This is a genomic window from Pseudomonas sp. PB106 (assembly GCF_009764645.1).
Lineage (GTDB): Bacteria > Pseudomonadota > Gammaproteobacteria > Pseudomonadales > Pseudomonadaceae > Aquipseudomonas.
On sequence record NZ_RWIM01000193.1, the window covers coordinates 1 to 53,669 of the forward strand.

At 59.8% G+C, this 53,669-nt stretch carries 49 protein-coding genes; 35 read left to right on the forward strand and 14 right to left on the reverse strand.

Annotated elements, in window-relative coordinates; genetic code table 11:
- Nucleotides 1–157: 157 nt before the first annotated feature.
- The 12 genes from EJA71_RS24040 (at nucleotide 158) to EJA71_RS24095 (ending at nucleotide 12,532) form a co-directional block, all read left to right on the forward strand.
- Nucleotides 158–763, forward strand: a complete 606-nt coding sequence (locus tag EJA71_RS24040) for a DUF4823 domain-containing protein (RefSeq protein WP_158960016.1) — start codon at nucleotides 158–160, stop codon at nucleotides 761–763.
- A gap of 15 nt (nucleotides 764–778) precedes the next feature.
- Entirely contained in the window at nucleotides 779–1,339 is a 561-nt protein-coding gene (locus EJA71_RS24045) for a DUF1285 domain-containing protein (protein ID WP_158960018.1), read from the forward strand.
- 136 nt (nucleotides 1,340–1,475) lie between these two features.
- Complete coding sequence (locus EJA71_RS24050) at nucleotides 1,476–2,192, forward strand: FadR/GntR family transcriptional regulator (RefSeq protein WP_158960020.1); 717 nt, start codon at nucleotides 1,476–1,478, stop codon at nucleotides 2,190–2,192.
- A 135-nt stretch (nucleotides 2,193–2,327) separates the two neighbouring features.
- A complete protein-coding gene (locus EJA71_RS24055; RefSeq protein WP_158960022.1) occupies nucleotides 2,328–3,203 on the forward strand; it encodes an SMP-30/gluconolactonase/LRE family protein in 876 nt (291 codons plus the stop codon).
- Between the two features lie 271 nt (nucleotides 3,204–3,474).
- Nucleotides 3,475–4,293, forward strand: a complete 819-nt coding sequence (locus tag EJA71_RS24060; RefSeq protein WP_158960024.1) for an SDR family oxidoreductase — start codon at nucleotides 3,475–3,477, stop codon at nucleotides 4,291–4,293.
- A 136-nt stretch (nucleotides 4,294–4,429) separates the two neighbouring features.
- Entirely contained in the window at nucleotides 4,430–5,434 is a 1,005-nt protein-coding gene (locus EJA71_RS24065; protein WP_158960026.1) for a substrate-binding domain-containing protein, read from the forward strand.
- Nucleotides 5,435–5,487: 53 nt separating this feature from the next.
- Nucleotides 5,488–7,035, forward strand: coding sequence for an L-arabinose ABC transporter ATP-binding protein AraG (gene araG, locus EJA71_RS24070; protein ID WP_158960027.1), 1,548 nt, complete (start codon nucleotides 5,488–5,490; stop codon nucleotides 7,033–7,035).
- Between the two features lie 12 nt (nucleotides 7,036–7,047).
- Nucleotides 7,048–8,016: an L-arabinose ABC transporter permease AraH gene (gene araH, locus EJA71_RS24075; protein ID WP_026000669.1), complete on the forward strand. Its 969-nt coding sequence runs from the start codon at nucleotides 7,048–7,050 to the stop codon at nucleotides 8,014–8,016.
- A 197-nt stretch (nucleotides 8,017–8,213) separates the two neighbouring features.
- Nucleotides 8,214–8,927 carry a GntR family transcriptional regulator gene (locus EJA71_RS24080; RefSeq protein ID WP_158960029.1) on the forward strand — a complete coding sequence of 238 codons (714 nt, stop codon included), beginning with the start codon at nucleotides 8,214–8,216 and terminating at the stop codon, nucleotides 8,925–8,927.
- Nucleotides 8,924–9,922: an ADP-ribosylglycohydrolase family protein gene (locus EJA71_RS24085; protein ID WP_158960031.1), complete on the forward strand. Its 999-nt coding sequence runs from the start codon at nucleotides 8,924–8,926 to the stop codon at nucleotides 9,920–9,922. The genes EJA71_RS24080 and EJA71_RS24085 overlap by 4 nt, the downstream gene beginning before the upstream one ends.
- 221 nt (nucleotides 9,923–10,143) lie before the next feature.
- Complete coding sequence (locus EJA71_RS24090; RefSeq protein WP_053122564.1) at nucleotides 10,144–11,610, forward strand: cytosine permease; 1,467 nt, start codon at nucleotides 10,144–10,146, stop codon at nucleotides 11,608–11,610.
- A complete protein-coding gene (locus EJA71_RS24095) occupies nucleotides 11,603–12,532 on the forward strand; it encodes a PfkB family carbohydrate kinase (protein WP_158960033.1) in 930 nt (309 codons plus the stop codon). The genes EJA71_RS24090 and EJA71_RS24095 overlap by 8 nt, the downstream gene beginning before the upstream one ends.
- 123 nt (nucleotides 12,533–12,655) lie before the next feature.
- Here the strand turns inward: EJA71_RS24095 and EJA71_RS24100 are convergent, their stop codons facing one another.
- The 5 genes from EJA71_RS24100 to EJA71_RS24120 form a co-directional block, all read right to left on the reverse strand.
- The gene (locus tag EJA71_RS24100) at nucleotides 12,656–13,036 is read right to left on the reverse strand and encodes a Rho termination factor N-terminal domain-containing protein (protein WP_158960035.1); all 381 of its coding nucleotides are present in this window, start codon (nucleotides 13,034–13,036) and stop codon (nucleotides 12,656–12,658) included.
- Between the two features lie 63 nt (nucleotides 13,037–13,099).
- A complete protein-coding gene (locus tag EJA71_RS24105; protein WP_158960037.1) occupies nucleotides 13,100–13,357 on the reverse strand; it encodes a hypothetical protein in 258 nt (85 codons plus the stop codon).
- A 44-nt stretch (nucleotides 13,358–13,401) separates the two neighbouring features.
- Nucleotides 13,402–13,743 carry a hypothetical protein gene (locus EJA71_RS24110; RefSeq protein ID WP_007908306.1) on the reverse strand — a complete coding sequence of 114 codons (342 nt, stop codon included), beginning with the start codon at nucleotides 13,741–13,743 and terminating at the stop codon, nucleotides 13,402–13,404.
- Between the two features lie 83 nt (nucleotides 13,744–13,826).
- Nucleotides 13,827–15,023 carry an MFS transporter gene (locus tag EJA71_RS24115; protein ID WP_158960039.1) on the reverse strand — a complete coding sequence of 399 codons (1,197 nt, stop codon included), beginning with the start codon at nucleotides 15,021–15,023 and terminating at the stop codon, nucleotides 13,827–13,829.
- A gap of 109 nt (nucleotides 15,024–15,132) precedes the next feature.
- Entirely contained in the window at nucleotides 15,133–15,786 is a 654-nt protein-coding gene (locus EJA71_RS24120; RefSeq protein WP_158960041.1) for an HD domain-containing protein, read from the reverse strand.
- A gap of 226 nt (nucleotides 15,787–16,012) precedes the next feature.
- Here EJA71_RS24120 and EJA71_RS24125 point away from each other — a divergent pair, with 226 nt between their 5' ends.
- The 6 genes from EJA71_RS24125 (at nucleotide 16,013) to EJA71_RS24150 (ending at nucleotide 21,883) form a co-directional block, all read left to right on the forward strand.
- Nucleotides 16,013–16,495: a GNAT family N-acetyltransferase gene (locus tag EJA71_RS24125; RefSeq protein WP_158960043.1), complete on the forward strand. Its 483-nt coding sequence runs from the start codon at nucleotides 16,013–16,015 to the stop codon at nucleotides 16,493–16,495.
- Between the two features lie 191 nt (nucleotides 16,496–16,686).
- Nucleotides 16,687–17,676 carry a 2-dehydro-3-deoxygalactonokinase gene (locus EJA71_RS24130; protein WP_158960045.1) on the forward strand — a complete coding sequence of 330 codons (990 nt, stop codon included), beginning with the start codon at nucleotides 16,687–16,689 and terminating at the stop codon, nucleotides 17,674–17,676.
- Between the two features lie 19 nt (nucleotides 17,677–17,695).
- Nucleotides 17,696–18,316, forward strand: coding sequence for a 2-dehydro-3-deoxy-6-phosphogalactonate aldolase (locus tag EJA71_RS24135; RefSeq protein WP_008085516.1), 621 nt, complete (start codon nucleotides 17,696–17,698; stop codon nucleotides 18,314–18,316).
- A 61-nt stretch (nucleotides 18,317–18,377) separates the two neighbouring features.
- Nucleotides 18,378–19,526 carry a galactonate dehydratase gene (gene dgoD, locus EJA71_RS24140; protein ID WP_008085519.1) on the forward strand — a complete coding sequence of 383 codons (1,149 nt, stop codon included), beginning with the start codon at nucleotides 18,378–18,380 and terminating at the stop codon, nucleotides 19,524–19,526.
- A 181-nt stretch (nucleotides 19,527–19,707) separates the two neighbouring features.
- Nucleotides 19,708–21,018: an MFS transporter gene (locus tag EJA71_RS24145; protein ID WP_158960047.1), complete on the forward strand. Its 1,311-nt coding sequence runs from the start codon at nucleotides 19,708–19,710 to the stop codon at nucleotides 21,016–21,018.
- Nucleotides 21,019–21,079: 61 nt separating this feature from the next.
- Complete coding sequence (locus tag EJA71_RS24150; RefSeq protein WP_158960093.1) at nucleotides 21,080–21,883, forward strand: IclR family transcriptional regulator; 804 nt, start codon at nucleotides 21,080–21,082, stop codon at nucleotides 21,881–21,883.
- Here EJA71_RS24150 and EJA71_RS24155 read toward each other — a convergent pair.
- Entirely contained in the window at nucleotides 21,880–22,932 is a 1,053-nt protein-coding gene (locus EJA71_RS24155; RefSeq protein ID WP_007908332.1) for an NAD(P)-dependent alcohol dehydrogenase, read from the reverse strand. The two genes, EJA71_RS24150 and EJA71_RS24155, sit on opposite strands and share 4 nt — an antisense overlap.
- A gap of 191 nt (nucleotides 22,933–23,123) precedes the next feature.
- Between EJA71_RS24155 and EJA71_RS24160 the strand changes: the two genes are divergently transcribed.
- The gene (locus EJA71_RS24160) at nucleotides 23,124–24,014 is read left to right on the forward strand and encodes an AraC family transcriptional regulator (protein ID WP_008085522.1); all 891 of its coding nucleotides are present in this window, start codon (nucleotides 23,124–23,126) and stop codon (nucleotides 24,012–24,014) included.
- A 178-nt stretch (nucleotides 24,015–24,192) separates the two neighbouring features.
- On the opposite strand, the gene EJA71_RS24165 is transcribed toward EJA71_RS24160, so the two are convergent.
- A complete protein-coding gene (locus EJA71_RS24165) occupies nucleotides 24,193–25,857 on the reverse strand; it encodes an electron transfer flavoprotein-ubiquinone oxidoreductase (RefSeq protein WP_158960049.1) in 1,665 nt (554 codons plus the stop codon).
- Nucleotides 25,858–26,404: 547 nt separating this feature from the next.
- Here EJA71_RS24165 and EJA71_RS24170 point away from each other — a divergent pair.
- The 10 genes from EJA71_RS24170 (at nucleotide 26,405) to EJA71_RS24215 (ending at nucleotide 35,925) form a co-directional block, all read left to right on the forward strand.
- The gene (locus EJA71_RS24170) at nucleotides 26,405–27,154 is read left to right on the forward strand and encodes an electron transfer flavoprotein subunit beta/FixA family protein (RefSeq protein ID WP_007908338.1); all 750 of its coding nucleotides are present in this window, start codon (nucleotides 26,405–26,407) and stop codon (nucleotides 27,152–27,154) included.
- Nucleotides 27,155–28,084: an electron transfer flavoprotein subunit alpha/FixB family protein gene (locus EJA71_RS24175; protein WP_007908340.1), complete on the forward strand. Its 930-nt coding sequence runs from the start codon at nucleotides 27,155–27,157 to the stop codon at nucleotides 28,082–28,084.
- A gap of 80 nt (nucleotides 28,085–28,164) precedes the next feature.
- A complete protein-coding gene (locus EJA71_RS24180) occupies nucleotides 28,165–28,986 on the forward strand; it encodes an ABC transporter substrate-binding protein (protein ID WP_158960051.1) in 822 nt (273 codons plus the stop codon).
- A gap of 9 nt (nucleotides 28,987–28,995) precedes the next feature.
- Nucleotides 28,996–29,352 carry a DUF4398 domain-containing protein gene (locus tag EJA71_RS24185; protein WP_178113743.1) on the forward strand — a complete coding sequence of 119 codons (357 nt, stop codon included), beginning with the start codon at nucleotides 28,996–28,998 and terminating at the stop codon, nucleotides 29,350–29,352.
- Nucleotides 29,349–30,161: an OmpA family protein gene (locus tag EJA71_RS24190; RefSeq protein WP_158960053.1), complete on the forward strand. Its 813-nt coding sequence runs from the start codon at nucleotides 29,349–29,351 to the stop codon at nucleotides 30,159–30,161. The genes EJA71_RS24185 and EJA71_RS24190 overlap by 4 nt, the downstream gene beginning before the upstream one ends.
- Nucleotides 30,162–30,458: 297 nt before the next feature.
- Nucleotides 30,459–31,898: a PLP-dependent aminotransferase family protein gene (locus tag EJA71_RS24195; protein WP_158960055.1), complete on the forward strand. Its 1,440-nt coding sequence runs from the start codon at nucleotides 30,459–30,461 to the stop codon at nucleotides 31,896–31,898.
- A 78-nt stretch (nucleotides 31,899–31,976) separates the two neighbouring features.
- Nucleotides 31,977–32,456 (forward strand): translation initiation factor 2, encoded by a 480-nt coding sequence (locus EJA71_RS24200; RefSeq protein WP_158960057.1) that lies wholly within the window; start codon nucleotides 31,977–31,979, stop codon nucleotides 32,454–32,456.
- A gap of 166 nt (nucleotides 32,457–32,622) precedes the next feature.
- Nucleotides 32,623–32,877, forward strand: a complete 255-nt coding sequence (locus EJA71_RS24205) for a YkgJ family cysteine cluster protein (protein WP_158960059.1) — start codon at nucleotides 32,623–32,625, stop codon at nucleotides 32,875–32,877.
- A 41-nt stretch (nucleotides 32,878–32,918) separates the two neighbouring features.
- Entirely contained in the window at nucleotides 32,919–33,524 is a 606-nt protein-coding gene (locus tag EJA71_RS24210; protein WP_158960061.1) for an START domain-containing protein, read from the forward strand.
- Between the two features lie 307 nt (nucleotides 33,525–33,831).
- Nucleotides 33,832–35,925 (forward strand): LTA synthase family protein, encoded by a 2,094-nt coding sequence (locus EJA71_RS24215; protein ID WP_158960063.1) that lies wholly within the window; start codon nucleotides 33,832–33,834, stop codon nucleotides 35,923–35,925.
- A 75-nt stretch (nucleotides 35,926–36,000) separates the two neighbouring features.
- Here the strand turns inward: EJA71_RS24215 and EJA71_RS24220 are convergent, their stop codons facing one another.
- Nucleotides 36,001–36,159: a DUF3309 family protein gene (locus EJA71_RS24220; RefSeq protein WP_169432680.1), complete on the reverse strand. Its 159-nt coding sequence runs from the start codon at nucleotides 36,157–36,159 to the stop codon at nucleotides 36,001–36,003.
- Between the two features lie 324 nt (nucleotides 36,160–36,483).
- Between EJA71_RS24220 and EJA71_RS24225 the strand changes: the two genes are divergently transcribed.
- From EJA71_RS24225 to csrA, 3 genes are all read left to right on the forward strand, one after another.
- On the forward strand, nucleotides 36,484–37,299 hold the full coding sequence (locus EJA71_RS24225; protein WP_053122510.1) for an SDR family oxidoreductase: 816 nt from the start codon (nucleotides 36,484–36,486) through the stop codon (nucleotides 37,297–37,299).
- Between the two features lie 63 nt (nucleotides 37,300–37,362).
- Nucleotides 37,363–37,695, forward strand: a complete 333-nt coding sequence (locus tag EJA71_RS24230) for a YnfA family protein (RefSeq protein ID WP_008088571.1) — start codon at nucleotides 37,363–37,365, stop codon at nucleotides 37,693–37,695.
- A 136-nt stretch (nucleotides 37,696–37,831) separates the two neighbouring features.
- On the forward strand, nucleotides 37,832–38,017 hold the full coding sequence (gene csrA, locus EJA71_RS24235; protein WP_158960065.1) for a carbon storage regulator CsrA: 186 nt from the start codon (nucleotides 37,832–37,834) through the stop codon (nucleotides 38,015–38,017).
- Between the two features lie 6 nt (nucleotides 38,018–38,023).
- Here csrA and EJA71_RS24240 read toward each other — a convergent pair whose 3' ends face one another.
- The 5 genes from EJA71_RS24240 to EJA71_RS24260 all read right to left on the reverse strand — a co-directional run bounded on the left by EJA71_RS24240 (nucleotide 38,024) and on the right by EJA71_RS24260 (nucleotide 43,723).
- Entirely contained in the window at nucleotides 38,024–38,251 is a 228-nt protein-coding gene (locus EJA71_RS24240) for a YheU family protein (protein ID WP_003192759.1), read from the reverse strand.
- A 201-nt stretch (nucleotides 38,252–38,452) separates the two neighbouring features.
- Complete coding sequence (locus EJA71_RS24245) at nucleotides 38,453–39,643, reverse strand: osmoprotectant NAGGN system M42 family peptidase (RefSeq protein ID WP_158960067.1); 1,191 nt, start codon at nucleotides 39,641–39,643, stop codon at nucleotides 38,453–38,455.
- Between the two features lie 138 nt (nucleotides 39,644–39,781).
- The gene (ngg, locus tag EJA71_RS24250; RefSeq protein WP_158960079.1) at nucleotides 39,782–41,527 is read right to left on the reverse strand and encodes an N-acetylglutaminylglutamine synthetase; all 1,746 of its coding nucleotides are present in this window, start codon (nucleotides 41,525–41,527) and stop codon (nucleotides 39,782–39,784) included.
- Nucleotides 41,528–41,530: 3 nt separating this feature from the next.
- Nucleotides 41,531–43,303, reverse strand: coding sequence for an N-acetylglutaminylglutamine amidotransferase (locus EJA71_RS24255; RefSeq protein ID WP_158960081.1), 1,773 nt, complete (start codon nucleotides 43,301–43,303; stop codon nucleotides 41,531–41,533).
- Nucleotides 43,304–43,537: 234 nt separating this feature from the next.
- Entirely contained in the window at nucleotides 43,538–43,723 is a 186-nt protein-coding gene (locus EJA71_RS24260) for a hypothetical protein (protein WP_158960083.1), read from the reverse strand.
- Between EJA71_RS24260 and EJA71_RS24265 the strand changes: the two genes are divergently transcribed.
- Entirely contained in the window at nucleotides 43,710–48,620 is a 4,911-nt protein-coding gene (locus tag EJA71_RS24265) for an NEL-type E3 ubiquitin ligase domain-containing protein (RefSeq protein WP_158960085.1), read from the forward strand. The genes EJA71_RS24260 and EJA71_RS24265 overlap by 14 nt on opposite strands.
- Before the next feature lie 6 nt (nucleotides 48,621–48,626).
- On the opposite strand, the gene mnmC is transcribed toward EJA71_RS24265, so the two are convergent.
- Complete coding sequence (gene mnmC / locus EJA71_RS24270; RefSeq protein WP_158960087.1) at nucleotides 48,627–50,606, reverse strand: bifunctional tRNA (5-methylaminomethyl-2-thiouridine)(34)-methyltransferase MnmD/FAD-dependent 5-carboxymethylaminomethyl-2-thiouridine(34) oxidoreductase MnmC; 1,980 nt, start codon at nucleotides 50,604–50,606, stop codon at nucleotides 48,627–48,629.
- 172 nt (nucleotides 50,607–50,778) lie between these two features.
- Between mnmC and pap the strand changes: the two genes are divergently transcribed.
- Both pap and EJA71_RS24280 read left to right on the forward strand, forming a co-directional pair.
- Entirely contained in the window at nucleotides 50,779–52,293 is a 1,515-nt protein-coding gene (pap, locus tag EJA71_RS24275) for a polyphosphate:AMP phosphotransferase (protein WP_158960089.1), read from the forward strand.
- A 102-nt stretch (nucleotides 52,294–52,395) separates the two neighbouring features.
- Nucleotides 52,396–53,580, forward strand: coding sequence for a thiolase family protein (locus tag EJA71_RS24280; protein WP_158960091.1), 1,185 nt, complete (start codon nucleotides 52,396–52,398; stop codon nucleotides 53,578–53,580).
- The last annotated feature ends 89 nt before the right edge of the window (nucleotides 53,581–53,669 follow it).

Consider the following 53,669-nt stretch of genomic DNA (forward strand, 5'->3'; position numbering starts at 1 on the left):
GAGCAAGCTCGCTCCCACATTTGGAATGCATTTCGAATGTGGGAGCGAGCTTGCTCGCGAATACGATCTAACATTCAACGAAGAACCAGAGCTGGCGCAAAAGCTGCATTCAATGGCCATTCGCCGGTTTTCCGTCACCGGCCTCTGGAGGAATAGGATGCGTAGCCTGGTTTTGCTGCTGGCCGTTTTGGCGCTTGGCGGCTGTATGACTGTCAGCGATATGGCCGAAGGCACTCGCTACCAGATGAGTGACGCAGGTCTGCTGGACCACAGCGACAGCCGTCGCGTGAACAACTTCCGTATTCAGCCGGACTCGTTCATCTACATCGCCCAAGGCGCGTTTGCACCGCCGGGCGGTTCTTATCCGCGTCCCAATGTCGTCGCCGAAGAAGCCTTCAAAGGTTTCGTCGAATACTTCCCGATGGTTCGCCGCGCGCGTGCGCCGGAAGGCCTCGATCAGGCGATGGGCGAAGCTCGCGACGCTGGCGCCCACTATCTGCTGTACACCCGTTTCGCCAAGGCTGACGACCGTATCGGCAACTCCGATGAGTGGCTCGACCAAGAAGCCGTGGATCGCCTCGGCATCGATGGCGGCGTGATTCAGATCATGTTGATCGAGACCAACACCCAGTATTTGATTGATACTGCTCGCATCAAGAGTCGTGGCGGTTTACTGACGTTCCACGACAACAAGCCCGAAGACCTGATCGGCCCGCCGCTGGCACAGTACGCGCGCAGCCTGTTGGGAGTCGGCGACCAATAATTCAAGGAGAACGCCATGAGTGGCCCGCAAAAAGCCAATGACCTGTTGGGACAGATCCCCAAAACCAAAGGCTTGCCGCCGGTGCACTTGTGGAACCCGGACTTCTGCGGCGACATCGACATGCGCATCGCCCGCGACGGCACCTGGTACTACCTGGGCACGCCGATCGGGCGCAAGCCGATGGTCAAACTGTTCTCGACGATCATCCGCCGCGATGGCGATGACTATTTCCTGATCACCCCGGTCGAGAAGGTCGGGATCAAGGTTGACGATGCGCCGTTTGTGGCGATTGCCGTCGAGGTAGAAGGCGAGGGAGAGGCGCAGTTGTTGCGCTTCACTACCAACGTCGATGAAACCGCCGAGGCCGGGCCCGAACATCCGATCCGCGTCGAGATAGATCCGACGACACAAGAACCAGCGCCCTACGTGCATATCCGCACTAACCTTGAAGCGTTGATTCACCGCAATGTGTTCTACCAACTGGTGGAACTGGCGGTGAGCCGTGAAATTGATGGCCAGCGTTGGCTTGGCGTGTGGAGCGGCGGCGAGTTCTTCCGCATCGGCCTCGAACCTTAAAAGATCGCAGCCTTCGGCAGCTCCTACGTGGCGTACACCTGTAGGAGCTGCCGAAGGCTGCGATCTTTTTTGTCGTTGACACCCAATCATATGATCATTAGCTTGATCACCCATCGCGATCCGCTTTGAGGTGTTCATGTCCAGCAGCTTTCACGCATCCACGGTCGACTGGCTGGGCAGCTGGATCGCCGCCGGCCAGGTCAAACCGGGGCAGACCATCAAGGTCGAGGCCGATCTGGGCGAACAGCTCGGCGTCAGCCGCACGGTCATCCGCGAAGCTATCAAAACCCTCGTCGCCAAAGGCATGCTCGAAGTCGGGCCTAAAGTCGGCACCCGCGTGCTGCCGGTGCGGCGCTGGAATCTGTTTGATCCGCAAGTCGTTGGTTGGCTGTCGCGCAACGGCTTGCCGGAAAACTTCGTCGACGACCTGCTCGACCTGCGCCGCACCATCGAGCCGATGGCCGTGCGCTGGGCCTGCGAGCGGGCAACACAGGAACAGATCGAAGCGGTGCAACTGGCCTACAACGCCCTTGAGCGCGCAGTGGACTGCGATGCCGATTACAACCGCGCCGATCAGTTCTTCCACGAATGCATTCTTGCGGCGAGCCACAACCAATTCATCGAACAAATGGTCCCGGCCCTCGGCGCGTTGCTGGCGGTGTCGTTCGAAGTTTCCGCTGCTGATCCTGATGAATTGCGGCGTACGTTACCGATCCATAAAGACATGGCCGATGCCATCGCAGCCCGCGACTCCGCGCGAGGCGTGTGGGCGTGCATGACGTTGATCGATAACGCGGATCTGGCGATCAAACGCTTTTACCCGAAAGTCATGGCCGACAAAAAAGCCAGCTGAACACAAAGAAATTCCCTGTAGGAGTGAGCCTGCTCGCGATAGCGGTAAATCAGTCGCATTGAAGTCAACTGACACTACGCCATCGCGAGCAGGCTCACTCCTACAAAAAATCACAAGAACAATTGAGGAGTTGATATGCCGTGGACCGCCCTGACCCAACACCGCGCCCAACTCGGCGAAGGCCCGTTCTGGGACGCGCCTACCCAGGCACTGTACTGGGTCGACATCGCCGGCAAACAGGCCTTGCGCCTGATCGGCCAGAACGTTGAGATCTGGCACATGCCCGAACACGTTTCCGCGTTCATCCCCTGCGCCAGCGCCGATGCTTTGGTCACGCTCAGCAGCGGCGTGTATCGCCTTGATCTTGACTCCCCCGGTCTCGAACCGCGCCTGAGCCTGTTCTGCGTCGCTGACCCGCAACCCGGCAATCGCCCCAATGAAGCACGTTGCGATGGCCAAGGCCGTTTGTGGCTCGGCACCATGCAAAACAACATCGGTGAAAATGGCGAAGACTTGCCGATCACCCGTCGTTCCGGTGGCTTGTTCCGGGTCGATCCCGACAAGCGTGTGACGCCCTTGCTGCGAGGACTGGGGATTCCCAACACGCTGCTGTGGAGCGACGACGGCACCACGCTGCTGTTCGGCGACAGCATGGACAGCACGCTTCATCGCTACTTCATTCACACCGATGGCAACCTCGATGCCGCGCAGGTCTGGTACGGCCCCGACCAGCAGGGCGGCCCGGACGGTTCGGCGATGGATGCTGAAGGCTACGTGTGGAATGCCCGCTGGGACGGCAGTTGCCTGTTGCGTCTGTCACCGGAGGGCAAGGTCGATCGCAAAATCGACCTGCCGGTCAGCCGCCCGACCAGTTGCGTGTTTGGCGGCGAAGATCTGAAGACCCTTTTTGTTACCAGCGCCAAGAGCCCGCACAACCATCCACTGGACGGTGCCGTGCTGTCGATGCGCGTTGATGTTGCAGGAAAGCTCTGTACGCGATTTGCGCATTAAATCCCAAAATATGGGATGCAAAATTATATATTGAGATTATTTGGCGGTCGGGTTTATAGTCGGCTCCAGCAGTAACACGCACTCACACTTAAAAAGAACAAAACAGGTGAAGTGATGCAGCGAATGTCTATCGCACTCCCGTGTGGAGTCCGCGTCTTGCAACGGCCTCAAGCTGTCGGCCGCGCCTGCCTGTTTTGTTTCAAACGCCTTCCGAACCGGACATCGTCAGATGCCCGGTTTTTTTGCGCTTGCGAAACAGGAGTCCAGATCCATGGCTGAACCTCTTTCCCTGCCGCCGGTGCCCGCACCGCCGAAGGGCGAGCGTCTGAAAAACAAGGTCGTGCTGCTGACCGGTGCTGCGCAGGGTATTGGCGAAGCCATCGTCGCTGCGTTCGCTTCGCAGCAAGCAAAATTGGTCATCAGCGATATTCAGGCCGAGAAAGTCGAGCAGGTTGCCGCGCACTGGCGCGAACAGGGCTTTGATGTGCAGGCGCTGAAGGCGGATGTCTCGCGTCAGCAGGATCTGCACGCCATGGCCAAACGCGCCGTTGAACTGCATGGGCGCATTGATGTGCTGGTCAATTGCGCCGGGGTCAACGTGTTCCGCGATCCATTGGAAATGACCGAGGAAGACTGGCGCCGCTGCTTCGCCATCGACCTGGACGGCGCCTGGTTCGGCTGCAAAGCGGTGCTGCCGCAGATGATCGAGCAGGGCGTCGGCAGCATCATCAACATCGCCTCGACCCATTCCAGCCACATCATTCCCGGCTGCTTCCCGTACCCGGTGGCCAAACACGGTTTGCTCGGCCTGACCCGCGCACTTGGCATCGAGTACGCGGCGAAAGGCATCCGCGTCAACGCCATCGCCCCGGGCTACATTGAAACGCAACTGAACGTCGACTACTGGAACGGGTTCGCCGATCCGCATGCCGAGCGGCAGCGCGCCTTCGATCTGCACCCGCCGAAGCGTATCGGTCAGCCGCTCGAAGTGGCGATGACGGCGGTGTTTCTGGCCAGCGACGAAGCACCGTTCATCAACGCGTCATGCATCACCATCGATGGTGGTCGCTCTGTGATGTACCACGACTGAGCGCAGCGGCTTTCATGCGGATCAATCCGCTTGAAATCCAATCATCATACGATATGACTATTTTCAACAGGCTTCGCAGGAACACGCTTTAACGCTTTTCAAACATTGCTCAAAAAAAATAACAAGGAGTCAGCTTATGAAACGTCGTTTCGGGATTCGTACCCTGTGCACTACCGCCCTGGCGGTCACTGCATTCAGCCTGAGCAGTTCGCTGCTCGCTGCCGACACCGTGAAAATCGGTTTTCTGGTCAAACAGGCGGAAGAACCCTGGTTCCAGACCGAGTGGGCCTTCGCCGAGAAAGCCGCCAAGGACAAGGGCTTCGAACTGATCAAGATCGCCGTGCCGGATGGTGAGAAAACCTTGTCGGCCATCGATAGCCTTGCCGCCAACGGCGCCAAGGGCTTTGTGATCTGCCCGCCGGACGTCTCGCTCGGCCCGGCAATCATGGCCAAAGCCAAACTCAATGACCTCAAAGTGATTGCCGTCGATGACCGTTTCGTCGACGCCAACGGCAAGTTCATGGAAGACGTGCCGTACCTCGGCATGGCAGCGTTCGAAGTCGGCCAGAAGCAGGGCAACGCGATGGTTGCCGAAGCGAAAAAACGCAACTGGGACTGGAAAGACACCTACGCGGTGGTCAACACCTACAACGAACTCGACACCGGCAAGAAGCGCACCGACGGCTCGGTGAAGTCCCTTGAAGACGCCGGCATGCCGAAAGATCACATCCTCTTCGCCGCGCTGAAAACCCTCGACGTACCGGGCAGCATGGACGCCACCAACTCGGCACTGGTGAAACTGCCAGGCGCGGCGAAAAACCTGATCATCGGTGGCATGAACGACAACACCGTGCTCGGCGGCGTGCGCGCCACTGAAGCGGCCGGTTTTGCCGCAGCCAACGTGATCGGCATCGGCATCAACGGCACCGACGCCATTGGCGAACTGAAAAAGCCTAACAGCGGCTTCTTCGGTTCGATGCTGCCAAGCCCGCACATCGAAGGCTACAAAACCGCCGAGATGATGTACGAGTGGGTCACCACCGGCAAAGAGCCGCCGAAGTACACCGCGATGGACGACGTCACCCTGATCACCCGCGAAAACTTCAAGCAAGAGCTGGAAAAAATCGGCTTGTGGAACTGACGTAGCGACGGCCCGGGTAGCCGGGCCGTTTTTCGGTGTGAAGAGGTGGCTTTATGCACGCGCAAGTACAGACACAAGCACAACACAGCGCCAGCGGCAGCCTGCGCTTCAACGGGATCGGCAAAACCTTTCCCGGTGTGAAGGCGCTGGACGCCATCAGCTTCGTCGCGCATCCGGGGCAGGTTCATGCCTTGATGGGCGAGAACGGCGCCGGCAAATCGACCCTGCTGAAAATCCTCGGCGGCGCTTACATCCCGAGCAGCGGCGAGTTACAGATCGGCGAACAGACCATGGCGTTCAAGTCGACCGCCGACAGCATCGGCAGCGGCGTCGCGGTGATTCACCAGGAACTGCATCTGGTGCCGGAAATGACCGTCGCCGAGAACCTGTTTCTCGGCCATCTGCCGGCCAGTTTCGGTTTGATCAATCGCGGCACGCTGCGCCAGCAAGCATTGAGTTGCCTGAAAGGCCTGGCCGACGAAATCGATCCGCAAACCAAGGTCGGACGCCTGTCCCTCGGCCAGCGGCAACTGGTGGAAATCGCCAAAGCGCTGTCGCGCGGCGCGCATGTCATTGCCTTCGACGAACCGACCAGCAGCCTGTCGGCCCGCGAGATCGACCGCTTGATGGCGATCATCGGGCGTCTGCGTGACGAGGGCAAAGTCGTGCTCTACGTCTCGCATCGCATGGAAGAAGTGTTCCGTATCTGCGACGCGGTAACGGTGTTCAAGGACGGTCGCTACGTGCGCACCTTCGAGGACATGAGCCAGTTGACCCACGATCAACTGGTGACCTGCATGGTCGGTCGCGACATTCAGGACATCTACGATTATCGTCATCGTCCACGCGGCGCGGTGGCGCTGAAGGTCGACGGTTTGCTCGGCCCGGGCCTGCGTGAGCCGATTAGTTTCGAGGCGCACAAAGGTGAAATTCTTGGTCTGTTCGGGTTGGTCGGGGCAGGGCGCACCGAACTGTTTCGCCTGCTCAGCGGGTTGGAGCGCAACACCGCCGGACGCCTCGAACTGCGTGGCCATGAACTGAAACTGCGCTCACCGCGCGACGCGATTGCGGCGGGCATTCTGCTGTGTCCGGAGGATCGCAAGAAGGAGGGCATCATCCCGCTGGCCAGCGTTGCCGAGAACATCAACATCAGTGCGCGCGGGGCCAACTCCGGCCTCGGTTGCCTGATTCGCGGTCTCTGGGAGAAGGGCAACGCCGACAAGCAGATCAAGTCGCTGAAAGTGAAAACCCCGCACGCCGGCCAGCAGATCAAATTTCTCTCCGGCGGCAATCAGCAGAAGGCCATTCTCGGTCGCTGGCTGTCGATGCCGATGAAAGTTTTGCTGCTCGACGAACCGACGCGCGGCATCGACATCGGTGCCAAAGCGGAGATCTACCAGATCATCCACAACCTCGCCGCCGAGGGCATTTCGGTGATCGTGGTGTCCAGCGACCTGATGGAAGTGATGGGTATTTCCGACCGCATTCTGGTGCTCTGCGAAGGCGCCCTGCGCGGCGAAATCAGCCGTGACCAGGCCAATGAATCCAACCTGCTGCAACTGGCTTTGCCGCGCCACCGCGCTGACGGCGTGGCGAACTGAGAGGTGACTATGATGACAACCCAAAACGAAACCCTGCCCAAAGAGCGCAAACCTCTGGACATGCGCCGCTTCCTTGATGACTGGGTCATGCTGCTGGCGGCTGTGGGCATTTTCGTTGCCTGCACGCTGCTGATCGACAACTTCCTTTCGCCGCTGAACATGCGTGGTTTGGGACTGGCGATTTCCACCACCGGGATCGCCGCGTGCACGATGTTGTATTGCCTGGCGTCGGGGCATTTCGACTTGTCGGTGGGCTCGGTGATTGCCTGCGCCGGCGTGGTCGCGGCGGTGGTGATGCGCGACACCAACAGCGTGTTTCTCGGTGTCAGTGCGGCATTGGTGATGGGCCTGATTGTCGGGCTCATCAACGGCATCGTCATCGCCAAGCTGCGGGTCAACGCGTTGATCACCACGTTGGCGACCATGCAGATCGTTCGCGGTCTGGCGTACATTTTTGCCAACGGCAAAGCGGTGGGCGTGTCGCAGGAATCGTTCTTCGTCTTCGGTAACGGCCAGTTGTTCGGCGTGCCGGTGCCGATTCTGATCACTATCGTCTGCTTTCTGTTTTTTGGCTGGCTGCTGAACTACACCACCTACGGGCGCAACACCATGGCCATCGGCGGTAACCAGGAAGCGGCGCTGCTGGCGGGCGTGAATGTTGATCGGACCAAGATCATTATCTTTGCCGTGCATGGCGTGATTGGTGCGCTGGCGGGTGTGATTCTCGCCTCGCGGATGACCTCCGGGCAGCCGATGATTGGTCAGGGTTTTGAGCTGACGGTGATCTCGGCTTGCGTGTTGGGCGGCGTGTCGCTGAGCGGCGGGATCGGCATGATCCGGCATGTGATTGCCGGGGTGTTGATTCTGGCGATCATTGAGAATGCGATGAACCTGAAGAACATCGATACGTTTTATCAGTATGTGATCCGTGGTTCGATCCTGTTGCTGGCCGTGGTCATCGACCGCCTCAAACAACGCTGAATCCATCCCCAACACGAAAACCTGTGGGAGCTGGCTTGCCAGCGATTGCGGTATAACATTCAACATCAACTTTGGATGTGCCGCCGTCATCGCTGGCAAGCCAGCTCCCACAGGGGATCGCTTCAGCTCCCCGCCTTCTGTCACCTTCCTCAAATATCCCTTGCTCGCCCGCACCCGTTTCGGTTATCAATTTGTACATGATTAGACAGGTACGATTTGACAAGAAACAACGGGTGGTCGACGAACTCGTCCGGCGCATCGAAAGCGGCCTCATGGAGGACGGCTTTCTGTTGCCCGGCGAGCATCAGTTGGCTCAAGAATTCAAAGTCAGCCGAGGCACGCTGCGCGAGGCGCTGGCCGAACTGAAGCGGCGCAAATACATCGCTACGCAGAGCGGCGTCGGGTCGATTGTCACTTTCGACGGGGTCGCCCTCGACCAACGCAGCGGCTGGGCGCAGGCGCTGGCCGACAGCGGGGCGATGATCAATACCGAAGTGCTGCGTCTGGAGGGCGTGACCCGCCCCGATTTGCTGGCGCGTTTCGGCACCGATCAATTCATCACCCTCGACCGTCGTCGCCGTTCCACCGAAGGCACGCTGGTGTCCCTTGAACGTTCTTTGATGCCGGCCACCGGCGGCCTGGAAAGCCTGCCGCGCGTCGGTCTGATCGACAACTCCCTGACCATCACCCTGGCCGCCTACGGTTACGTCGGCGAGCGCGGCGATCAATGGATCGGCGCGGAGCCGCTGAATGCCGAAGACGCCGAACTGCTCGGCCGCCCGGAAGGCACGGTGTTCCTCAAAGCCCTGCGTACCACCTACGACCGGCAGAACCGTTTCATGGAACAGGTCGAAAGCCTGCTCGATCCGGTGCATTTCCGTCTGCACCTGCAATTTGGAGAATCGAAATGACCGCGCTCAACCGTGCCCTCGGTGCGTTTTATGGCCTGGCCCTCGGTGATGCGCTGGGCATGCCGACGCAATCGCTGAACCGCGAAACCATCAAGACCCGGTTCGGCACAATCACCGATCTGCAGGACGCCGGACCTCTGCAACCGATCGCCGCGAACATGCCCAAAGGCTCGATCACCGACGACACCGAGCAGGCGATTCTGGTTGGCGAGTTGCTGGTTGAAGGCAAGGGCCACATCGAACCGGCGATCCTCGCGCAACGCCTGATCGAGTGGGAAGCCGCGATGCAGGCCAAGGGCTCGCAGGATTTGCTCGGCCCGTCGACCAAACGCGCCATCGAAATGATCCTCGCTGGCCATTCGCCGGAGGAGGCCGGTCGCTATGGCACCACCAACGGTGCGGCGATGCGCATCACGCCGGTGGGGATTGCGGCAGATGTTGCCGATCCTGAGCGGTTTATCGCGGCGGTGGTGCAGGCCTGTCAGGTGACTCACAACACCACGCTGGGGATTTCCAGCGCGGCGGCAGTGGCGGCGGTGGTGTCTGCCGGCATCAATGGCGTGGATCTGGGCGAGGCGCTCAACCTCGGCCAGCAAATCGCTCAGCAAGCGGAAACACATGGTCACTGGGTCGCCGGTGGTCGCATTGGTTCGCGCATCAGTTGGGCGCGCAGCATCAGCGTCGACAGTGACAAAGCGCTGCTCGCCGATCTGCTCTACGACGTGATCGGCACTTCGGTGGCATCGCAGGAATCTGTGGTGGTCTCGTTCGCGCTGGCGCAGCAAGTGGCAATCGGTGAGATGAGTGCGTTCGATGCGCTGTGCATGGCTGCCAGTCTGGGTGGTGACACTGACACCATCGCGGCGATTCTCGGCGCGATGCTCGGGGCCTGCCTGGGCCTTGAGTGTTGGCCTGGCGAGATGATCGAGACGGTGAAAACCGTCAACGATCTGGAGCTTGAGCCGTTGGTGCAGGGCCTTTTGGCCTTGCGCTGATTGGGCTGACGCCATCGCTGGCAAGCCAGCTCCCACAGGGGAAGTGCAGACCTTAAGGTTCACTCTGTACCTGTGGGAGCTGGCTTGCCAGCGATAGGCGCACCAAAATTCTTGAATCATTCACCCGCAATGGATCGCGCAGACAGGCCCGGGACGGCCGCAATGTCTTGTCATTCTGCGTCATTGCCACAACCACAAAAAAGGCAAACAGGAGCACCTTCATGAGTTCATCAAACGCCGGGCAAAGCGCCGGGCAACTGGAAACCCGCGGCATCGAACCGGTGCCGGAAGCCGAGTGCAACGGTCATCCGCTGCAACTGTTCTGGGTCTGGTTCGCCGCCAACATTTCCATCCTCGGTCTGCCGCTGGGTGCGACGCTAGTGGCGTTTCGCGGGTTGGCGATCTGGCAGGCGATCATCGTCGCAATCATCGGCGCTGCCGGTTCGTTTGCCGTGGTCGGAATCATCTCGATTGCCGGTCGCCGTGGCCGTGCGCCGAGCCTGACGTTGTCGCGCGCAATCTTCGGCGTGCGCGGCAATATTGGCCCGACGCTGGTCTCGCTGATGTCGCGTCTGGGTTGGGAAACGGTCAACACCACCACCGCGGCATTCGTGCTGTTGTCGCTGTGCTCGATCCTGTTCGGCTCACCGGTTGAGGCGAAAAGCGCACCGGTACTGACGCTGATCTTCATCGCGATTTTTGTCCTGCTGACCTTGTCCGTCTCGGGCCTCGGTCACGCGACCTTGCTGGTGATCCAGAAGTGGGCGACCTACGTGTTCGGCGCGCTGAACATCCTTGTCGGTGGCTTCCTCTGCGCAACCATCGACTGGAGCGCGGTGTTCAACGCCACGCCCGCACCGATGAGCGCAATGATCATCGGTATCGGCACCATGGCTGCCGGCACCGGCATCGGTTGGGCCAACGCAGGCGCCGACATGTCGCGCTATCAGCATCGCAGCGTCAAAGCCGTGCGTCTGGTCGCATCCGCTGCGTTTGGTGCGGGCATTCCGCTGGTGCTGCTGATTACCCTCGGCGGCTTGCTCTCGGTGGGCAACAACGATCTGGCCTCGGCGACTGACCCGATCGTGGCGATTCGCGACATGCTGCCTACCTGGATGGCTGTGCCGTACCTGATCACCGCATTCGGTGGCCTGCTGCTGTCGAACAACCTGTCGGTGTACTCCGCCGGTTTGACCACATTGACGCTGGGCCTGAAGGTCAAGCGCGTGTACGCGGTGGTGGTCGATATCGTCGCGATCTTTGCCGGTTCGATTTACTTCATGCTGATCGCTGACAGCTTCTACGGCCCGTTCATTACCTTCATTTCGCTGCTGGCGGTGCCGATCACCGCGTGGGTCGGGATCTTCATCGTTGACCTGATCCATCGTCACTACTACAGCCCCACCGACCTGCTCGACGTCAGTCCGCGCAGTGCCTACTGGTACAACGGCGGCATCGAGTGGCGTGCGTTCGGCGCGTGGGCGATTGCCATCGTGCTCGGCTTCAGCTTCACCACCATCGGCACCACCGCTGAAAACGTCTGGTTCAAAGGCTTCCTGTCCGACTCGTGGCTGGGCCACAACGGCCTCGGCTGGATCGTGACCTTCGTGGTCGCTGGTGGCATTTACTTCGTCCTCGGCGGGGCGAAAGATCGCCGCGCCGCGCCAACCGAGAATGCTCATGCCTAAGATGTTGCACACCGGCCAGGTCATCATCGACCTGGTCATGGCCGTGGATAAACTGCCGCAGATTGGCGGCGACGTGCTGGCGCAGTCGGCCGGTTTCGAGGCGGGCGGCGGGTTCAACGTGATGGCGGCGGCGGTGCGAAATGGCCTGCCGGTGGTTTATCTGGGTCGGCATGGCACCGGGCGGTTCGGCGATCTGGCGCGCCATGCCATGAACGCTGAAGGCATTCAGATCGGCATCCAAGAGCCTGCGCAACGCGACACCGGGTTGTGTGTGGCGCTGACGGATGCGTCAGCCGAGCGCAGTTTCATTTCCTATATCGGCGCTGAAGGTGAGGTGACCGAGGACGATCTGAACAGCGTCGCGGCCGACGCGGGCGATTACGTTTATCTCAGCGGCTACAGCCTGTTGCACGAAGGCAAGGCCCAAGCGTTGCTCGACTGGACGTTGGCGCTACCGGATTCGATCAAAGTGGTGTTCGATCCGGGCCCGCTGGTCGAGTCGCCGGATGCACCGATGATGCAGGCACTGCTGCCGCGTATCGATGTGTGGACCAGTAACAGTGTTGAAGCACTGCGGTTTACCGGGGCGCAGGACATTGGCGTGGCACTGGACCGTCTCGCTGAACATCTGCCCAAAAATGTGTTGATGGTCGTGCGTGACGGGCCGCAAGGCTGCTGGATTCAACAGGCCAACGAGCGTCGGCATGTGCCGGGGTTTGCCGTGAAAGCCGTGGACAGCAATGGCGCCGGTGATGCCCATGCCGGGGTGTTTATTGCCGGATTAGCGCATGGTTTGACCGCGCATGAAGCGGCGCGTCGGGCGAATGCGGCAGCTGCATTGGCGGTGACGCGCTGGGGGCCGGCCACTTCGCCGGGGGCGGCTGAGGTGGATGCGTTTATCCGCGAGTGCGGCGGCGCTTGATCAACCGCTATCGCTGGCAAGCCAGCTCCCACAACTTATTGTGGTGAACACACATGTGTGGACACCCCGATCCCTGTGGGAGCTGGCTTGCCAGCGATGAGGCCATCGGCCTCATCACAAAACTCAACTGACCTTGCGCAACGCCTCAATCAACTCCTGCTTGCGCATCGATGATCGTCCCGGAATCTTCTTCGCCCGGGCTTCTTTCATCAGGCTATCCACTGTCTGCGTATCCTTCGAAGCCTTGCTGTTACGCGAATGTCCCTCGCGACTGGCGACGGCTCGCCGCGATGACTCTTTGCGATCCTCAGACTTGGCACTCGCCGGTTTCTTGCGCCCGGAACCGCCGGCCTTGTCGCCGCCACCCGATTGCTTGTTCACCGTCGCCCAGGCACGCGCTTCGGCTTCATCTTTCGACACGCCTTTTTTCTCGTAGCCGTCTTCGATGTGTTCGGCTTTGCGCTTCTGCTCGGCGGTGTATTTTTCTTTGCTTCCACGAGGCATGGGAGTTCTCCTCTTGTATGCAGATCAGGCCGTTCGCCGTCTCGGCAGCGAACGGCCCCTGGACTACTGCAGATCCAGCTTGCGCGCCGCTTCAACGCCGGCCGCACTGAGCTTGATCGGCAGGTTCAATGAGTGCTCGCCAGCCTCGTTACAGGTGATATGCCCGTGGTGAATGAGTCCGCGATCCTGCAGGGCGGCGAGGGCGCTGGCCACGACCTTTTCTCCCCGGTAATTGTCCAACACCTCCTTGCCCAGACCACTCGGGTGGGCGTGCAACAGGCGGGTGAGGACTTCTTTTTCCAGGTTTTTATCGACGTTCATGGTTACCTCTTCATGGGTGTGAATAGGACGCTCGCGTCGGCGAACTACTGGCCGGAACCTTCGGAACCGGAACCACCGGTGGTGGTTTTAGAACCGACGCCGGGGCCCGCGTTGTCTGGCGTAGCGGGGGCGTCGGGGGTGTTCATGCCGCCCTGGCGCCCCGGGTCACTGCCCTGCGTGCGCGGGTCGGTGCCGGTGGCGGGCGGCTGATTGATCAGGGGCACTCCCGAGCCATCGGTGTTCATGCCGGGCGCACTGTTGATGGCGGGGGCGCGTGGCGGTGTCGGGTCGGTAGGGCCGGTGCCCGCAGCGGTGGCGGATGCTGCGAACACTGCGGGGCAGAGCAGGGCGCTGAATACGAATGCGGTCAACCTTGACGGGATCATAGGGCTTCTCCAGTGATTTGGAATCCTTACCTGTCGTTGGTCTGCCCTATGCTCGGATTGGTGCCTGATGAACGACGAACGGTCTAGATCGTCGCTGCCGTTTTGATGTTGATTCGGCGCCAGAGCAAGCGCCCAAGGGTGATCAGCCAGTTCGCCAGCGCCACTGCCAGTACCGTGAGCAGCAATGTCGCCATCCCCTGTTCGACGATGATTTTGCCGGCCAGCAACGGAAAGCCGAACACACCAATAAAGTACGAAAGACTGAACAGCAGCAGCGCCTGCGACGTGGTGCCGGTCGGTGCTTCGTTGGCGGCGAGGCCATTGATTACCGAATACGTCAGGCCGTAACCGACACCGAGCATCACCGCCGCCAGCAGATAGCTGAAGCCGCTGTGCACACCGAACGCGAACAAGACGATGGAGCCGAGCATCAACCCCGACAACAGGCAGGACGCGCGCAGCGGATCACGCTTGACCACAAAACCGGCGATCAACATCCGGCTGCTGATGGCCGCACTCATGAAACCGAGGAAGAACAGCGAATAGTCTAGCGAGCGTGCCGCCGCATAACTGGTCTGAAAACTCGACAGCCCGCCGAACACACAACCGCCGAGCCCAACCATGATGATCGGAAACAGCGCACGGGAGCTGAGTACCTGAGTCGTCGCTTGCCAGGTAATTCTCGCGGCTGACGTGGCTTGCGTGCTTTTCAATCGCGCGCCAAGACGCCAGAACAGCAGCACGCCGATCAGGCTCGCCAACGCTGCCAGATAGAACGCCGAGGTCACCGGCAGACCCAGCGCACTGGCGGCACGCCCGAGCAACGGGCCGCTGCCGATGCCGGTCATCATGCTGCCGGACAACAGCGCAAAGTATTTAGCGCGCTGCGCCGGGGTCACCAGACTGGCGACGATGATCGGCCCCAACGTATAGAAAACGCCCCAGCCCAAGCCCAGCAACAAGCCGAAAAACAACAGTAAATGACCGAACCCTGGCGTCATCGCAAAGCCCAGACTCGCCGCCACCAGCAACAGCCCGAACAGCGCAATCGAACGCGCCGCGCCGAGCAAGTCGGACAAGTGCCCGGACATCAGCACCGCCACGAACGTGCTGAGCATCGCCGCCGAAATCACACTGCCGGCATCGTGTTCATTTCCACCGCGCGAACCAATCAACAACGACAGTAAAAACGTCGAGCCATAGGACAGCGACAACAAGTAACTGGCGAGGCAGAACAGGCCGAACAACTTGCCTGACACTTGAGGTGTTGCTTGAGACATGACGCGGTTCCTTGACCGGAAAAATCAGCGTCCTCTGTTTACCACGGTGTGCGCGCAGATTAGGTCTGAGGATGGCGAAGTCAGGATCAGTGCGCGCCGGAGTAAGTGGTCAAACGATGCCGATCTCTTCCTTGAACTGCTCCATGAAACCCTTCAAGCGTTGATGACGGACCCGCGCCAGACGCTGGCCCGCGGCGGTCTGGAAACCCTCGGCGAGGTGCAGCAGTTTGGTCTGGAAGTGATCGAGGCAAAACCGGGTATCGTCGTAGTCGCGTTGTTTCGCCTCAGGATCCTGCGGGTCATACAGCGCCGAGCCCATGCGTCCGGCGACGTAAAAGGTGCGGGCGACGCCGAGCATGCCCAGCGAGTCGAGGCGGTCGGCGTCCTGGACGATTTTCGCTTCGAGGGTGAGCGGGGTGATGTTGGCGGAGAAGCTGTGGGCTTCGATGGCGTGGGCGACGCTGGCGATTTTTGCGCTGGGCCAGTTCAGTTCGGTGAGCACCGATGAAGCCTTGTCTGCCGCCAGCCGTGAGGCTTGCGCGCGCAGTGGGGAGTTCTTTTCAATAGCCACGCAATCGTGCAGCAGTACGGCAGCCAGCAATACCTCTAGATCGCCACCTTCTTCTTCATGCAACGTGCACACGTTGTGCCAGACACGCTGCAGGTGAGCGAGGTCATGGGCGCCGTCGTCGGACAGCTCCAGTGCGTGGGGCAGCAACTCTGTCGCCAGTGCCGCTACGGGTGTAAAACACTCAAAGTTCATAAGCGTCCTTGCAGATTGTCCAAGTCCATTGTGGGAGCGAGCTTGCTCGCGAAGGCATTCTTGCAGTTGACTGAAAGGGTGACTGCAAGGACGCTTTCGCGAGCAAGCTCGCTCCCACACCGGACTGCAGTGTTGCAACATTGGCAGGGTAGTGTGTGTTTTGCCATGTGACGAGCGCCGCCCACGGCCTTAGTATGGCGTTTTCCTTTTCCGACAAGGCCCGTCCATGACGATCGAAATCCGCCCGGCGACCCCCAGCGATGCTCCGCAAATCCTCGCCTTCATCACTGAACTCGCCGATTTCGAAAAGGCCCGTCACGAAGTCATCGCCAGCGTCGCCGATATCGAACGCAGCCTGTTCGGCGAAGGCGCCACCGCCCACGGTCTGATCTGCCTGCGCGACGGTCTGCCAATCGGTTTCGCGGTATTTTTCTTCAGCTATTCGACCTGGCTCGGCAGCAACTGCCTGTACCTCGAAGACCTCTACATCACCCCCGAACAACGCGGTGGCGGCGCCGGCAAAACCCTGCTGCGTCACCTAGCGAAAATCGCCTGCGACAACGACTGTGGCCGCTTCGAATGGAGCGTGCTCGACTGGAATACCCCGGCCATCGATTTTTACAAGTCGCTCGGCGCGCAGCCGCAGGAAGAGTGGGTGCGTTATCGCATGGATGGCAAGGTACTGAGGGAATTCGCTGAAGGTCACTGACTTCATCAAAAGATCGCAGCCTTCGACAGCTCCTACAGGGAATGGGTGAAAACTCTGAAGGAGCTGCCGAAGCCGCGATCTTTTTTTGTCTGCATCCCAAAATATGGGATTGATATTTATATATTGAGATTTCACCACGCCAAGGTTTATAGTCCGTCGCACTCACTGCCAAAAACAAAACAGGTGAAGCGATGCTGGCGCAATTGATCGCGCTCGATTGGGGGACAACCTCATTACGTGCTTACAAACTCGCGGCCGATGGTCTGGTGCTGGAGCAGCGCTCGCTGTCGTCCGGGATCATGCAGTTGCCCAAGACTCCGCGAATCATCAACGGTCGCGAATGCGCCGATGGTTTTGAATTGGCCTTCGACGAGGCCTGCGGCGACTGGCTCGATGCGCAGCCGGACCTGCCGGTGATTGCCTGCGGCATGGTCGGCAGTGCGCAGGGCTGGCGTGAAGCGGCCTACTGCGAGACGCCGGCGAACGTCGCCAATCTCGGAAACTCCCTACAAACAGTTATCAGCCTTCGCGGCACCGTCGTGCATATCGTGCCGGGGGTGATTCAGCGTTCGCGTTTGCCCAACGTGATGCGCGGCGAAGAAACCCAAGTGCTTGGCGTTCTGCAGAACCTGCCGGTCGAGGCGGGCGCTGATCTGCTGATCGGTCTGCCGGGCAGCCACTCGAAATGGGTTGACGTGGTCGATGGCTGCATCACTCATTTCGACACGTTCATGACCGGCGAAGTGTTCGCCGTGCTCAGTGAACACAGCATCCTCGGTCGAACCCAGCAACACAGCGCGACGTTCGATGCTCAAGCATTTGATCGTGGCGTGCAGATTGCGCAGTCGGCGGACGGCGAACTCGGCGTGCTGTCGACCTTGTTCAGTGCCCGCACATTGGGGCTGACCGGTGAACTGAGCCCGACGGCGCAGGCGGATTATCTGTCTGGCCTGATGATTGGCCATGAATTGGCAGCACTTGCCAGCGCTCAACGCCGTCGCCGCAACAACCCGAATCTTCCTTCGATCATCCTCATCGGCAACGCGCAATTGTGTGCGCGCTACCGCCGTGCCCTCGATGCCTGTGGCTTCGCCAACGTTACCCTGGCCGAGCAGGCCACCGAGCGTGGCTTGTGGCAATTGGCGCTGGCTGCCGGACTGATCGATTCCTCATCCCGTTAACCCTGACTGGAGGCCTGACATGCTCAAGCAAGCATTGGCGCAAAACGGTCTGATCGCGATTCTGCGTGGCCTGCACCCGCAGGAAGCTGCCGCTGTCGGAGAAGTCCTGTATGCCGCCGGATTTCGCGTCATCGAAGTACCGCTCAATTCCCCATCGCCGTACGAAAGTATCCGTATCCTGCGCAAGACCTTGCCCGCCGATTGCCTGATCGGTGCCGGCACGGTGCTGACGCCGGAACAGGTCGAGTTGGTGAAGGAGGCCGGCGGTCAGGTGATCGTCATGCCGCACAGCGATGCCAAGGTGTTGCGCGCAGCCAAAGCGGCGGGGCTGTTTTTGTCGCCCGGCGTTGCCACACCGACCGAAGCGTTCGCGGCGCTGGCAGAGGGCGCGGACATTCTCAAGCTGTTCCCCGCCGAGCAAATGGGCCCGGCGGTCGTCAAAGCCTGGCTCGCGGTGTTGCCGTCCGGAACGGTGCTGGCGCCGGTCGGCGGCATCACGCCGGACAACATGCAGGCGTTTATCGACGCTGGCGTGAAAGGTTTCGGTCTCGGTTCCGGCCTGTTCAAACCGGGCATGACGCCGGAGCAGGTGGCGGTGAATGCCAAGGCTTATGTGGCCGCGTGGAAGGCGCTTCGCTAGGACTTTTTGGCGCTGCGTGCGCTGCATCTAACAAGAGCTGCATTTACAAAAGAGAGCAGAGATGAAAATCACCAAACTCACCACCTTCATCGTTCCGCCGCGCTGGTGCTTCCTCAAGGTCGAAACCGACGAGGGCGTGACCGGTTGGGGCGAACCTGTGGTCGAAGGGCGCGCGCACACCGTTGCGGCTGCCGTCGAAGAATTGTCCGACTACCTGATCGGCAAAGATCCACGCAATATCGAAGACATCTGGACGGTGCTGTATCGCGGCGGTTTCTACCGTGGCGGCGCGATCCACATGAGTGCGCTGGCCGGTATCGATCAGGCGCTGTGGGACATCAAGGGCAAGGCGCTCGGGGTGTCGGTGAGCGATCTGCTCGGTGGTCAGGTGCGCGACAAGATTCGCGTGTATTCGTGGATCGGCGGCGACCGTCCGGCCGACACCGCGCGTGCGGCGAAAGAGGCGGTGAGTCGTGGTTTCACCGCGGTGAAAATGAACGGCACCGAAGAGCTGCAATTTCTCGACACTTTCGAAAAGGTTGACCTTGCGCTGGCCAACGTCGCCGCCGTGCGTGACGCGGTCGGGCCGAACGTCGGCATCGGCGTCGACTTCCATGGCCGCGTGCACAAGCCGATGGCCAAGGTGCTGATGAAGGAACTCGACCCGTACAAACTGATGTTCATCGAAGAACCGGTGTTGAGCGAAAACTACGAAGCGTTGAAAGAACTGGCGCCGTTGACCAGCACGCCGATTGCCCTCGGCGAGCGTTTGTTTTCGCGTTGGGACTTTAAACGCGTGTTGAGCGAAGGTTACGTCGACATCATCCAGCCGGACGCCTCGCACGCCGGCGGCATCACCGAAACCCGCAAGATCGCCAACATGGCCGAAGCCTACGACGTGGCGCTGGCGCTGCATTGCCCGCTGGGGCCGATTGCACTGGCGGCGTGTTTACAACTGGACGCCGTTTGTTACAACGCGTTTATCCAGGAGCAGAGCCTGGGCATCCATTACAACGAGAGCAACGACTTGCTCGACTACGTGAAGGATCCACGGGTGTTCGATTACGACAAAGGTTTCGTGAAGATCCCGAACGGGCCGGGCCTGGGCATCGAGATCAACGAGGAATACGTGATCGAGCGTGCAGCTGTCGGCCACCGCTGGCGCAACCCGATCTGGCGCCATGCCGATGGCAGTTTTGCCGAGTGGTGATTTGTCCCTGACACACCCGATGAGATCGTTCCCACGCTCTGCGTGGGAATGCCTCTATGGACGCTCTGCGTCCGCTTTTGGGACGCGGAGCGTCCCTGGCTGCATTCCCACGCGGAGCGTGGGAACGATCAGGTGCAAGGCCTCAGGCCGACCTCAATAAACATAAAAAGAGGCTCTCCCCATGCAACCGCAAACCCTCACCGGGCAGGCGTCTTTAGTCACGCCTAGCCGCAAGCGGTTTTTCATCATGGTGTTGCTGTTTATCACCGTGGTCATCAACTACCTCGACCGCAGCAACCTGTCGATTGCCGCGCCAGCGCTGACCAGTGAGCTGGGCATCGATCCGATTCACGTAGGCCTGATCTTTTCCGCGTTCGGCTGGACCTATGCCGCCATGCAGATCCCCGGCGGCTGGCTGGTCGATCGCGTGCCACCGCGCATTCTTTACAGCGTCGCGTTGCTGCTGTGGTCGATTGCCACGGTGATGCTCGGTTTCGCCGCCAGTTTTATCGCGCTGTTCGTGTTGCGCATGGCGGTCGGCGCGCTGGAAGCACCGGCGTATCCGATCAATAGCCGCGTGGTGACGACTTGGTTTCCCGAGCGTGAACGCGCCACGGCCATTGGTTTCTACACCTCGGGGCAGTTCGTCGGCCTGGCCTTCCTGACCCCGGTGCTGGCTTGGCTGCAGCACGAATTCGGCTGGCACATGGTCTTCGTCGCGACCGGCGCGGTGGGCATCATTTGGGCGGTGATCTGGTACGCGGTGTATCGCGAGCCACGGGATTTCAAGGGCGCCAACGAAGCCGAAATCGACTTGATCCGTGAAGGCGGTGGTCTGGTCGATATCCAGCAGGAAACGGCCAAGGTCAAAGCCAAATTCAGCTGGACCGATTTGGGCATTGTCCTGACCAAACGCAAGTTGTGGGGCATCTACCTCGGCCAGTTCTGCCTGAACTCGACGCTATGGTTTTTCCTCACATGGTTCCCGACCTACCTGGTGAAATATCGCGGCATGGACTTCATCAAGTCCGGCCTGCTCGCGTCGCTGCCATTTCTGGCCGCGTTCGTTGGCGTGCTGTGTTCGGGATTCTTTTCCGACTTCCTGATTCGGCGCGGCTACACGGTTGGCTTTGCGCGCAAGTTGCCGATCATTGGCGGCCTGCTGATTTCCACCTCGATCATCGGTGCCAACTTCGTTGAGTCGACGCCGCTGGTGATTGCCTTTCTGGCGCTGGCGTTTTTCGGCAATGGTCTGGCCTCGATCACGTGGTCGCTGGTCTCGACGTTGGCGCCGGCACGGCTGCTCGGCCTGACTGGCGGGGTGTTCAACTTCATCGGCAATCTGTCTGCGATTGCCACGCCGATCGTGATTGGCTTCCTCGCCAGCGGCGATTCGTTTGCGCCGGCGATCACCTATATCGCGGTGCTCGCCTTGATCGGTGCTTTGTCCTACGTGCTGCTGGTCGGCAAGGTCGAGCGTATCGAGTTGTAGTGGTCTGCGTCGGGCGACCATAATGCCGCCCGTTCCTTCGCTCAACGGTAAAAGGCTGGATATGCAGGAAGACGCCCCGGAAAAAACCAAGGACGCCGCACCCACCGGCACCCAGACGCTATTGCGTGGCCTGGGAGTGGTGCAAGCGGTGGCCAGTGGCGCCCGCGATCTCAAGGAGATTGCCCGGCTGATCGGCACCACGCGCAGTACCACCCATCGTCTGGCCAGTTGTCTGGTCGACGAGCGCTACTTGCGTGTGGTGCCGCAAGTCGGTTATCTGCTCGGGCCGAAGCTGATCGAACTGGGTTTCCAGGCGCGCGAAGAGTTGCCGCTGGTGACCTTGGCCGCACCGTATCTGGACGAGCTGTCGGCGCTGACCGGTGACACCGTGCACTTGGGCATTCGTGAAGGCGATGAAGTGCTGTACTTGCTGAAGAATCCAGGGCGCAATGGCCCGGAAATGCGTTCGCGCGTCGGCCATCGCATGCCGCTGGCGCGTACCGGGATCGGCAAGGCGTTGATGCTCGATGATTCGCCGAAAGATTGGCAGCGTCTGTACGACATCAGCCTGCCGGCCGGTGGGAAAAGTCAGTTCTGGCCGCAGCATCCCCAGCAGTCGTGGGAACAGCTGGAGCAGCGCATGACCGAATACGTCGCCGGTGGCTACGCCTTCGATCTGGAGGACAACGAACCGTCGATCCGCTGCGTGGCGGCGCCGATTCGCGATGCGAGCAAGGGCATCGTGGCGGCGATCAGCATCGCCAGCACCGTGCCGTACATGCCGCTGGAAAAAATGGCCGAGCTGATTCCCCTGATCAAAGGGGTCACAGCCCGGCTCTCGGCGGAACTCGGTCTGAAGATTTAAACCTTGAGCGTCGCCATGTCGATGACGAAACGGTACTTCACGTCGCCGGCGATCATTCGGGCGTAAGCCTCGTTGATCTGGCGGATGTCGAGCATTTCGATGTCGCAGGTGATGTTGTGTTCGGCGCAGAAATCCAGCACTTCCTGGGTTTCGGCGACGCCACCGATCAACGAACCGGCCAACACGCGACGGCTCATCACCAGTTTGCCGGCGTGAACTGGCGGATCGATCGGTTCGATCAGGCCAACCAGAATGTGCACGCCGTCGAAACGCAGGGTGTCGAGGTACGGGTTGAGATCGTGCTGCACCGGAATGGTGTCGAGCAGGAAGTCGAAGTAACCGGCAGCGGCTTTCATCTGTTCGGCGTCGGTGGAAACGATCACATGATCGGCACCCTGACGACGACCTTCTTCCGCTTTGCTCGCCGAGCGGGTGAACAGCGTGACTTCAGCGCCCATGGCTTTGGCAAACTTGATGCCCATGTGGCCCAAACCGCCCATGCCGAGGATCCCGACCTTATCGCCAGCCTTGACGCCGTAGTGCTTGAGCGGAGAGTAGGTGGTGATGCCGGCGCAAAGGATCGGCGCGGCGCTGGCCAGAGCCAGTTTCTCTGGAATGCGCACAACGAAGTGTTCGCTGACGACGATGCTGTCGGAATAACCGCCCATGGTGTTGCTGCCATCCACCCGATCCGGGGTGGCGTAAGTCATGGTCGGGCCTTCGAGGCAGTATTGCTCCAGGTTCGATTGGCAGGCTTCGCAGGTGCGGCACGAGTCGACCATGCAGCCAACCCCGACCAGATCGCCTACTTTGTGTTGGGTGACATTCGCACCGATCGCGGTGACTTTTCCGACGATCTCGTGGCCGGGCATCAACGGGTAAACGGCGATACCCCATTCGTTGCGCGCCTGGTGGATATCGGAGTGGCAGACGCCGCAATAGAGAATCTCGATGGCGACGTCGTCGGCGCGCGGGCTGCGGCGTTCGAATTTCATCGGGGCGAGGGGGGTGGTGGCCGATTGGGCGGCATAGCCGATGGCGGTATACATGTGAAACCTCGCAAAAGCAGGAACAAGTGAGGCGGCGCATTCTGGGCGCCGACTGACCGGTCGGCCATGACGATTCCTCCGGGTCTCATGCCTAATCCTCCGGCATGCGGGTTTGATCGGTCGTATTGGCAAAAGGATCTGCGATGATGCTTTTATCCCTTTTTTCGCCACATTTTCAGTGAAGAGTTTTGATGCAATTAACCCGTCATCTTGATGCCAATGCCCGGCTGGTTTCGTTGATCGAACCGCTGGCGCTGCGCGATGGTTATTCGCCGACCGGGTTGCCCGGTGTGCAGGTGTTGCGCGCCAGTTGCGACGTTGCCCGTGGCCCGCACATTTATGAGCCGAGCCTGATGATCATCGCGCAGGGCAGCAAACTGGCGTTTCTCGGGCCACGGACGATGGAATATGGCGCCGGGCATTATTTGATTCAGGCGCTGCCGGTGCCGTTCGAGTGCGAGACGTTTGCCTTGCCGGATGCGCCGTTGCTCGGGGTGTCGGTGGCGATTGATCGGGTGTTGCTCGGTGAGTTGGTGTTGGCCATGGGACTGGCACCGGGCCGGCATATTCCGGCACAGACGCCGGAGTCGATGACGTCGGTGGTGCTCGACGATGACATGCGAGGGTGTGTCGAGCGGTTGCTGAGCTGCCTGCACGATCCGCTGGAATGCCAGATTCTCGGGCCGGCGCGGGTTCGGGAGTTGTTGTTTGTCGCGTTGCGCGGGCCGCAGGCCGATGTGTTGCGCGCGTTGGTCGAGCAGCAGGGGCAGTTCGCGCGGGTGGCGGCGTCGATCAGTCATCTGCACGCGCATTACACCGAGCCATTGAATGTCGAGACCCTGGCCGGTTGCGCGAACATGAGCGTGTCGACCTTTCATGAGCACTTCAAACGCAGCACGTTGTTGTCGCCGGTGCAGTATTTGAAACGCTTGCGACTGTTGAAGGCGCAGACGTTGCTGGTGGCGGAGGGGTTGGGTGTGGCGCAGGTGGCGCATCGGGTGGGGTATCAGAGCACGTCGCAGTTCAGCCGCGAGTACAAGCGCTACTTCGAGCGCAGCCCGGGTGACGAGCGCGCTGCCTGAAGATTTACACACTCCCTGTGGGAGCTGGCCAGCGATAGCGGTGGTTCAGTTTGCCGTGATGTAGTTTGACACGGCCCCATCGCTGGCAAGCCAGCTCCCACAGGGATTGTGTTGCTAGCGGAATTGTGAGCAACAAAAAGGCCCCCGATTTGGGAGCCTTGTTGTTCAGCGGTTCGACTTACATATTCGGATAAGTCGGGCCGCCAGCGCCTTCCGGCGTGACCCAGGTGATGTTCTGCGAAGGGTCCTTGATGTCACAGGTCTTGCAGTGCACGCAGTTCTGGGCGTTGATCTGGAAGCGCTTCTCGCCGTCTTCCTTGGTGATCACTTCGTACACGCCGGCCGGGCAGTAGCGCTGCGCCGGTTCGTCGTACAGCGGCAGGTTCTTGCTGATCGGGATGCTCGGGTCTTTCAGCTTCAAGTGGCAAGGCTGTTCTTCTTCGTGGTTGGTACCGGAGATGAACACCGAGCTGAGCTTGTCGAAGCTGAGTTTGCCGTCCGGCTTCGGATAGTCGATCTTCTTGCAGTCGGCCGCGAGCTTGAGGCAGGCGTAATCCGGCTTGGTGTCGTGCAGGGTGAACGGCAGTTTGCCGCCGAAGATGTTCTGATCGAGCCAGTTGAAACCGCCGCCAACGATGGCGCCGAACTTGTGGATCGCCGGGCCGAAGTTGCGGCTGGCGAACAGTTCGTCGTAGAGCCAGCTCTTCTTGAACGCGTCCACATAAGCGGTCAGTTCTTCTGTGCCGTCCTTTTCAGCGAACAGCGCCTCAGCCACCGATTCAGCGGCGAGCATGCCCGACTTCATCGCGGTGTGGCTGCCTTTGATCTTGGCGAAGTTCAGAGTGCCGAGATCGCAACCGATCAGCGCGCCGCCCTTGAACACCATTTTCGGCAGCGAGTTCAGGCCACCTTTGCAGATGGCGCGGGCGCCGTAGCTGATGCGCTTGCCGCCTTCCAGGTACTGAGCCAGCACCGGGTGATGCTTGAGGCGCTGGAACTCGTCGAACGGCGACAGGTAGGTGTTGCTGTAGGACAGATCGACGATCAGACCGACCACCACCTGGTTGTTTTCCAGGTGATAGAGGAACGAGCCGCCGGTGTTCTCGGTGCCCATGATGTCCAGCGGCCAACCAGCGGTGTGCACCACCAGGCCTGGCTGATGCTTGGCCGGGTCGATTTCCCAGATTTCTTTCAGGCCGATGCCGTAGTGCTGAGCGTCGGCATCGCTGTCGAGGTTGTAGCGCTTGATCAGTTGCTTGCCGATGTGGCCACGGCAACCTTCGGCGAACAGCGTGTACTTGCCACGCAGTTCCATGCCCGGGGTGTACAGACCTTCTTTCGGGTTGCCTTCGCGGTCGACGCCCAGATCACCGGTGATGATCCCGCGAACCACGCCTTGCTCGTCGATCAGCGCTTCCTGAGCGGCGAAGCCTGGGTAGATTTCTACACCGAGGTTCTCTGCCTGCTGAGCCAGCCAGCGGCACAGGTTGCCGAGGGAGATGATGTAGTTGCCTTCGTTGTGCATGGTCTTGGGCACAAAGAGGTCAGGAATCTTCTGCGCGCTGTTGGCGTTTTTCAGCACGAAAATGTCGTCGCGGGTGACAGGCGTATTCAGCGGCGCGCCAAGTTCTTTCCAGTCCGGGAACAGTTCATTCAGAGCGCGTGGTTCGAACACGGCACCGGAGAGGATGTGCGCGCCGACTTCGGAGCCTTTTTCGACCACGCAGACGCTGATTTCCTTACCGGCTTCGGCGGCCTTCTGCTTCAGACGGCAGGCGGCGGACAGGCCAGCGGGGCCGGCACCGACGATGACCACGTCGAATTCCATGTATTCGCGTTCCACAGGCTATCTCCTACTCAAGGCTCAACAGTTTTTTTTCTAATTTGGAGGTTTGATGTCGCATCCGCTATTCCTTTACGTTAACGTCAAGGGGAATATTGGACAGACCTTTCTCTCTAGGCGGCGCATTATATCTACACCACTCCTAGCGTCCAATACAAACGTTTGTTTGAATCGGCTCCAGGCCAGAGAAATCAAAGAAGCGCGGCTTATGAATGGTCATTTTGCTGTATTGACCGGAATAGGCGTTCCGGTCAAGATACGGGCGGTTTTGCGCTCGTCGTAGGCAGACTGGCGGTTTCAAGAGCACGTCTAAAGACAGGGCACAGGCAGTAGAAGGTGATGCGCAGCGCGGTCTGGCGCGCAGTTTACACCGCGTGAGGAGTTATGACTTGTCGGTCACCACTGACGAACGGTCGCACCCCTTAACGTCGTGCAATCACTTCGCACCCCGGTCGGCGTTTTTAGAGGTGCCCTTTTAGCCTGATGAGCATCAACCGCCAGGTTCGCCTAGGCGACTTTCTTTTCACCGGAGAGTAACGAGGAATCCATGAAGGTTCTTGTAGCTGTCAAACGCGTTGTGGATTACAACGTCAAGGTTCGCGTCAAGGCGGACAATTCCGGCGTCGATCTCGCCAACGTCAAGATGTCGATGAACCCGTTCTGCGAAATCGCAGTGGAAGAAGCCGTACGCCTGAAAGAGAAAGGTGTTGCGACTGAAATCGTCGTCGTCTCCATCGGCCCGACCACCGCTCAGGAGCAGCTGCGTACCGCACTGGCTCTGGGCGCCGACCGTGCCATCCTCGTCGAATCCGCTGAAGATCTGACCTCGCTTGCCGTGGCAAAGCTGCTCAAGGCTGTGGTCGACAAGGAACAGCCTCAGCTGGTGATCCTTGGCAAACAGGCCATCGACAGCGACAACAACCAGACCGGCCAGATGCTCGCTGCATTGAGCGGCTACGGTCAGGGCACGTTCGCATCGAAAGTCGAAGTCTCCGGCGACAGCGTTGCCGTGACTCGCGAAATCGACGGCGGCGCGCAGACTGTTTCGCTGAAACTGCCGGCGATCGTCACCACCGACCTGCGTTTGAACGAGCCGCGCTACGCGTCTCTGCCAAACATCATGAAAGCCAAGAAGAAGCCTCTCGAAGTGCTGACTCCGGACGCTTTGGGCGTTTCCACCGCCTCCACCAACAAGACCTTGAAAGTCGAAGCGCCGGCTGCACGCAGCGCGGGCATCAAGGTCAAGTCGGTGGCTGAACTGGTCGAGAAACTGAAAAACGAAGCGAAGGTAATCTAAATGACTATCTTGGTTATTGCTGAACACGACAACAAAGTGCTGGCCCCGGCCACACTGAACACCGTGGCTGCTGCGGCCAAAATCGGCGGCGACATCCACGTTCTGGTTGCAGGTCAGGGCGCTGGCGCCGTGGCTGAAGCCGCTGCGAAAATCGCTGGCGTGAGCAAAGTCCTGAACGCTGACAACGCGGCTTACGCGCATCAGCTGCCGGAAAACGTTGCTCCACTGGTGGCAGAGCTCGGCGCTGGTTACAGCCACATCCTGGCTGCCGCCACCTCCAACGGCAAAAACATCCTGCCACGCGTTGCCGCGCAGCTGGACGTTGACCAGATCTCCGAGATCATCTCGGTCGAAAGCGCTGACACCTTCAAGCGCCCGATCTACGCCGGTAACGCCATCGCTACCGTGCAGTCGACTGCTGCGATCAAAGTGATCACCGTGCGTGCCACCGGTTTCGACCCGGTGGCTGCTGAAGGTGGTTCGGCGGCTGTTGAAGCTGTTGGCGCTGCACACGACGCAGGCACTTCGAGCTTCGTTGGCGAAGAACTGGCCAAGTCCGACCGTCCAGAGCTGACCGCTGCCAAGATCGTCGTATCCGGCGGCCGCGGCATGCAGAACGGCGACAACTTCAAACACCTGTACGCCCTGGCCGACAAGCTGGGCGCTGCCGTCGGTGCTTCGCGCGCCGCCGTCGACGCAGGTTTCGTACCCAACGACATGCAGGTCGGTCAGACCGGCAAGATCGTTGCGCCACAGCTGTACATCGCCGTCGGTATCTCCGGCGCGATCCAGCACCTGGCCGGTATGAAAGACTCCAAAGTGATCGTTGCGATCAACAAGGACGAAGAAGCGCCGATCTTCCAGGTGGCCGATTACGGTCTCGTGGCGGATCTGTTCGAAGCAGTCCCTGAGCTGGAGAAGCTGGTCTAATCCGGCGGCTTCACTTATAAAGAGCCCGGCCTGTTGGTCGGGCTTTTTTTTGTCTCGGATTTGAGTGGGAGCGTTTCGCCATGGATCTGCGCTGCGGATGGTTGTTGGGATTGGCCCTGTTGCCCGGTTTGGCCATGGCTGCTGGCAAGTGCGAGCGTCTTGTCGTCACCGGCAGCCCGGATGCGCCGCCGTACCTGTGGCAGGACCCGCAAAACCCCAAGCAGTTGATCGGCGCCAGCGCCGACCTGTTGCAGCAAGTGGCCAAGGACCTCGGCATCAAGGTCGAGTTGCTCTACGCCGGCAAACGCTCGCAGGCCCTTGATGAAGTGCGCAGCGGGCGTATGGATATGCTCGCCGACGCGCCACTGACCCTCAATGAGCTGGAAAACCTCGACTACGTCCATCCGCCGCTGTTGGAAAACGACTATCTGGTATGGACGCGCAAAGGCTCGACGCTGGTCTACAGCGAAGCCAAAGACCTGCATGGCCATGCCGGCGCGTTGTCGGAAAAGTCTCGTATTACCCAGGAATTCAGCACGTTCGCCGAGCAGAATCTGACCCTGACCAAGACAGCAAACCTCACTCAAGCCTTTCAGAAACTTCTCTTGGGTGAAGTGGAATATGTACTCGCCGGACGCTACTCGGGCATGGCCGCCGCGCAAGCGCTGGGCATGGCCAATGATCTGCTGGTGTTCGAGCAACCCATCGACCGGCCGGGTCTGTTCCTTGCGGTTTCCCACAACTCGGCCTGCAACGATCCGTGGTTGCGCGGACAGCTAGCCAAAAAGATGACAGAATTGCCCGCGTCCGGACTGACGGAAGCCGCGCTGCAACGCAACATCGAGCGCTGGAAGGCGCAGCAGCAACAGCCGCAACAACCTGTCAGTGCCCCAAAACAGTAGGGATTCTTAGTGAGTATTCGACCTCTTTTCGCGGCTGTGGCCGTTCTGGCCCTGGCCGGTTGCGCAACCGATCCGGCACCCAGCGAACAAATGCGCCTGACCGAGCAGGCCATCACCCAGGCCAAGGCTGTCGGCGCCACTGCAGATGAAGTGCCGGAAATGAAACTGGCCGAAACCAAATACGATCGCGCCAAAGGCAACATGGCCGACGAGTCCTATCGCAATGCGCGCATGCGTGCCGAACAGGCCGAGCTGGATGCGCGTCTGGCTGAAGCCAAAGTGCTGACACAAAAAAGTGAAGAACAGCTGAACGTGCTCAACACCCGCATCGTCCGACTGCGCAAGCAACTGGGAGATGCCCAATGAGCCTCAAATCCAAAGTCGTAGGCGCTTTGATCCTCGCCGGTTGCGCCAGCCTGTACGGTTGCGCCGGGCAACACAGTGAATCCGCTCTGCAAGAAGCCGGCGCCGACTTCCAGAAAGTCAAAGAAGACTCCAACGTGCTGCGCATCGCACCGAAGGACGTGATCCGCGCCGGTGAGTCGCTGGCTCGCGCCGATCGCCTGTCGACCTATTGGGGCAGCGGTTCGGACGTGGTGCATTATGCCTACCTGAGCCAGCGTTACAGCGAAATCGCCCGCGAACATACCAATCAGGTGCTCAACGAAGAGCGCGCGGCCAAGCTCGAACTGGAACGCCAGCGTCTGCAATTGGCTTTGCGTGAATCCAAGTTGCTCAGCGTGCAGCAGCAGGGCAAATGGCTGGAAGAACAGATCGTCGCATTGGCCACCACGCAAACCGACCGTGGTCTGGTGATGACCCTCGGCGATGTACTGTTCGACACCGGCGAAGCAGAGCTGAAAAACTCGGCCAACCGTGTCGTGCTGAAGATCGTTCAGTTCCTGCAACTGAATCCGAAACGCGTAGTGCGCATCGAGGGTTACACCGACAGCACCGGCGGCAAGCAGGAAAACCTCAAACTGTCCCGCGACCGTGCACAAGCGGTGGCGGATGTGCTGATGGATCTCGGTATCGAGGACAAGCGCATTAAGGTCGAAGGTTACGGCGATGAATACCCGGTGGACGTCAACGCTTCCGAGCGTGGGCGCGCACAGAACCGTCGGGTGGAAATTGTCTTCTCCGACGAGAAAGGCCAGCTCGGCGCCGCTCGTTAAGCCAGGTGAAACCCTGTAGGAGCTGCCGAAGGCTGCGATCTTTTGATGTTGATCTTAAAAACAGGATCAAAAGATCGCAGCCTCGTTGCACTCGTCAGCTCCTACAGCGTTCCATTGCATAGCCCGGCAAGTACCGGGCATTTTTACGTCTGTCGATTAGCTCGCAAATCGGTACAGTCGGGGGCAGACACTGCACTGTATGGTCGAGTATTGTGGCAACTGTCCCAGTACACTTCTAAACTGTTCCGGTATTGTTTCACACAAGAATAAAATGCCCGTGAAATCGAGTGCTGCGTCATGACCAATCTCTTGCTCTACCAACGTATTGCTCAGCAACTGGCCGAAGATATTCGCCGTGGTGTCTATCAGCCGGGGGAGCGCGTGCCCTCGGTGCGCAAGATGAGTTCGCAGCTCAACGTCAGCCATGCGACGGTGTTGCAGGCGTACGCCAATCTCGAAGATCAGGGGCTGATCCGCGCGCGTCCGCAGTCCGGTTATTACGTACACCAGACGCCTGCGTTGACGGCGCCGACGCCGGACATTGCCCGGGTCGAGCGGCCCGGTCTGGTCACCCGCAGCAGCATCATTCAACAAGTTCTGGTCGAGTCGCGCCGTGAAGGCGTGTTTGCGCTGGGCGCCGCCGTACCGAGTGTCGATTATTTGCCGGTGCGCGCGCTGCATCAGCAGTTGGCCAAAGTCACCCGTTTCCATAGCCCGCGCGCCTTCAGCTACATGTTCAGCCCCGGTTTCGAACCGCTGCGCCGACAAGTAGCGATCCGCATGCGCGATGCCGGCGTGGTGGTCGATCCGTCGGAAGTGGTCATCACCCACGGCTGCGTGGACGCCTTGCAGATGTCGCTACGCGTACTGACCCGGCCCGGTGATCTGATCGCTGCCGAGTCGCCGACCTATTACGGCTTGTTGCAACTGGCTGACCTGCTCGGTCTGAAAGTCATCGAAATCCCCAGCGATCCTGCCACCGGCATGAGCCTCGAAGCCCTGCAACTGGCGGCCAACCAGTGGTCGATCAAGGCCTTGGTGCTGACCACGCGCCTGAGCAATCCTTTGGGCGGCACCATGCCCGAGGAACGTCAGAAACAACTGCTGCGCTTGGCCTCGGACTTCGACATCCAGATCGTTGAAGACGACATCTATGGCGAACTGATGTTCGAGCAGGGCAAAACCAAAGCGCTCAAGGCTTATGACCGACTGGATCGGGTGATCTACTGTTCAAGTTTCTCCAAGACCCTGTCTCCCGGCGTGCGCATCGGCTGGATGATCGCTGGCAAATACCAGCAGGAGATCCAGCGCCTGCAGACCTTCAGCACCCATTCGGCGTGCAGCGTGACGCAGATGGCGATCGCCGCCTATCTGGAAAACGGCGGCTATGACCGGCATTTACGCTTCATCCGCCAGGAATACCGAAAAAACCTCAGCGCCTTCCAGTTGGCGGTGCAGCAGTACTTCCCCGAAGGCACGCAAATGACCCGGCCCACGGGCGGCTTCATTCTGTGGGTGAGTCTGCCGGGGAGGGTGAACACCCAGGAATTGCATGTCAGGGCATTGCAGCAGGGCATCAGTATTGCGCCGGGGCTGATCTTCAGTAATACCGAGCAATTCAACCACTGTATCCGCCTGAACTGCGGGATTCCGTGGAATCGCGAAGCCGAGCGGGCGCTAATGACTTTGGGCCTGCTGGCGACGCAGCTGTGTCAGGAAACCGCTGGCGGATTCTGAACGAGCGGCGGCTGATGCTTGTCTTGTGGCGTGCAACAGGCGAGCATATGGCCCTCTGCCGTTAGACTCGTTGGGTCCATGAAAGCGATTTTTCCTGCCGCCGGGGTTTTGTTGTGTTTGCTGATGATCGGGCACTCGCCTGCGGTCTACGCGGCCGCCGTGCAGGAAAAACCTGCCGCCACGAGTACTGCCAAGCAGCCAGCGACCAGCCAGAAAAAGGCGCCGGTGAAAAAAGCCCAAGCAAAAAAAGCCGCTCCGGTGAAGAAACGCGCACCGATTGCTTCCAAGTCAAAACCTGCCAGCGAAGTGGCGAAAACCAAATTGCCAGCGGCCAGACTCGATTTGAGTCTGCCCAAAGACATGGTTCAGGAACTCAAGCCCAAGGGCACCGTTGAACTGCCTAAACGCGAGCCGATCCTGCCGCAGTTTTTCGGTGAGAAGAACAGCGGCTTTCAACTCAACGGTCGCTTGCTCAGCAACGAAATGCAGTTGCAACTGCGCAACGAAGAGCGTCGCGAAGTCGAAGGCGCGGCGCTGGATTTCGAATTCAAGCAGTAAATTCGACCGGTCTGTGACCCGCAGAGCAGACACTTTGTCGGAGACTGGTCAGTCACATTCGGTAATCGCTAAAAACCCCGGTGTCGGCAATTTGAAACAGCCGTTTTAGCGGTTACTCTGTTCCGCGTCTCTTTAACACATCGCCCGTCGCGAGGATTTTTCCGTCATGAAATGCCGTGAAGGCTGTGGCGCTTGCTGCATTGCCCCATCCATCAGTTCGCCGATTCCCGGCATGCCCGATGGCAAACCAGCCGGCGAACGTTGCGTGCAGCTATCGGTCGAAAACCTGTGCAGCATTTTCGGCCGCCCGGAGCGCCCGGCGGTCTGCTCGGGTTTCACCGCTGATGTCGAAACCTGCGGCAGCAGTTCGGAAGAAGCGATCAGGCTTATCGGCTGGTGGGAGCAAATGACGGCCGCGTGATGTGTCAAACGAACGGAACTTCAACAATAAGGAATAAGACTATGGGTTCGCTGCATCGTATCGCTGTGTTGTGTGGTTTGACCGCTGTTCTGGTCACCTCGGTTGCCCAGGCGGAAGACTGGAAAGTCGCCAAGAACGAGGACGGCATCAAAGTTTCCCTGAGCGAAGTACCGGGTTCGGACTACAAGTCCTATCAGGGCGTCGCGCTGATGAAGACCACCGTTGCCAAACTTCGCGCACTGCAGGAAGACGTGTCCGGTGCCTGCGCCTGGATTCACGAGTGCAAGACCCAGAAACTGCTCAAGCACGAAGGCGATCAGAGCTGGACCTACACCCAGTTCAACACGCCTTGGCCGGTGACCCCGCGTGATTCAGTGCTGAAAGTCACCACCGTCGAAGGCGCCGATGGCAGCCTGACCCGCAACCTGGAAGGCTTGCCGACGTACATGCCGGAAGAAAAGGGCTTTGTCCGCGTGCAGCAGGTCAAAGGTTTCTGGAAGTTCGTACCCAAGGGCGATCAGGTTGAAGTGACCTACCAAGTGCACACCGAGCCAGGTGGCAGCGTGCCGGCGATGGTTGCCAACAAGTTCGTGGTCGACGCACCGTTCAACACCCTCAAAGCCTTGAAAGAACGCGCCGAGAAGTAATCAAACGCGCGCTTTGCAAAACGCCCCGACCGATACGGGGCGTTTTGTTTTGTATCTATATTGTGTTTCCAGATATGCGTTGAACGAAATTTTCACAAAGCGTTCAAGACAATTCGCCCGCGCTGTTTGCCGGCTGTCACCGCTCTAAATGAAAGTGTCTGGCAGCGCGGCAGTAATCAATGGCAATGGCGTGGGTGATCGTGCAACATTTGCGCACCGCGCAAACCCCGGGGCCTGGAATGGCCAATAGAGGGCATGGCGCCGCTGTATTTTTGCAACTTCAACTTCCAATGGGTCCTAAAACGACATGGCAAACCCGGACGCCCTGAATCAGCAGCGATCTTCTGCTCGCCTGCTGCAACCGACCGTCAAATCGCATCTGGCCTACACGTTGCTCTGTGCGCTGGTCATGATGGTGATGTTTTCCGTGCTGCGCCTCGCGCTGCTGGTCTACAACCGCGAGATGATCCTTGATACCCCGGCTTCGACCTTTCTCGAAGCTTTCGCCAACGGCCTGCGTTTCGACCTGCGCCTGGTGGTCTATGTGTGCATTCCGCTGGTGCTGGCGCTGTTCAGTGCCCGCGCCATGGCCGCGCGCGGTTTCTTCCGTCTGTGGCTGACCATCGCCTCGAGCATCGCGCTGTTCCTCGGCCTGATGGAGATGGACTTCTATCGCGAGTTTCACCAGCGCCTCAACGGTCTGGTGTTCCAGTACGTGAAAGAAGACCCGAAAACCGTGATGAGCATGCTCTGGTACGGTTTCCCGGTGGTGCGTTATCTGCTGGCGTGGGTCATCGGTACGGTGATTCTGACCCTGGCCTTCAAAGGTGCCGATCGCGCCACGCGCCCGCGCGGGCCGTTCAGTGGTGGCAATGTCGGTACTCGCCAGGTAGCGCCGTGGTATACCCGTCTGGCGGTATTCGTGGTGTGCCTGCTGATCTGCGTGGTTGCCGCTCGTGGCACCCTGCGTCAGGGCCCGCCAATGCGTTGGGGTGACGTCTACACCACCGAATCGAACTTTGCCAACCAGCTCGGCCTCAATGGCACGTTGTCGTTGATCGCGGCCGCCAAGGACCGCATGGGCGAAGACCGCGACAACATCTGGAAAGCCACACTGCCGCAAGAACAGGCGCAGAAAGTCGTGCGCGAGATGCTGGTCATGCCGGACGACAAGCTGGTCGATGGCGACATCGCCGCTGTGCGCCGTGACTACATGCCGCCAGCCGACAAGACGCTGCCGATCAAGAACGTCGTGGTGATCCTGATGGAAAGCATGGCCGGTCACTCGGTCGGTGCTCTGGGCGCGCCGGGCAACATCACGCCATACCTGGACAAACTGTCGAAGGAAGGCCTGCTGTTCGACCGCTTCTTCTCCAACGGCACGCACACCCACCAGGGTATGTTCGCGACCATGGCCTGCTTCCCCAATCTGCCAGGTTTCGAATACCTGATGCAGACCCCGGAAGGCAGCCACAAGCTGTCCGGCCTGCCGCAATTGCTAAGCCACCGTGACTACGACGACGTCTATGTCTACAACGGTGACTTTGCCTGGGACAACCAGTCGGGTTTCTTCAGCAACCAGGGCATGACCAACTTCGTTGGCCGTAATGATTTCGTTGACCCGGTGTTCTCCGATCCGACCTGGGGCGTGTCCGACCAGGACATGTTCGACCGTGGTCTGATCGAATTGAAGAAACGCGAAAACGGCAAACCGTTCTATGCGCTGCTGCAAACCCTGTCCAACCACACGCCGTACGCCTTGCCGACGCCATTGCCGGTCGAGCGCGTCACCGATCGCGGCAGCCTCAACGAACATTTGACCGCCATGCGCTACTCCGACTGGGCCTTGGGTCAGTTCTTCGAGAAGGCGCGTAAAGAGCCGTACTTCAAGGAAACCCTGTTCGTCATCGTCGGTGACCACGGCTTCGGCAACGAGCGCCAGATCACCGAAATGGATCTTGGCCGCTTCAACGTGCCGATGCTGATGATCGCGCCGGGCATTCAGGAGAAGTTCGGTACTCGTGACCACACCGTGGGCACGCAGATCGACATCGTGCCGACCATCATGGGTCGCCTCGGTGGTGAAGTGCGTCATCAGTGCTGGGGCCGTGACCTGCTCAACCTGCCGGAAGGTGATACCGGTTTCGGTGTGATCAAGCCGTCGGGCAGCGAGCAGACCACTGCCATCGTCACCGCTGACCAGATCCTGGTGCTGCCGAAAGACAAAGACATGTCGGCGAAAATCTATCAGTACCAACTGGGCGCCAACCCAAGTGCCGAGGTTATTCCGAATGCACCGCGCACCGCCGAGTTGAAACAGAAACTCGAAGCGTTCCTGCAAACGGCGACCAAGAGTCTGATGGACAACACCGCCGGTGTGGTTAACGGCAAGCCGGACTAACGCGCTGTGAAGTGAAAGTTCGCGCAATAAAAAAGAGGCCCTGAAAAGGGCCTCTTTTTTTTGCCGGTTAGATCGTTATATCCGGCCAAGTAGCAACAGCACCAGCAGCACGACCAACACCACACCGATGATGCCCGACGGGCCATAACCCCAACTTCTGGAGTGCGGGAAGACCGGCAGACCACCGATCAGCAACAGGATCAGGATAATGATAAGAATTGTGCCCATGTCGATTTCCTTGTTGAGAGAGTTCGAGAAGTCTTGGTGTTCAAGGGGCGACTGGAGACTAAGTAATTCCAGACGGCTTACAAATTCCGACTGCGGCGAGTGAAAGAAAATTCAATGTTTTTTTAATGTATTTGGATTAGTCGCTTATTTCCTTTGACGCGAAAAGATCGCCGCCTCGTTTCACTCGACAGCCCCTACACAAATCCATGTAGGAGCTGCCGAAGGCTGCGATCTTTTGATCCTCCATTCAGCAACTTGATGGAGCGTGGGCGCGCACGGAACCTTCGCTACACTCCGCGCATCTTCCCCGGAACAACAAGGCTCTCTGCTATGCAAAATCGCATGATGATCACTGGCGCGGGCTCAGGCCTGGGTCGCGAAATCGCGCTGCGCTGGGCGCGCGAAGGCTGGCAACTGGCGCTGTCCGACGTCAGTGAGCCCGGTCTGCAGGAAACCCTCAAAATGGTTCGTGAGGCTGGTGGCGATGGGTTCATCCAGCGTTGCGATGTGCGTGATTACAGCCAACTGACTGCGTTCGCTCAAGCCTGCGAAGAGAAGCTCGGTGGCATCGACATCATCGTCAACAACGCCGGTGTGGCGTCGGGCGGGTTCTTCAGCGAGCTGTCGCTGGAAGACTGGGACTGGCAGATCGCGATCAACCTGATGGGCGTGGTCAAGGGCTGCAAAGCGTTCTTGCCGCTGCTGGAGCAAAGCAAAGGCAAGATCATCAACATCGCCTCCATGGCGGCGTTGATGCAGGGCCCGGCCATGAGTAACTACAACGTCGCCAAGGCCGGTGTTGTCGCGCTCTCGGAAAGTCTGTTGATCGAACTGGCGCAGCAGGAAGTCGGTGTGCATGTGGTTTGCCCATCGTTCTTCCAGACCAACTTGCTCGACTCGTTCCGTGGCCCGACCCCGGCAATGAAAGCGGCGGTCGGCAAGTTGCTGGAAAGTTCGCCGATTACCGCCGCCGATATCGCGGACTACATCTATCAGCAAGTCGCCGCCGGCGAATTCATGATCCTGCCTCACGAACAGGGGCGTATGGCTTGGGCGATCAAGCAGAAAAACCCGCAGTTGCTCTACAACGAAATGACCTCGATGGCCGAGAAAATGCGCGCCAAGGCCAAACAAAACAACGGCTGATCTTGTTCGTTGCGTGCGGCGTCGTTAGGGTGGCCGCAATGGTCACCCTGTCGAGACATCTGAATGCTCAATTACCTGTGGTTCTTCCTCGCGGCATTGTTTGAAATCGCCGGTTGCTTTGCCTTCTTCATGTGGCTGCGCCAAGGCAAAAGTGCGTTGTGGGTGATTCCCGCGCTGCTCAGCCTGACGCTGTTTGCGCTGTTGCTGACCCGTGTCGAAGCCAACTACGCCGGACGTGCCTATGCCGCTTATGGCGGGATTTACATCGTCGCTTCGATTGGCTGGCTGATGGTGGTCGAGCGGGTTCGTCCATTGGGATCGGACTGGATCGGCGTGGCGTTGTGCGTGATCGGCGCCAGCGTGATTCTGTTCGGGCCACGGTTTTCCGCAGCCTGAGTGGTCACTCGTGGGAAACGTCTTACGGCCCGGTGTTATCGGGTCTGTAAGGCAAAACTGATTTGCTCGCCGCACATTGAACAGCGGCTGCAAGCCGCGCATCTTCAGGGTTTGCTAATCCTGAAGGACGAACCCCATGCTAGTACTCAGCCGTGTTGTCGGTGAGTTGATTTCCATTGGCGACGACATTTCCCTGCGCGTTCTGTCAGTGAACGGTTCCAGCGTGCGCTTTGGCGTCGAGGCCCCACAAAAGGTCAATGTGCATCGCTCGGAAGTCTATGAGCGAATCAAGCGCAAGGAGGCCGTTGAAAAGATCCGCTGAGGATTTTCAGTCGAACAGATGCTTGGGCACGTCGTGCTTGAGCATCAACTGGCATTGCTCGCTTTCCGGGTCGAAGACGATCAGGGCCTGGCCCTTGGTCAATGCCTGACGCACGCGCAGCACGCGGGTTTCCAGCGGCGTGTCATCGCCATTGTCGGTGCCGTCGCGGGTGACGAAATCCTCGATGAGGCGGGTGAGGGTGTCGACTTCAAGAGCGTCGTAAGGGATGAGCATGGGGCACCTCGGTCAAATCAATGTCGGGATGCTACGGCGATTGCGATTGGCCTGCCAGTCTTGTGTTGATCGGGCTGGCCTCATCGCTGGCAAGCCAGCTCCCACAGGATTTGAGGGTGTTCACAAATATGGGATTCACCGCGAAAACCGTGGGGGCTGGCTTGCCTGCGATGGGGCCAGTCCTGCCATGACAAATCCGGATCAGCTATCCGAACGTTGCCCCACCAGGCTATCCACCGACGGCACCCGCGTATCGCTCTCCATCTGCGTGTCATGTTCAATCTGATGACTAAAGCGATCCAGTGAGGCATTCGCCGGCGCCGCGTCGCTGGCAAACACTGGCGGACTCAGGATGTAAGCCCCCAGCAAGCGACTGAGTGCCGCCAGACTGTCGATGTGCGTGCGCTCATAACCGTGGGTTGCGTCGCAGCCGAAGGCGAGCAGGGCGGTGCGGATGTCGTGGCCGGCGGTCACCGCCGAATGCGCGTCGCTGAAGTAGTAACGGAACATGTCTCGGCGCACCGGCAGTTCGTTTTCACTGGCCAGGCGCAGCAAGTGCCGCGACAAGTGATAGTCGTAAGGTCCCCCGGAATCCTGCATCGCCACACTCACAGCGTGTTCGCTGGAATGCTGCTCCGGTGCGACGGGCGCAATATCGATACCGACGAACTCGCTGACGTCCCACGGCAGTGCCGCCGCCGCGCCGCTGCCGGTTTCCTCGGTGATGGTGAACAGCGGATGGCAGTCGATCATCAGTTCCTGACCGCTGTCGACGATGGCTTTGAGCGATGCGAGGAGTGCTGCAACGCCAGCCTTGTCATCCAGGTGACGGGCGCTGATGTGGCCGCTTTCGGTGAACTCCGGCAGGGGATCGAACGCCACCACGTCACCGACACTGATGCCCAGCGATTCGCAATCGGCCCTGGTCGTGCAATAGGCGTCCAGACGCAGTTCGACATGATCCCAACTGATCGGCATCTCATCCACTTGCGTATTGAACGCATGCCCCGACGCCATCAGCGGCAACACGCTGCCGCGAATCACACCGTTGTCGGTGAACAGGCTGACGCGGCTGCCCTCGGCGAAACGGCTCGACCAGCAACCGACCGGGGCGAGGGTCAGGCGACCGTTGTCTTTCACAGCGCGGACGGCAGCACCGATGGTGTCCAAATGCGCGGAGACCGCACGATCAGGGCTGTTTTTCTTGCCTTTGAGCGTGGCGCGAATCGTGCCGCGCCGGGTCATTTCGAACGGGATGCCGAGTTCTTCCAGACGCTCGGCGACGTAGCGCACGATGGTGTCGGTAAACCCGGTGGGGCTGGGAATGGCGAGCATTTCCAGGAGGACTTTCTGCAGGTAGTTGAGATCCGGTTCGGGGATTTGCGTAGTCATGGAAACTCCTGATGGGTTGAGCACTGATCGTTCCCACGCTCTGCGTGGGAATGCAGCCCGGGACGCTCTGCGTCCCAAATGGACGCGGAGCGTCCGGTGAGGCGTTCCCACGCAGAGCGTGGGAACGATCAGGAAATGTCAGACAGCCGGCTGACTGTGCGGAAACAACAAGTCGACAAACCGCTCCGCCGTCGGCTGCGGCTCATGGTTGGCCAGGCCCGCACGTTCGTTGGCTTCGATAAACACGTATTCAGGCTGATCCGCCGCCGGCACCATCAAGTCCAGCCCGACCATCGGAATGTCCAGCGCCCGCGCCGCGCGCACCGCCGCATCGACCAGGGTCGGGTGCAGAATCGCCGTGACATCCTCCAGCGTGCCGCCGGTGTGCAGATTCGCCGTACGCCGCACAAACAGATGTTCACCCGCCGGCAAAATGCTGCTGTAGTCATAACCGGCTGCATGCAAGGTGCGCTGGGTTTCGTGATCGAGTGGAATCTTGCTTTCGCCGCTGGTGGCCGCTTGCCGACGTCGGCTCTGCGCCTCGATCAGCGCGCCGATGGAATGATAACCGTCGCCGACCACTTCCGCCGGCTTGCGAATTGCCGCCGCGACCACTTCAAAACCGATCACCAGAATCCGCAGATCGAGGCCTTCGTGGAAGCTCTCCAACAGCACGCGGCTGTCGAATGACTTCGCCGATTCGATCGCTTGCTGCACCTCTTCGATGCTCTGCAGATCCACTGCAACACCCTGGCCTTGTTCACCGTCGAGCGGCTTGACCACCACCCGTTGGTGCTCATCAAGGAAGGCCAGATTGTCGTCGGCGTTACCCGACAGTTGCTGCGACGGCAGATTCAACCCGGCCGCTTTCAACACCTTGTGCGTCAGGCTTTTGTCCTGACATAGGCTCATGCTGATCGCGCTGGTCAGATCGCTCAGGGATTCGCGGCAACGCACGCGGCGTCCGCCATAGCTGAGGGTGAACAGCCCGGCATCGGCATCATCGACCTGCACATCGATACCGCGCCGATGGGCTTCTTCAACGATGATCCGCGCATACGGATTGAACTGCGCCTCTGGCCCCGGGCCGAGAAACAACGGCTGATTGATACCGTTTTTGCGCTTGATGGCGAAGGTCGACAGGTTACGAAAGCCGAGCTTGGCGTAGAGACTTTTCGCCTGACGGTTGTCATGCAATACCGACAGATCCAGATAGCTCAAACCGCGACTCATGAAATGTTCGACCAAGTGCCGCACCAACACTTCACCAACGCCCGGACGCGAACACTGCGGATCCACCGCCAGACACCACAGGCTGCTGCCGTTTTCCGGATCATTGAACGCTTTTTGATGATTCAGGCCCATGACGCTGCCGATCACCGCGCCGCTGTCCTCGTCCTCGGCCAGCCAATACACCGGGCCGCCCTGATGATGCGGGGTCAGCAGCGTGGCATCGATCGGCAACATGCCGCGTGCCGAATACAGCTGATTGATCGCCTGCCAGTCCGCCTCGCTCTGCGCGCGACGGATGCGGAAGCCGCGAAACACGCGGGTGGCCTGACGGTAGTCGCTGAACCACAGACGCAAGGTGTCGGACGGGTCGAGAAATAACTGTGTCGGTTCCAGTCCGAGAATCTGCTGCGGCGCCGCGACGTACAGGGCGATATCGCGTTCGCCCGGCTGTTCATTGAGCAGCTCGCGGGCCAGCGATGCCGGGTCGGGAAAGGTGTGGCCGATCAGCAATCGGCCCCAGCCGCAATGCAGCGCAATCGGCTCGGCGGCCAGCGTGCTGCCGTCTTCGGCCAGACGCGCCTGCAAGCGTTCATAAGACGGTGTCTGCCCGCGAATCAAACGCTGGTTGATGGCCGTGGCGTGGGGTTTCATCGATCAGATTCCTTGTTCACTGAGCCACAGGTTCAGGGCCGCCAGTTGCCACAGTTTCGAACCGCGCAACGGCGTCAGTTGGCCTTGCGGGTCGGTCAGCAATTTGTCGAGCATGGCCGGGTTGAACAGGCCGCGATCCTGACTCGGATCAAGCAGCAGTTCGCGCACCCAGTTCAGTGTATCGCCCTGCAAATGCTTGAGACCGGGCACTGGGAAGTAGCCTTTTTTGCGGTCGATCACTTCACTAGGAATGACTCGGCGCGCAGCTTCTTTCAACACTTGCTTACCGCCGTCGGGCAGCTTGAATTTGCCCGGTACTCGGGCTGACAGTTCCACCAGTCGATAGTCGAGAAACGGCGTGCGCGCTTCCAGGCCCCAAGCCATGGTCATGTTGTCGACACGTTTGACCGGGTCATCGACCAGCATCACCGTACTGTCCAGACGCAGGGCTTTGTCCACTGCAGCGTCGGCGCCGGGTTGTGCGAAATGTTCTTTCACGAAGTCGCCGGCAGCGTCATTCGCGGTCAGCCACTTCGGCTGCACGGTGGCGGCGTAGTCGTCGTAGCTGCGGTCGAAAAACGCGGTGCGATAGGCAGCATATGGATCGGCTGCGCCATCGACCTGTGGATACCAGTGATAACCGGCGAACAACTCGTCCGCGCCTTGGCCGCTCTGCACCACTTTGCAGTGCTTGGCGACTTCGCGGGAAAGCAAATAGAAAGCGATGCAGTCGTGGCTGACCATCGGTTCGCTCATCGCACGGAACGCGGCGGGCAGTTGCTCGATGATCTCTTTCTCGTCGATGCGCAATTGATGGTGCTGGGTGCCGTAGTGTTTGGCGATCAGATCGGAATACTGAAACTCGTCACCGCGCTCACCGCCGGCATCCTGGAAACCGATGGAAAAGGTCGAGAGGTTTTCCACGCCGACTTCACGCAACAGACCAACCAGCATGCTCGAATCGACACCGCCGGACAGCAGCACGCCGACATCCACGGCCGCACGTTGACGGATCGCCACCGCTTCGCGGGTGCTGTCGAGGACGCGGTCGACCCAGTCTTCCAGGTTCAGGTTTTTCTCGTCTTCGCGTGGGCCGTAAGGCAGCGTCCACCAGGTTTTCTGCTCGGTGGTGCCATCGGCTTCAACGCGCATCCAGGTCGCTGGCGGCAGCTTTTCGATGCCCGCCAGCAGGGTGCGCGGTGCTGGGACCACAGCGTGGAAATTCAGGTAATGATTGAGCGCCACCGGATCGAGGATCGGGTTGATGTCGCCACCCTTGAGCAGCGCTGGCAGGGCCGAGGCGAAACGCAAACGCTGGCCGGTACGCGACAGGTACAACGGCTTCACACCGAGACGGTCACGGGCAATAAACAGACGCTTGGCATCGCGCTCCCAAATGGCAAACGCAAACATGCCGTTGAGCTTAGGCAGCAGCGCCTCGCCCCAGGCGTGGTAGCCCTTGAGCACTACTTCGGTGTCGCCACCGGAATAGAAGGCGTAGCCCAGCGCTTCTAGCTCAGCGCGCAATTCCGGGAAGTTGTAGATCGCGCCGTTGAAGGCCAGTGACAGGCCGAGCTGGCTGTCGATCATCGGCTGCGCCGAGCCGTCCGACAGGTCCATGATTTTCAGGCGACGATGACCCAGGGCAATCGGCCCTTGGGCATGGAAGCCCCACGCGTCAGGGCCGCGAGGAGCCAGGTGATGGGTGATTCGCTCGATGGCTGCAAGGTCTGCAGGTTGTTGATCAAAACGTAACTCGCCAGCTAATCCGCACATAAAGTCCTTACCGGTTTTTCCGTTGGGGAGGGGCAAATGGCACCGCGCCAGAAGGGCGGGTACTCAGAAACTGACCCGCCTCGATCAGCGGAGTTTTAGAACGATAAGTTATAAGCGAGGTTGTCAGACCGGCGGGCCATAGCGCAAACGGATCAGGCTTGTGCGGTATCCGGGTATCGCAAATATGCGAATTACTGTTGGAAACAGGCGGTCACCCTGCAGAATTTCGCGTTTTTAATGAGCCTCGTAAATCGCTAGGGTGAAGGCTTGATCCAGCAATAAAGGAATATTGCCGATGACCACCACCGCAACGAACCCCCCGGCATCGACGCCCACCGCGACCCCCGCAGCAGCCCCGGCAGAAACGCCCGTTACGCCGCCCACGCCGCAGCAGGTGCTGACCAGCTTGCTCGAGGCCACGGGCGATCTCGACACCGCCGAAACCCTGCAAAAAGCGCTGCCACCCTGGTCGCTCAACGCTTCTGCGAAAACCCTGGGAGCTTTGGATAAGACCGCGCGCGATCTGCAAGCCAGTCGCAGCAAAGTCGAAGCCGATCTAAGCAAATTGCGACCCTTGAAGGTCTTTTGCAGCAATGCTTTGAATACTGCGCTGGTCGAGCAATGGGAGGACATCGAATTCGATGTCGAGCTGGATAGCCTTGAGCTTCCGGGCACTGACTGTGGTTGTGGTCCGGAAGAAAAAACCGGCGGCAACCCGACATTGGTTGCCCTGGGCCAAGCGGCCGACACCACCACTCAGACGGGCGCTGGTGCGGCTAAGACCGGGATTGTCAGCCTTGAGAAAGCCACTGGGCCGGCCATGTCGGCCCCCACAACGGCGCCTGTTGCTACACCGAAATCGAACATCCCCTTGGCCACTCAGTCTTTGCTCAACGCGGCGATGCAGAACTTTACCGCCAATGAAGAGAAGGCCGATGGCTTTCCGCAAGGCAGCGTGGTGAAAATCGCCAGCGGCGCCGAGGAGGTCGACGACCTGACGCCTCACGTTTTCGCCCGTCTGTGCCGCAAGCTCGATCTGGGCAAACAGTATCAAACCCATTTCGAGCAAGTCGTCGGATTGCGCGACGACAAAGGCAAGACCGTGATCAACAGCGGCATAAGTCAGAACATCGCGGCGATGAAAAAGCTGCTGCTGCAACTGGACGTGCAACTGGCTCGGGCCCGATCCGATATCAGCCCGTCCCGAAGCGAGCTGTTGCAGCGACTGATAGACGCCAATGGCGTGGCCGGCCCGACCACTCTGCACGTCCATAACCTGCCGCTGATCATGCAGGGCATCGAGATTCACGGGGCCTGCATTTGGGGCGTGGTGGTGTTTTCGGTGAACTCGATCGAGACCCATGCCAACGAGTGGTGCCTGGTTTACATGCCTGGCGAGCCCAAACGGCCGCTGTACGAATACCCCAGTTTCAACGCTTTCAAAGAATATTTGACGCTCAAGCTGAACGTAAAAAGCTACAAGGATTATTTCGCCCATTGCCTGGACGAAGACAACAAGGTCGACTTCTACAAGACATTCGCGAGCAAGCGCAATCTGGGCACGATCAGGCAGTTGCCGATCAGCGTGCCGTTGTTCGATTTCATGGTGCAAAGCCACGTCGGCAAGTTGCAGATCGACGCGCGTTCGCTCGTCGTGCCGACGGCGGATGTCGATCAGGAGCAACGCAAGAAACGTCTGCTCAATTACATCGAGGTGGGCGTCACCGTCGCTTCGCTTGCCGGTTTTTTCGTACCGGGACTTGGCCAGTTGATAATGGGCGTGGCCATCGGGCAGTTGCTCGGCGAGATCTACGAAGGTGTCGAGGATTGGCGCCACGGTGATCGGCAGGAAGCCTTGCACCATCTTTTAAGCGTGGTGGAAAGCGTCGCGATGATGGCCGCGATGGCCGCCGGACAGAAAGCCGTCACCGCGCTGGTGAAGCAAACCGTGCGTGCGCATCCGGAGTTCTTTGGCCAGTTCACAAGCATTCTCAACAGCGCCGGACAACCGCGATTGTGGAAACCGCAACTCGGCGCTTACGCGCAGTCGCTCCCTGCGGATGCCATCGGCGCGGCCAACACCAGCGGCTTCTATCAAGCCCAAGGCAAGTCGTTCGGGCGCATAGGTCATCTGGTCTACGGCGGTGTGCGCATTCCGGGGACGAAGATTTGGCGCCTTGAACATCCCACTCGCAAAACAGCCTATTCGCCGCCGCTTGAACAGCATATTGACGGTGGGTGGCGTCATCCTGGCGAAAGTGCTCGCGGCTGGGCCGGCTCCGCCTACGCCTTGAAGCGTATCGACCCTGGCCTGGCCGACATGGAAGAGCTGCGTCTGGACATGGCGCGCAGGCTCACTCAAACCTCGCACAGAACGCTTTTTCACAGCTTCGATGAAAACGAGGCGTTGTCACCGCGATTGCGCGACATGATCGAGCGCTTCGGGATCGAAAACCGCCTGAACGCCTTTATCGAGCAGATGGAACAGGGCGAGGCACAGAGCAGCCGCTATGTGCAGGAACAAGTGTTGGCCCTGCCAAAATTGAAAAACTGGCCGACGGATCACTACATCAAGGTCGTCGGCAGTGATGCGCAAACGCTCGCTACTTACCCCAACACCTTGGTTGAAGATGAATCGCTCAGCATCACAGTTACCCAGAAACAGCTGGACGAAGGCCATTTGCTGGACACGGTGATCAACCGGCTGGATCAGAAAGACGTGGATGCGCTGCTGGAAGGCCGCTACGCAAATGGCGAAAGCGACCAGTTGGCGAAAAAAATCGGGGCGACGGTGAAGGCGGATCGTCAGCCATTTTTCGAGCAGTTGTATCGCGTCTACGACCATAGCGACGCCGAGGAGGTAGTGAAACTGCGCAAGGCGCATCCTGAACTTCCCTCGCGTGTGGCGCAGGCGTTGCTCGATCAGGCGCCGAGCGTTGAACGTGCAAGCTTGCGCAGTACCGGCCGGGTGCCATTGGCCCTGGCGCAGAAGAGTCGCGAAGCCGTGGGGATTTTACGTCTTGATCGTGCGCTGAGCGGGTTGTACCTGACGACTCTGAACAGTGTTGACAGCGAAAAACTGGCCATTCAGCTGCTGGCGCGCTTAGACGGCTGGGGAGCCGATTGGCGCCTGCAATTACACCAGGGTGCGCTCAAGGGCACGCTGCTGGCGAGCGTCGGAAAGCCAACGGCGCTGGCGGCCAATACGTTCAAACTGGTCAAGCTGAAAACCGGCTACGAAGCCTTTAACGGTGACGGCATCTCCCTCGGGCGTGTGCCTGCCGGCCCCGAGGCTCTCTATGAAGGGATTCTCAAGACGTTGCCGCCTGCCAAGCAGCGCAAATTGGGTTTTGACGAGCCGCAGTTCGATGACGGTGCACGACTGCGCGGCAAATTGCTGGATGTCGCCCTCGATGAGCGTGCGCAGGATGCCGGCCTGGACGCCACAGGACAATATACCCCCGAGGTCGCTGAACCCGCCTGTGTCCAGGCCGACCCGCCAATGTTGTCGTCGAAACACTCCAAGTCGCTGCTGTACAAGGTGCGTAGACTTTTTCCGTTATTTACCGAAGTGCAGGCCGACGAATTTCTCAACACCGTGGGCAATGATGCGATGGCCCGGGAAAAGCACGTGCGCAAATTGCGCCACGACCTGGAGCGTCTGGGCGAAACCCTGGAGTTCTGGCGCGAAAGTGATCCCTCAAGCTCGGTTGCAGTGGTGGGGCGCGAGCTGGCGAAAAATCGTCAGACCGTGGCCAACCAGATCGAGGACAGCTTTCGTCGGCGAATTTTGCTGCCCGATGCGCAGGGCCGGCCTGTGTGTGGGCTGAAGCTCGATGGCATGCGCGTGGCTGATCTGCCGGTACTGCCGGCAGACATCAACTTTGATCACATCAAACTGGTTTCGCTGAAAAACATGCAGCTGGATAACACGGTGGGCAGTTTTCTCGGCTCATTCCCACAAATCGAATCCCTGGAGCTGGATAATAATCAGCTCAGCGAACTGCCCCCAGTGATCACGCGGTTATCAAAACTTGAGCGGCTGTGCCTGCCGGACAACCAGATCAAACTGACCGAAGCGTCCTTGAAGGAGCTCGCCGATCTTCGCTCGTTGCAGACGTTGAATCTGAACGGCAATCCGTTGGGCGCTACCCCGGACGTGAAGAAAATGCTGGATCTGCGTTACCTGTCCTTGCGCAGCACGGGTCTCACCGAGTTGCCGGTGGGCTTGTCGCGTCTGCCGAATCTGGATCGGGTGGACTTGCGCAATAACGTGATCAAGGACCTGCCCGCGTGGTTGTTCGAGATGCCCAAGCGCTTCACTGAAACCCTCAATCTGCGGCACAACGAGTTGTTGAAAGCCAGCGCTGACTTGTTGAAAGCCTATCGGGATCGAATCGGTATCGGCATGGGCTATCTGGAAGATGATCTGGCGCGTCTCGACGAACAAAAGGCGCGCTCGATCTGGTTCCCGGAGGAGGCTGGCGAGCAGTGGTCCAAACGCGAGCCGCTGTGGAGCGCGCTCAAGGACGATAAATCCGCCGAGGGGCTGTTTCACTTGCTGGCAGAGCTGGGCAATACCGCCGAAAGCAACAAAGTTCGCGAAGACATGACGCAGCGGGTGTGGCGGGTATTAAGCGCAGCAGAGGCCAAAACCGCATTGCGCGAACAGTTACTGGATCTGGCCGCCAACCCGATCAACTGCACGGATTCGGCCGCGTCCAACTTCAGCCATCTGGAAGTGGCGGTGCAAGTCGACAGTGTCGTTGCGCAGGCTGCCGACGCAAAAGCTCCCACCGCGACGTTGCTCAAACTGGGTCGCGGTCTGTTTCGGCTGGAACAGCTGGAGCAGATTGCCCGCGATCATGTCAGTCGAAACCTGAGTGTCGATCCGCTGGAGGTCAGTCTGGCTTTCCGCACCGGGCTGGCGGATCACTATGACTTGCCCGGCCAACCGCGCCATATGCGTTACGCGTCTTTGAGCGGTGTGAAAGCGTCGGACCTGGAGGCGGCCAAAACTCGGGTCGACGCGGCGGAGATGTCCTCGAAGTGGATGGACTTCATCGTGCGCCAGCCGTTTTGGCGTGATTACCTCAGGCGCACGCAGTCAGCGAAATTCACCGATATCGACGAAATCAATGGCGAGAAAATCCAGGCCTTGTTCGACAAGGCCGACATCCTCACCAGTGCCGAGTACCTCAGGCAACTCGACACGGTCATGGTGGCGAAAGACAGGGCTGAAATGGTCGCGTTCAAAGCCTTTACCAGTGAAGCATTGAAAGCCATCGACCAAGGCGTCTGCTCGGTGCCTGATTGAGAACGGTCATTTGCCGCGAATCAGTCGGCGCAACGCAAAACGGTTGGGGTGACACGCCTCGGCCACGCTGCGCGGCAACGGCAATGGTTCGTTGTCCAGCCACGCAGCGAGCAATTCGCCAGACACTGGTGCGGTGATCAGACCGCGTGAACCGTGACCGCTGTTGACGTACAAACCGTCGAGCCATGGGCAGGCGATGTCCGGCACTTGTCGGGCATCCTTGCTGAGTGCGGCGTAGGCGTCGAGGAACGCCTGGCGATCGGCGAGGGGGCCAACGATCGGCAAATAGTCGGGGCTGGTGCAGCGAAAGGCCGCACGGCCCTGAAGGCTGTCGGTGGGTTGTGCGTCGATGTTCAGGCGTGACACCAGGTCGCTGGAGATTTCTTCGAGCATCGCCAGATTGCCCAGATGTTCGGCGGTGGTCGGGGTCAGGTCGTCGCTGTTGAAATCGAAACTGGCGCCGAGGGTGTGTTCGCCCAGGCGGGCCGGGGCGACGTAGCCTTCGGCGCAGACCACGGTGGTCAGCGCCTGACTGCGCGCAGTTTGCGTGAGCCGGGTGATCTGCCCGCGAATGCGCTTGAGCGGCAACTCGGCGCTTTGCGCGAAACGCTTGATCTCGGCCGCGCCGGCCAGCACCACGACCGGGGCACTGGCCAGCAGGCGCTCGCCGTCGAAGACCTGCCATCGATCTTCGACCTTGCGCAGTTCCAGCACTTCGCTATGGCTGAGCAGTTCGATGTTTGCCTGCGCAGCCTGAGCCTGACACAGCGCCGGTGGATGCACCCAACCCCCTTCGGGGTAGTACAAACCGCCGTGGGCCAGACCGACACCGGCGCGGGCTTGGGCTTCTGGCTGCTCCAGCCACTGCAACAGATCTTCGGGGAATGCTTCGGCTAATTGCGCATGACGCTCGGCTTCCTTGGCATTGAAGGCCAGTTGCAGCACGCCGCAATCGTCCCAGTCAGTGCCGCGTTGCAGGGTTTCCAGCAGGCGACGGGTGTAGCCGAAGCCACTGACAATCAGCTGCGACAACGCGGTGCCGTGGGCCGACAGTTTCAGGTACAGCACGCCTTGCGGATTGCCCGACGCTTCCTCGGCAACACCTGCATGGCGCTCCAGCAGACTGACCTGCCAGCCCCGCGCGGCGAGGCTCGCTGCCGTCGCACAACCCGCCAGACCGGCGCCGATCACCAGCGCCCGGCGTTCACCCGTCAGCGGCGCGGGGCGGGCGAACCATGGTTTCTGGGCGGCTGGCGGTGCCACCTCTGCCGGCCAGGCGAGAAATTCGCCGCGCAGGATCTCCCACTTGTGGCCGATGCCCGGCGTGCGTTTCATCTTGAATCCGGCGGCGTTGAGCAGGCGTCGCACCCAACCGGTGCTGGTGAAGGTGCTGATGGTCGAACCCGGCGCTGCCAGTCGCGCCAGCTCGACGAACAGTTCGGCGGTCCACATGTCGGGGTTTTTCGCCGGGGCAAAGCCGTCGAGAAACCACGCGTCAATCTGCGCGTCCAGTTGCGGCAATTGCTCCAGCGCATCGCCGATCAGCAACGTCAGGGTCACGCGGCCATGGGCCAGGGTGATGCGCTGAAAACCCTGATGAATCGCCACGTAATGCTTGAGCAACTGATCGGCCAACGGTTTGAGTTCCGGCCACAGGGCCAAGGCCCGTTGCAGGTCGGCAGGGCTCAGCGGGTACTTTTCGACACTGACGAAATGCAGCCGCGCACCGGCCACGGCGTGCTGTTCGAACAGTTGCCAGGCGCAAAGAAAATTCAGTCCGGTGCCGAAGCCGGTTTCACCGATGACCAGACGTCCATCCGCCGGCAACGCGGCAAAACGCTCGGCCAAACGATTCTGTTCGAGGAACACATAACGGGTTTCTTCCAGCCCCGACTGGTCGGAAAAGTACACGTCATCGAACACGCGTGAACGCGGGCGTCCGTGGTCATCCCAGTCGAGTTGGGCGTGGGGCATTACAGGTTTCATGGCAGGCTCGGCAACGGCAAGGCCGCCATTCTAGCCGATCGCGCAGGGGCTGCTTGATCCATGGCAAGGCCAGCCGACGATCACTCGCGGACAATCCGCACGCTGGGGGAATTTGTGCGCCGCGTCCGTGCCCAATCCGCTAGTCTTGCTGAATCCTGGAAGGAGCCGTCCCATGTTTGAATCCGCTGAAATCGGTCACGCCATCGACAAAGACACCTACGAGGCTGCCGTGCCCGCGTTGCGTGAGGCACTGCTGGAAGCGCAGTTCGAGTTGCAGCAGCAAAAGCGTTTCCCGGTGATCATTTTGATCAACGGCATCGAAGGCGCGGGCAAGGGCGAGACGGTCAAGTTGCTCAACGAGTGGATGGACCCGCGCCTGATCGAGGTGCGCACCTTCGATCAACAGAGCGACGAAGAACTCTCGCGACCACCGGCCTGGCGCTACTGGCGGATGCTCCCGGCCAAAGGGCGGATGGGGATCTTCTTCGGCAACTGGTACAGCCAGATGCTACAGGGGCGGGTGCACGGGTTGTTCAAGGATCCGCGTCTGGATCAGGCGATTGCCGGTGCCGAGCGTCTGGAAAAGATGCTCTGCGATGAAGGCGCACTGATCTTCAAATTCTGGTTTCACCTGTCCAAGAAACAGATGAAAGCACGGCTCAAAGCGCTGGCCGATGACCCGCTGCACAGCTGGCGCATCAGCCCGCTGGACTGGCAGCAGTCGCAAACCTACGACAAGTTCGTCAAGTACGGTGAGCGCGTGCTGCGTCGCACCAGCCGCGACTACGCGCCGTGGCATGTCATCGAAGGCATGGATGCCAACTATCGCAGTCTGGCGGTCGGCAAGATCCTCCTTGAGGGTTTGCAAAGTGCGCTGAAACGGCCGGACGTGCATCCCCACGATGTCAGCGCGGCGCCGCTGGGCACGCCGGTCGATCACCTCAACCTGCTCGACAGCCTCGACCTGACCCAGCGTCTGGACAAGAAAGATTACGAAGAACAATTGATCACCGAGCAGGCGCGTCTGTCCGGGTTGATGCGCGACAAACGCATGCGTCGCCACGCCTTGGTGGCGGTATTCGAAGGCAACGATGCGGCGGGCAAGGGCGGGGCGATCCGGCGGGTCGCGGCGGCGCTCGATCCGCGTCAATACAACATCGTGCCGATTGCCGCACCGACCGAAGAGGAGCGGGCGCAACCGTATCTGTGGCGGTTCTGGCGCCACATTCCGGCGCGCGGCAAGTTCACTGTGTTCGACCGTTCCTGGTATGGCCGGGTGTTGGTCGAGCGTATCGAAGGTTTTTGCACGCCGGCCGACTGGCTGCGGGCCTACGGCGAGATCAATGATTTCGAAGAACAGTTGGCCGACGCTGGGGTGATCGTCGTCAAGTTCTGGTTGGCCATCGATAAGCAAACGCAGATGGAGCGCTTCCAGGAGCGCGAGGAAATCCCGTTCAAGCGCTTCAAGATCACCGAGGACGACTGGCGCAACCGCGACAAGTGGGATGACTACCGTGCCGCTGTGGGCGACATGGTCGACCGCACCAGTTCGGAAATCGCCCCGTGGACGCTGGTCGAGGCCAATGACAAACGCTGGGCGCGGGTCAAGGTGCTGCGCACGATCAACCGCGCGCTGGAAGATGCCTTCGAGAAGTCCGACAAGCACGCCAAGAAGCACAAGGACTGAGGCGATGGGCACGCATACGCGGGGTGAATGATTGTCGCGGTCGTTGATGCAGTGGACTTATGCTCGGTCCACTCTCAACCGACAACAACAATGAGGTATGCCATGCGTGAAGTGGTGATCGTCGACAGCGTGCGGACTGGCCTGGCCAAATCCTTTCGCGGCAAGTTCAACCAGACCCGCCCCGATGACATGGCGGCTCATTGCGTCAACGCCCTGCTGGAGCGCAACGACATCGGCCCGACTAGCGTCGAGGATTGCATCGTCGGCGCCGGTTCCAATGAAGGCGCGCAGGGTTACAACATCGGTCGCAATGTGGCGGTGCTCTCGCGTCTGGGCACCGGCACCGCCGGCATGACCCTCAACCGTTTCTGCTCGTCGGGACTGCAGGCGATTGCGATTGCCGCCAACCAGATTGCCTCCGGTTGCAGCGACATCATCGTCGCCGGCGGGGTCGAGTCGATCAGCCTGACGATGAAAAGCGTCAACACCGATCACCTGATCAACCCGTTGCTGAAACAGCAGTCGCCGGGCATCTATTACACGATGGGCCAGACCGCCGAAGTGGTCGCGCGCCGTTATGGCGTCAGCCGTGAAGCGCAGGATCGTTATGCCCTGCAAAGTCAGATTCGTACCGCTCAGGCGCAGGCCGCCGGACTGTTCGACGATGAAATCGTGCCGATGGCGGTCCAGTATCGCGTCGAGGACAAGAACACTGGCGAAGTGCAGATCCTTGACGGCGTGGTCGATCGCGACGACTGCAACCGCCCGGACACCACTTATGAAAGCCTCGCCGGGCTGAAACCGGTATTTGCTGAAGATGGCTCGGTGACGGCGGGCAATTCGTCGCAGTTGTCTGACGGCGCGTCGATGACCCTGGTGATGAGCCTGGAAAAAGCCTTGGAACTGGGCCTGAAGCCGAAGGCGTTTTTCCGTGGGTTTACCGTGGCCGGATGCGAGCCGGACGAGATGGGCATCGGCCCGGTGTTCTCGGTGCCGAAGCTGCTCAAGGCGAAAGGTTTGCAGGTGGCGGATATCGATCTGTGGGAATTGAACGAGGCATTCGCTTCGCAATGCCTGTACAGCCGTGACCGGCTGGAGATCGACAACGAGAAGTACAACGTCAACGGCGGCTCGATTTCCATTGGTCACCCGTTTGGCATGACCGGATCGCGGCAGGTCGGGCATCTGGTGCGCGAGTTGCAACGGCGCAATTTGCGTTACGGGATTGTGACCATGTGTGTGGGTGGCGGGATGGGTGCGACTGGGTTGTTTGAGGCGGTGCGTTAAACCCGGAGCTCTTTATCGCCTTTTAAATTGTCATCGCTGGCAAGCCAGCTCCCACAGGTTTTGTGTACGCCAAAAACCCTGTGGGAGCT

What these genes read in the sequence shown, in the direction of transcription:
- araH (WP_026000669.1), top strand. Translation starts at nt 7,048, where the DNA reads ATGACAACCCAAAACGAAACCCTGCCCAAAGAGCGCAAACCTCTGGAC.
- EJA71_RS24180 (WP_158960051.1), top strand. Translation starts at nt 28,165, where the DNA reads ATGGATCTGCGCTGCGGATGGTTGTTGGGATTGGCCCTGTTGCCCGGT.
- EJA71_RS24120 (WP_158960041.1), bottom strand. Translation starts at nt 15,786, where the DNA reads ATGAACTTTGAGTGTTTTACACCCGTAGCGGCACTGGCGACAGAGTTG.
- EJA71_RS24130 (WP_158960045.1), top strand. Translation starts at nt 16,687, where the DNA reads ATGCTGGCGCAATTGATCGCGCTCGATTGGGGGACAACCTCATTACGT.
- EJA71_RS24040 (WP_158960016.1), top strand. Translation starts at nt 158, where the DNA reads ATGCGTAGCCTGGTTTTGCTGCTGGCCGTTTTGGCGCTTGGCGGCTGT.
- EJA71_RS24255 (WP_158960081.1), bottom strand. Translation starts at nt 43,303, where the DNA reads ATGTGCGGATTAGCTGGCGAGTTACGTTTTGATCAACAACCTGCAGAC.
- EJA71_RS24065 (WP_158960026.1), top strand. Translation starts at nt 4,430, where the DNA reads ATGAAACGTCGTTTCGGGATTCGTACCCTGTGCACTACCGCCCTGGCG.
- EJA71_RS24055 (WP_158960022.1), top strand. Translation starts at nt 2,328, where the DNA reads ATGCCGTGGACCGCCCTGACCCAACACCGCGCCCAACTCGGCGAAGGC.
- EJA71_RS24245 (WP_158960067.1), bottom strand. Translation starts at nt 39,643, where the DNA reads ATGACTACGCAAATCCCCGAACCGGATCTCAACTACCTGCAGAAAGTC.
- EJA71_RS24145 (WP_158960047.1), top strand. Translation starts at nt 19,708, where the DNA reads ATGCAACCGCAAACCCTCACCGGGCAGGCGTCTTTAGTCACGCCTAGC.
- EJA71_RS24190 (WP_158960053.1), top strand. Translation starts at nt 29,349, where the DNA reads ATGAGCCTCAAATCCAAAGTCGTAGGCGCTTTGATCCTCGCCGGTTGC.
- EJA71_RS24240 (WP_003192759.1), bottom strand. Translation starts at nt 38,251, where the DNA reads ATGCTCATCCCTTACGACGCTCTTGAAGTCGACACCCTCACCCGCCTC.
- EJA71_RS24280 (WP_158960091.1), top strand. Translation starts at nt 52,396, where the DNA reads ATGCGTGAAGTGGTGATCGTCGACAGCGTGCGGACTGGCCTGGCCAAA.
- EJA71_RS24195 (WP_158960055.1), top strand. Translation starts at nt 30,459, where the DNA reads ATGACCAATCTCTTGCTCTACCAACGTATTGCTCAGCAACTGGCCGAA.
- EJA71_RS24200 (WP_158960057.1), top strand. Translation starts at nt 31,977, where the DNA reads ATGAAAGCGATTTTTCCTGCCGCCGGGGTTTTGTTGTGTTTGCTGATG.
- dgoD (WP_008085519.1), top strand. Translation starts at nt 18,378, where the DNA reads ATGAAAATCACCAAACTCACCACCTTCATCGTTCCGCCGCGCTGGTGC.
- EJA71_RS24170 (WP_007908338.1), top strand. Translation starts at nt 26,405, where the DNA reads ATGAAGGTTCTTGTAGCTGTCAAACGCGTTGTGGATTACAACGTCAAG.
- EJA71_RS24155 (WP_007908332.1), bottom strand. Translation starts at nt 22,932, where the DNA reads ATGTATACCGCCATCGGCTATGCCGCCCAATCGGCCACCACCCCCCTC.
- EJA71_RS24095 (WP_158960033.1), top strand. Translation starts at nt 11,603, where the DNA reads ATGCCTAAGATGTTGCACACCGGCCAGGTCATCATCGACCTGGTCATG.
- EJA71_RS24045 (WP_158960018.1), top strand. Translation starts at nt 779, where the DNA reads ATGAGTGGCCCGCAAAAAGCCAATGACCTGTTGGGACAGATCCCCAAA.
- ngg (WP_158960079.1), bottom strand. Translation starts at nt 41,527, where the DNA reads ATGAAACCCCACGCCACGGCCATCAACCAGCGTTTGATTCGCGGGCAG.
- EJA71_RS24050 (WP_158960020.1), top strand. Translation starts at nt 1,476, where the DNA reads ATGTCCAGCAGCTTTCACGCATCCACGGTCGACTGGCTGGGCAGCTGG.
- EJA71_RS24205 (WP_158960059.1), top strand. Translation starts at nt 32,623, where the DNA reads ATGAAATGCCGTGAAGGCTGTGGCGCTTGCTGCATTGCCCCATCCATC.
- EJA71_RS24160 (WP_008085522.1), top strand. Translation starts at nt 23,124, where the DNA reads ATGCAATTAACCCGTCATCTTGATGCCAATGCCCGGCTGGTTTCGTTG.
- EJA71_RS24150 (WP_158960093.1), top strand. Translation starts at nt 21,080, where the DNA reads ATGCAGGAAGACGCCCCGGAAAAAACCAAGGACGCCGCACCCACCGGC.
- EJA71_RS24105 (WP_158960037.1), bottom strand. Translation starts at nt 13,357, where the DNA reads ATGAACGTCGATAAAAACCTGGAAAAAGAAGTCCTCACCCGCCTGTTG.
- EJA71_RS24125 (WP_158960043.1), top strand. Translation starts at nt 16,013, where the DNA reads ATGACGATCGAAATCCGCCCGGCGACCCCCAGCGATGCTCCGCAAATC.
- EJA71_RS24060 (WP_158960024.1), top strand. Translation starts at nt 3,475, where the DNA reads ATGGCTGAACCTCTTTCCCTGCCGCCGGTGCCCGCACCGCCGAAGGGC.
- EJA71_RS24225 (WP_053122510.1), top strand. Translation starts at nt 36,484, where the DNA reads ATGCAAAATCGCATGATGATCACTGGCGCGGGCTCAGGCCTGGGTCGC.
- araG (WP_158960027.1), top strand. Translation starts at nt 5,488, where the DNA reads ATGCACGCGCAAGTACAGACACAAGCACAACACAGCGCCAGCGGCAGC.
- EJA71_RS24215 (WP_158960063.1), top strand. Translation starts at nt 33,832, where the DNA reads ATGGCAAACCCGGACGCCCTGAATCAGCAGCGATCTTCTGCTCGCCTG.
- EJA71_RS24230 (WP_008088571.1), top strand. Translation starts at nt 37,363, where the DNA reads ATGCTCAATTACCTGTGGTTCTTCCTCGCGGCATTGTTTGAAATCGCC.
- EJA71_RS24085 (WP_158960031.1), top strand. Translation starts at nt 8,924, where the DNA reads ATGACCGCGCTCAACCGTGCCCTCGGTGCGTTTTATGGCCTGGCCCTC.
- EJA71_RS24090 (WP_053122564.1), top strand. Translation starts at nt 10,144, where the DNA reads ATGAGTTCATCAAACGCCGGGCAAAGCGCCGGGCAACTGGAAACCCGC.
- EJA71_RS24175 (WP_007908340.1), top strand. Translation starts at nt 27,155, where the DNA reads ATGACTATCTTGGTTATTGCTGAACACGACAACAAAGTGCTGGCCCCG.
- EJA71_RS24210 (WP_158960061.1), top strand. Translation starts at nt 32,919, where the DNA reads ATGGGTTCGCTGCATCGTATCGCTGTGTTGTGTGGTTTGACCGCTGTT.
- EJA71_RS24135 (WP_008085516.1), top strand. Translation starts at nt 17,696, where the DNA reads ATGCTCAAGCAAGCATTGGCGCAAAACGGTCTGATCGCGATTCTGCGT.
- mnmC (WP_158960087.1), bottom strand. Translation starts at nt 50,606, where the DNA reads ATGAAACCTGTAATGCCCCACGCCCAACTCGACTGGGATGACCACGGA.
- EJA71_RS24110 (WP_007908306.1), bottom strand. Translation starts at nt 13,743, where the DNA reads ATGATCCCGTCAAGGTTGACCGCATTCGTATTCAGCGCCCTGCTCTGC.
- pap (WP_158960089.1), top strand. Translation starts at nt 50,779, where the DNA reads ATGTTTGAATCCGCTGAAATCGGTCACGCCATCGACAAAGACACCTAC.
- EJA71_RS24080 (WP_158960029.1), top strand. Translation starts at nt 8,214, where the DNA reads ATGATTAGACAGGTACGATTTGACAAGAAACAACGGGTGGTCGACGAA.
- csrA (WP_158960065.1), top strand. Translation starts at nt 37,832, where the DNA reads ATGCTAGTACTCAGCCGTGTTGTCGGTGAGTTGATTTCCATTGGCGAC.
- EJA71_RS24100 (WP_158960035.1), bottom strand. Translation starts at nt 13,036, where the DNA reads ATGCCTCGTGGAAGCAAAGAAAAATACACCGCCGAGCAGAAGCGCAAA.
- EJA71_RS24115 (WP_158960039.1), bottom strand. Translation starts at nt 15,023, where the DNA reads ATGTCTCAAGCAACACCTCAAGTGTCAGGCAAGTTGTTCGGCCTGTTC.